Source organism: Tolypothrix sp. VBCCA 56010, from assembly GCF_050875635.1.
Classification (GTDB): domain Bacteria; phylum Cyanobacteriota; class Cyanobacteriia; order Cyanobacteriales; family Nostocaceae; genus Hassallia.
In genome coordinates this window covers 1-40528 of sequence record NZ_JBPAOH010000062.1, presented here as the reverse complement: position 1 = coordinate 40528, position 40528 = coordinate 1, and the positions used below count along the sequence as shown (strand labels likewise).

Here is a 40528-nt window from a genome sequence, read left to right as displayed (position 1 = left end):
AGCGGGGGAGGGGGGGGGAAGCGCCCAGAGGGGGAAGACAAGGGAGATATAGAAATTTCTTTTTTGTCCTCCTTGTCCTCCTTGTCCTCCTTGTCCTCCTTGTCCTCCTTGTCCTCCTTGTCCTCCTTGTCCTCCTTGTCCCCTTGTCCCCTTGTCTCCTTGTCCCCTTGTCCCCTTGTCTCCTTGTCCCCTTGTCAAGAAAGGAAGGTGCAAAAATCTATTGCATTTGCTCAGGGAAAGCACCAGGACGCACAGATAAGTTGATTTTCTGCCCGTTGCGACGCAATTCTAGGCGCACATCAGCCCCGATTTGACTATTTTCTACAGCCTGTTGTACGCTGGCAGAATCGGCAACTGATTGACCATTTAGCTTTTCGATTACATCACCCGCACGTATTCCCGATTTTGCTGCTGGTGAGTTAGGCACAACTTTCATGACTAACACACCTTTATCTTCATTCACGGTCAAACCGCTATTGGGATCTGAGTTAATATTTTGCTTTAACTCAGCTGTCAAAGCCTGCATTTGAATTCCCAGATAAGGATGTTGTACTTTGCCTGTACTTATGAGTTGATTGGAAATGCGTTGCGCTGTATTTATGGGAATCGCAAAACCTAGTCCTTGCGCTCCTTGAATTATAGCAGTATTCATGCCAATTACCTCGCCACGGGCATTCAGCAGAGGTCCGCCAGAGTTACCAGGATTAATTGCGGCATCTGTTTGAATATACTGTACTCGTCGGTCGGGTGCGCCAATTTGATTGCTAGTGCGTCCGGTAGCGCTGATGATGCCGGTAGTTACGGTATTGTCAAGACCAAGGGGATTACCGATCGCGATCGCCCATTGTCCTGGTTGTAGCTGGTCTGAGTTACCCAATTTCAATGTTGGCAAATTTTCGGCTTGAATCTTGACAACAGCGACATCTGTTAACTCATCTTTACCCATCACCTTACCTTGGAAGCTGCGCCCATCTTTGAGTATTACCTTCACCTTATCTGCACCATCGACCACATGGGCATTGGTCAAAATGCGACCATCAGCACCGATAATGAAACCAGAGCCTGTACCCCGTTGCACCCGTTGTTCTGGTGACATTGGTAGTTGAGAACCAAAGAAGCGTCGGAAAGCTGGATCGTTAAATTCCTCTGGTAACTGAGTTTTTACAGTCCGTGAAGCCTCAATTCGTACCACCGCTGTACCGACGTTTTGCACAACCCCGGTGATAAAGTTAGGATCTGTGGAAGCAGGTAAGGGAGGGGCAGCATTTACCGGACTCACTGCCAACTTAGATGCGCTTTGAGATATGTCTTGCTGGTGCGATGCCAAATAACCGCCGGCAAATGTCATACCTGATCCCAGCAGCACCAACGATACATTAAAAGCTGTTTTCTTCCAAGGTGCAGCGTTACCGGTTTGTTGAGAATAAGTGTTAAATTTATCTTTGTCTTGTGGCTGGTTTTGCATTTGTCTGGAAAGATATAAGGTTATCTAGATATAGTCCCAATCTAGATATACATTATGACGTTTGTGTGTCAGGACTGTGGCATCGGTGTGAAAAGGATTATTTATAGTTTTTTAACAGAGTGAAGAGTTTTTTAGCCGGATATTCCTTAGATATACCAGAATAACCTATACAATTTATTAGAGAAGCTACTGAAACTATTTAGGCGATTCATATGGCAACCACATCTAATCTTCAGGTGACAATTTCCCTATCAGATCCGGATTTAGATGAGCAAGAGTTGCAAGCAGAAGTAGAAAATTTGCTACCGCAGGTTAGAGAAGTGGATGGGGTAGAACAAGCAGATTTAGTGGCAGCCACAGAAACTCCGCGAAGTGCAAAGGCTTTCGGTGGCTTTTTGTGGGGAATGTTAAGCGCAGAAATCAAACCAGCTAATATAAAAACTTTGTTTGGATTTTTGAGCGATCGCTTCAGCAACAAACCAATTAAGCTGGTATTAAAAACTCCTGACGGTAGAGAACTCAACTTAGAAGCGGGTAGTCGCAAAGAGTTTGAATTCGCTATGCAGCAAGCGCAGGATTTTCTGAACAATACCAAAAATACATCAAACAGTAAAGATGGCGAAGGTAGCACTGCTGATAGGGGTTAGTGAATATGAGCTTGGTTTAAACCCGCTACCATGTGCTGTCAAAGATGTCAAAGCGATGCAGCGAGTTTTAGTAAACCCAGAAATGGGGAACTTTGCTTTATCAGATATTACGGTGCTGAAAAATCCTCAACGGCAGGATATAGAAGATGCGATCTTTAATCTATTTCACAATCGCCACAAAGATGACCTGCTACTGTTTTACTTTTCTGGGCATGGAATTAAAGATGACAGAGGTAAGCTTTATCTGTCAAGTTGTGCGACTAAAAAACTAAATGGCAAGTTAGTAACGCCCTCAGCCGTCGCTGGTAGTGTTTTGCACGATAATATGAACGATAGCCGCTCTCAAAGACAGGTAATTATCCTAGATTGTTGTTTTAGTGGAGCGATCGCCCAAGGCATGACCGTCAAGGATGATAATAGCGTAAATGTGCAAGAGCAGCTAGGCGGTAAGGGAAGGGCAATCCTCACTTCTTCGACTTCTACCCAGTACTCTTTTGAGCAAGAAGGTTCAGAACTTTCTATTTACACCCGCTATTTGGTAGAAGGCATTGAAAAAGGTGCGGCTGATAAAGATGGGGATGGCTGGATTTCTGTTGATGAACTGCATGAATATGCTAGCAGCAAGGTGCAAGAAGCGGCTCCGGCAATGACTCCTGAGTTTTATCCTGTTAAGGATGGTAGTAAGATTTTACTGGCAAAGTCGCCTAAAGATGACCCAAAGGTAAAATATCGTAAAGAAGTAGAAAGTCGCATGAATCGCGGCAAATTTTCTATCCCTGCTCGTCGTCTGTTAAACTCATTGCGTCTTGAGTTAAAACTTGCCCTGGAAGTTGCTGATGCGATCGAAGCTGAAGTTCAACAACCATATCAGGAGTATCAGCGGAAATTAGAAGAGTATGAGGAAACCCTGCTTGAGGCAATTGAAGCTGAGACAACTTTAAGCGAAACTACGCTCAATGACCTGAGAGACTATCAGCAACATTTAGGGTTGAGGGATGAAGATGTAGCATTAATAGAAGAACGAATTATTGGGCAGCGAAAACCAAGCGCATCCTCAGATCCCCGACTTCTTGGAGAAGTCGGGGATCTGGCTAATCAGTTTGAATTTGATGTGGTGACGGTGAATGCTAAGGGAGAACGCATTAATAGCAGTCGTGGACGAGCCGAATTTTTTACAGAAGACTTGGGTAATGATGTAATTCTGGAGATGGTTGCAATTCCCGGTGGTCAGTTTCTTATGGGTTCACCAGAGAATGAGCTAGAACGAGACGATAGTGAAAGTCCACAGCACACCGTCACCGTTCAACCCTTTTTTATGGGTAAATTTCCGGTCACGCAAGCTCAATGGGGAGCAGTTGCCGTTTCGGAAAAGGTGAAAATTGATTTAGAGCTAGATCCATCCAACTTCAAAGGTGATAATCGACCTGTTGAGCGCGTTTCTTGGAATCATGCAATTGAGTTTTGTGCCAGACTGTCTAACAAGACTGGGAAAAACTATCGCTTGCCCAGTGAGGCAGAGTGGGAATATGCTTGTAGAGCCGGAACAACTACCCCGTTTTATTTTGGTGAAACGATTACAACCGATTTGGCAAACTATAACGGTAACTACACTTATGGCTCAGGGATAAAGGGTCAATATCGTAAGCAAACAACAGATGTGGGAATTTTTCCGCCAAATCCCTTTGGTTTATTTGATATGCATGGTAATATATGTGAATGGTGTCAGGATGAGTGGCATCAAAATTATAACGAAGCGCCCACTGACGGAAGTGCTTGGCTAATTGAGAATGATAATCATTTGATTCGACATCTGCGGGGCGGTTCCTGGCTCTACTATCCTAAATTCTGCCGTTCCGCGTCCCGCCTCAATCATGATAGGGCGGAGCGCGACAACCTCTACCACTATATTGGTTTTCGTGTTGTCTGCGCGGTTGGGAGGACTTAGTAGCCCTTTGCACTTTTTCTTTTTAGCACTCTGCTGTTCTTTTCTTTGCCCTTCTTTCTTGCCTTGCGCTCTGCGCGATCAAAATATTTTTAGATTTTTGGATGAGTTATTTATCTGCAATACGATAAACTTGCGATTTTAGCAAGTGGAGTGTCCGCAATTTTAGGAGTGAAAATAGCGACCTTAACTTGCAGGTCGCAATAATTCCCGTGGAGCGATATACATGCAGTTTACGCTGATTTACATCTAAAATCCAGTAATCAGCAATACCTGACTTAGCATAAGCGATCGCTTTGACTTCGCGATCATATCTCAGACTAGAATCAGCTACTTCAATCAGCATATAGGAATTCTAAATAAGAGCGTGATAACTCTCTTTTTCTCTTTTCTTCTCCTTACGGAGACGCTGCGCGAATGCGCTCTTCGCGTCTTTGCGGTAGCCTCCGGCAACGCCAAGGGCGAACGTTTCTTATTCCTCGCTCAAGTCAAAATTAACCCGTTCATAAATTTCCTGCAAGGAAATTTGAAAATCGAGAGAATTTAATCCTAAAATTGCATCTTCCCCTTCATATTCCTTAAAAATCCATTCTCTGGCTGCTTTTTTAGCAAATTGTTCCACGGAAAAACTATGTTGGTCAATCATAATATATTCCTCAAAGGAAGCAATTGAACGGTAATATTTAAATTTGTCTGTTTTGTCCTAATTTTTAGTAGAATTTGATAAAACTTCAACTATTAATAACGGGTTAGTTATCTTTGTTGTACCAGTTCCTTCATAAACAGGTTTACCTTTGATGACCATAATATCTGGGTAAGTATAGATATGATAATTCGGTATCCATAACTTTACATCAACCATATATATGTCATAATCTTGACCTTGCACCGTAGAAGGAAACTTTCTGCAAAAATTCCCGGCAATTTTATTGTGGTTGGTTGTCTTCGCTGTGATTGGTCTAATTTCTCCATTTATATATTCACTTCTTTCTTCAGCTTTTTCTTCTAATTCCAGATATTCTTCTGGGGTGTAAAAGCGGTTTTCTGTTTGGGAAATCATGATGAATTACCTCATATAGACTAGATTAATTTAAATATAGATTTTTTTGTCCTGAATCTGGATGGAGAGGGTGCGTTACGCTTTGCTAACGCACCCTACGGTTAGTCAGTAAAATTAGGTCGCGCTTTGTGATTTAAGTTCAGCTTTTCTTCTAGCAGCGTCCAATCTTCTTGCTCAATTAAGTTAATTAACTCGTCGAGTTTGTGGCGATATTGTTGTAGGGAATTGAGCAATGCTTGGCGATTATATCGCGCCATCATCAAGCCTAATTCAGGATTTCCGCCACCAACGCGACTTGTATCTCGAAAGCCGGAACTAGCAAATTTTTGGGCTAATTCTAATACTTCTGAGTCAGTTTCACTCATACAAGCAGCAATCAACGAACCACTGACCATTACTGGTAAATGAGAAATCCAACTAACAGCGCGGTCGTGTTGTTCTGGCTGACAATGGTAGATATTAGCATTAAGCGATCGCACAATTGACTCAACAACTTCTATTGCATAAGTTGGTGTTGTCGATATCGGTGTTAACACATAAGGCTTGTTGACAAATAAATTACTTTCTCGCGCTTCTATCCCGTTGTCTGTGTTTCCTGCCATTGGATGTCCGCCAATAAAATTATCCCAAAGTGGAGAAAGCGCTTTCACTATCGGTGCTTTCACCGAACCGACATCAGTAATGATTGTAGAAGGCGACAAATAAGCAATTAATTCCTCAAATTTGGGAATAATAAGCCCTAGAGGTGTGCAAATAAATACCACATCTGCTTTTGACAGCAGACTCATGTCAACTGAAGCTTCGGAAACACTACCGAGGGCGATCGCTTTAGAACAAGTCGATTCACGACGGCTGACTCCTAAAACATGATGTCCTTGCGATCGCAAATCCCAACCCAAAGAACCGCCTATCAATCCCAATCCTAAAATACCAATGTTCATCTGTGATTTTCACATCGCTTTTACATAATTTCTACATATACCAACTATTAGCCTTGGCATTCGAGGGGTGACATTCATGACTGTAGAGGAATTACTGGAAAAATACGCTTTCGGAGTTACAGACTTTAGTGGGGTTGACCTTTCGGAAGCGAATCTGAGTGGCACTAAACTTAGTGGTGCGAATTTGACCGAAGCTAATTTAAGTGTCGTAAACCTCAGTGGTGCAAATCTCAGTGAAGCAAATTTAAGCTACGCCAAGCTGAATGTAGCAAGATTGAGTGGTGCTAATCTCAGCGATGCGATTCTAAAGGGCGCCAGTCTGAATGTAGCAAATTTAATTCGCGCCGATCTCAGTCGCGCTAATCTCAGATTTGCAACGCTGATTCGCGCTGAGTTAATTCGCGCCAATCTCAGTCACGCTGACCTTTTAGAAGCAAATCTTAGCAGCGCCGATTTACGAGAAGCGACACTGCGTCACGCGGTACTTTGTCGCGCTAATTTGAGTGAGGCGAACCTTAGAGGCGCTTCTTTGACGCAAGCTAATTGCGAGCAAGCTAATTTCAACGTCACTGACCTCAGTCGTACTGACCTAGAAAGTGCAAATTTCCGAGAAGCCGAATTCAGACAAGCGAATCTGAAAGCAGCTAACCTCAAAGGTGCTAACTTGAGTGGAGCGAATCTGCGATGGGCAGATTTAAGCGGTGCGAATCTGCGTTGGGCAGATTTAAGCGAGGCAAAATTGAGTGGCGCAAACTTAATTGGTGCAGACTTGAGTAATGCTAATTTAACCAACGCGAGTTTGGTACACGCCGATTTATCAGAAGCTAAATTAATCAAGGCAGAATGGGTAGGTGCAGATTTAACGGGAGCGACTTTAACTGGGGCAAAACTTTACGCTACCTCACGATTTGGTTTAAAAACCGAAGGTGTAACTTGCGAATGGGTTGACCTGAGTCCGACAGGCGATCGCTCAATTATCCAACATTTTACCTCTGTTGACTCACCAGACTTTTTTAACGAAATTCCGCCGACAATCCGCATTATCGTAGATGCACCCCTAGAACCAGAAGCACATTTTGCCTTAGCTGGCGCTTATTATCAAATATCCCAGCAATATCGGCAACTCAGACAACCCCCTAGCATGGAAATCGGGCGGCGTCGGACTGTTTTCACCTTTCGCGTAGATAGCGACGCAGCTTTATTTCCTACAGCTTACATTGCCATTCTTCCTTTTAAAGATGCCGCAACTACCCAAAGAAATATTCATGCAGTTGTAGAAATAATTAATCGTGAAGATATCTCTACCCAGCGAGAAAATAAGAGCGATCGCGCCAAGCAATTATCTGCTTTGATAGAATCAGCTAGAAATAATGCCGATGTAATTAGACAAATGCAAAAAATTCTAGAAATAGCAGCAAAATTCAACTTCTTCCAAACACCTACCCAAACTATATTAACAAATTCCAGCGCTCACACTTTGATTGTGCATGACCATCCCAACTTTGGGAAAAAATTTCTTAATCGCGGAGCAATTAATCTTTCATATGATGAAAGCTCTAATACATCTGCCAATGTTATACTACCTTCGTTAAACACAATTGTCGATTTCGTTAAAGGATTTCATTATATTAGTTAGTGGATAGTGGTTAGTGGTTAGTGGATGGTGGATAGTGGATAGTGGATAGTGGGAATTTGAAGAGGGGAAAAGGGCAAAGGGGAAATACCCAATGCCCAATGCCCAATGCCCAATGCCCACTATCAACCAACAAATTTAAGGAGAATCAAAAATGCGCGATGGCTTTAATAGAATGATGGGTCGGACTCGCTATGTAGTCTTTCGCCTGTTTATACATTTAGCAGGATCTGAAGTAGCACCGATTTTGGGAGTATTAAATCGGGGCGCACGAGAAGCAATTGATGTCGAGGGCGACGTAGAAGTTTTAGGAGAAGGATTGGTAGAACTCTGCCAAACTCTATTGCAATACGATGAATATTGGACTTCTGCGGCGAATGAAGGAGATGTATTTTGGAGCGAAGGCGAGGCAGGAGATTATGTAAATGAATTATTTACCGACTCCGCCGAACGTTATTTAAGTGAACCAGATTTTAGTTCTAACTCTAGGTCGAATGAACCTTTATCTATACCTGTGACGCGCAATGTAATTGTAATGATTACGTTAGCTTATGAAGGAGAAGTCCCAGAATTAGAAACTGACCTTTCTAACATTGCAGCCCTAAAAGATGGATTGAAAGCGATTATAAACTTGCACTACAAACATAAACTAAGAGCAGTCCAGGTACATTTTTCGCCAGCGCAGTTAGGTGACGAACTAAGTAACGATCAGTTGTTGCAATATTACCCAGAATTGATTCCCTTGTAACTTGTAGGGTAGTCCCTACTTACTGCCGGAATGAATAACTTGTTAAGCTCGAAGATAGGATAATAGTAAAATGCTGATGTCAATAATGCGTAAATTTACAGCCGTTTTTTTAGCACTGAGTTTGTGCTTGACAACTGTCGGGTGCGGCGGCAATTCAAACCAAGCTACTACTCCTCAAGCTAGGAATGCTAGCCAAACCTCAACTAACACAAGGCTGAGTGATGGTCAGTATGATGTGCAACAAGCTACATTCGACGATAGCAATGGGGAGTACACGCTATTTTTATTTAATGCTAACCCCCCAACTTTTAAATCTCAAAATCTGCAAATGGCACGGCTTACCGATGATGAAATTAAGCAAGGTAAGAAAAGTTACCTAAAAGTAGAAAACGGTCAGCCTGCTTTATATTTGACACCAGATTTCAAAATTGAATATGTCCATAATGTCACCGAAAATAGGACAAATCCGCAAACCGGACAGCAGGAAACAGTTGTAGTCAGACAACAAAATAGCTTCTGGGCGCCGTTTGCTGGAGCTGTGGCTGGTAATATAGCAGGACAGGCGATCGGTAGTTTGCTGTTTAGACCTCAATATTATGTACCGCCAGCTTATCAGCCGGGAGGGACGCTGAATGGTTTCGGCGGCTATGGTAGAAGCTACGGTGAAGCGGTTAGTAATTACCGAACTCGTTACAATGCGCCACCCGCAGTCGAGAGAAACCGCACTGCTTTCCGCAGTACTGGATCGATTAGAAGGTCATATCCCAGTAATTCTAATGTACGTACTGTACCGCGTCCTTCTACGGGCAACAGCCGCGCTACCGGTTCAGGTTATGGCGGTAGTACTTTAAGACCTTCTGGCAGATCCAGCACCATCAGACGTCCTTCTAGTAGTGGTTTTGGTAGCGGTGGGCGTTCTGCACCTAGCCGCTCGTTTGGTTCTGGTAGACGACGTTAAGAAATGTAAAATTCCAAATTCACAAAGTTTGGGCGGGGAAACCCCGCCCCTACAATTATTTATGCTATGGCGATCGCCGATTCCTGCCAACGTCCAACTGCTTTACCAATCACTGCTAGTTCTTGCATCAAACGGTCGAAACGTTCTGGTGTGAGAGATTGGGGACCATCAGATAAAGCTTTGGGGGGGTTGGGGTGAACCTCTATCATCAGAGAATCACATCCGGATGCGATCGCACCCATTGACATTGAAGGTACAAACTCAGACCAACCTGTGCCGTGGCTGGGATCGATCATAATCGGTAAGTGTGTCACTTTTCGCAACACTGGCACCACCGACAAATCTAAAGTATTGCGAGTAAATTGGCGATCGAAGGTGCGAATACCCCGCTCGCACAAAATCACATTCGCATTTCCTGCCGCCAGAATATACTCAGCAGCCATCAACCAATCTTCAATTGTCGCTGCCATTCCTCGCTTTAAAAGCACCGGTTTGGGTTGCGCTCCCACTTTTTTCAGCAACGAGAAATTCTGCATATTTCTCGCCCCAACTTGAATCACATCAGCAACTTCGGCAATTTTATCTAACTCGCTAGAGTCCATCACTTCCGTAATAATACCGAGTCCGCTGACTTCTCGCGCTTGCGCTAACAATTCCAAAGCACTTTCGCCGTGTCCTTGAAAAGCATAAGGGGAAGTCCGGGGTTTGTATGCTCCACCTCGCAGAAACTGCGCTCCAGCCGCCTTTACGCGCTGCGCTGTCTCTACAATCATTTCTTCATTTTCTACCGAGCAGGGACCTGCTACAACGACAACCGGGTGGTGTTCACCAAATACAACTTTTCCATTAGGAGTATCTACCACTACCTCAGAAGCTTCTCCGTGGCGGTATTGGCGGCTAGCGCGTTTGTAAGGCAATTCTACCCGCAACACTTGCTCAATCCAAGGGCTGACTTCTTGAATTTGTAGTGGGTCTAAATTAGCGGTTTCACCTACTAAGCCGATTACTACTTTGTGCTTCCCAACAATTTTTTCGGGTGTCAGTCCCCAACTAGTCAGTTCCTCTTCAATGCGGTTAATTTCTTCGGTTGGGGAACCAATTTTCATGACTACAATCATGTTAAATTTCCTTGATGACTAATTGTTATTATTTATATTCACTTCAGAAAATGTATTAAAAAAATATAGCGCTCAGATTGTTTTGTTACTGTATTTTGGGTTTCAAAAAAATTATAAATTTTTAATTAGTAATGTTGAAGTTATAAAAATTATCTAAAATTTCAACTTCAACATTCACTTTAAAATTTACCCAACAGTGCAAAAGCTAGTACCTGAGCGCTAATAATTATACGTTCTTTTGACGAGTTTCCCGCCAAACTTCGACCATTCGTCCCCAGTTGGTCTTGAACTCACTTAAGCCCAGCAAACCCCCAACTCTCTCTTCATCCCAAGAGGCAGATAGGACACCATAAGTTATTCCTATGACTCCCAAACCGAATAATCCCATGTTAACTAGTAACACAGCGATCGCAGGTAGCCTAATGTGGGCGTAAATAGCTAGCAGATAGCTAACAACTAGGGTGGCGATGCCTAAAAATGTTGGTACACCACAGAAGCCAGCGACCCGTCTAATCATGCGCTGACTGACAACCTTGGGGATTGCCATTTCTTCTTTGGTGTAAGTTCGCTTTTTGTCAACCTGTTTCTCAGCTTCTTGCTTAACAATCGGCTTATTTTGAGATTTAGGCGCTTTTTGGCGTTTTTTCTTCGGTTCAAAGGGCAATTGACTGCGTTCGGATTCTTCAGCAGACATAAGCGTAGTCCTTATCCACGAATACCGAGACGACCAATTAAAGCTTGATACTTTTCGCGGCTGTCTTTTTGGATGTAAGCTAAAAGGCGCTTGCGCTGACCGATAAGCTTTAACAATCCCCGACGCGAAGAATGGTCTTTCTTGTTTGCTTGGAGATGCAAGCTGAGACGGTTGATCCGCTCGGTCAGCATGGCGACTTGGACATCGGCGGAGCCTGTATCGGTTTCGTGAACTTGGTAATTGGTGATTATCTCTTGTTTGCGCTCTTGCGTTAAAGCCATGATGGATTCTATTTATATATGCAGCAGTTTCCCATAATATCATAGCCCTCACGCTGTATGTGGAATCACGTTTGCTGCTACGCTTTGAAGTAGATATGCATGAATAAATTAATGCTAGTAGTTGGCGTTTTAGCACTAAAACCCCAACTACAAGCCAGAAAGCATCTTGTGTTTAATTATATGTACGTTAAGTAATAGTTTAATAACTGATTAAAAAGTGGAAGAATGATATAAAGTTAACAAAAAACAGGTTAATAAATAGCGATATGAAAGCACTTAAGGGCACGCGAAGGCGGGGATTTGTGCTGACTCCTGTAGGGCTGAAGCGTTTACAGGATGCGATTTTGGCTGTGGAGATGGTAGAGAACAACGGCATCCGCTTTACTCTCGACGAACTGGGCTGGCGCATGAATATTTCAAGCAAAACACTGAGCCGATTGTGGTCTTTGGATACAGGTGTAGACCAAAAAACTTTAAAATTGTGTTTTAGCACCTTTAACTTGGAATTAGGCAATGAAGACTATGCAATACTAAGTGAACCAAACAATACTGAAACTTATCATGCGCTCTCGTTGAATTTAGATACAGAAGAAGTAAATTTGTCTGAGTCTTTATCCGTAAACTCATTTGTTAACCAACAGTCTGACCAACTTGAAAATCTGTGGTCATACCCGGATGGACCCGTACCTTTGGATTCTCCCTTGTATATCGAACGTCCCCCAATTGAGGAACTCGTTTATCATGAGGTACATCAACCAGGCTGTGTGATTCGGATTCGCTCCCCCAAACAGATGGGTAAAACTTCTCTTGTGCTGCGACTATTAGCCTTTGCACAAAAGCAAGGGTATCGCACAGTAAATCTAAATTGCTACCAGATAGATTCCGATTGTCTAACTGACTTAAATAAGCTTTTACGTAATTTTTGCTGGCAAATTGCAACAGAATTAGGCATTGACCCCAACCTGAATGACATATGGGATGAGGAAGTTGGTTGTAAGTTGAATTGTAGCCTTTACTTGCAGAACTATTTGCTCAAGCAGATTCAAAGTCCAGTGGTTCTGGTGTTAAACGAAGTTGACCGCTTTTTTGAATATCCTCAAATTGCTAGTGACTTCTTTGCTTTGTTGCGTTCGTGGTGCGAGTCAGCACGACAAAATCTTAATTGGCAGAAGCTGAGGCTAGTGGTGGTTTACTCTACAGAAGATTATGCCACTCTGGATATCAACCGATCGCCGTTTAATATAGGACTACCTATCCGTCTAAGCGAATTTACTCAGCAACAAGTAGAAGAATTAGCCCAGCGGCACGGGCTAGACTGGAGTAATGGTAAAGAATCTGCTCAACTGATGTCACTTGTAGGGGGTCATCCAGCGCTGATTCGGATTGCTCTGTATTATGTTTGCTCTGGGGTAATTACTTTAGAAGATTTAATGCAGGAGGTAATTGACAACGGTGGCATCTACCGCTATCATTTATGGCGACAGTGGGCGAAACTGCAAGAAACACCCAGTCTGGCAAAGATATATGAGAAAGTTGTCACGACCCAGAAAAGTATTTCTCTTAATCCTATAGAGGCTTATAAGCTCGACAGTATGGGATTGATTTGCTTTGAGGGCGATCGCATTAAAGCGCGTTGCGAACTCTACCGCACTTATTTTGCAAAACAATTATCGACAATTGTTTAATAATAGGGGTTTGCATCTACTCTTAACTACCCAAATGAGCAGTTTGTCAGAATTTGCGCGATCGCATTAAACCGTGTTGCGAACTCTACCGCACTTATTTTGCAAAACAACTATCGGCAATTGTTTAATAATTGAGGTTTCAAACCACTCTTAATTCCCTGAATAATCGGCTTACAAGAGTTCAGTCATCCCATTAAAGTTTTTAGCAAATTATCTGTGCTGTCAAAAAATCACCCTAGAAGACCTGCTACAAGAAGCGACATAACCGAATTACAGGTTGAGATTTTCCCAACCTGCACACACGTTGACTACAATTATTCGTATTTTAGGGTGCCATCAACGTTGACAATGTGAGCATCTAGCTCAAGCTCTGATGGATAATATGTATTTCCTCCGTCTGCTGGTTGACATTCAGCAACGAGTATCAGTTGTCTGGTATTCAGCAACTGTGCTAGACCAGTATTCTTGCATGTCTTAGAAAAATCCTTATCACCCCAGGATAACTTTCCATCGTGGTTGCCAATGTATCGATTTAAGTCGATGGAGGTTTGCTGAGAATCGCCATTACTTTTTTGGCACTTCGTTGATATGGTTGAACCATCAAGCTCTATGTTGTCTTTGTCACAGCTTAGGCTAAATTGACCTGTCGCCATCGCTTTATCAACAACAAAGTTAAGTGACATAACGAAAGCAAACAAAAAGACCATAGCAACTCTCAGTAGTAGCCAGACTTTCTTCATTTTCTATTAACCTCTTTTGTTTGAAATGTTTCTAAGTGTTTAGACTAAATCGTTATTTGAGCTTTGTCAATAATTAAGGTTCAAACATGAGTGCGTAGAAAGTAGCCCGTCGTAGACATCGCATCCTACCGCGTTACGGACTCTACCACGCCTATTTTGCAAAACAGCTAGCAACAATTGTTTAACAAAATTCAATAATCAAGGAGATTTTCACGCTTACAAATCCCCTTGATTACTGGATGATGTTGCCAGGGGCAATGTTTAGAACTACTAAAAATTAAAGACTAAACATGAGTGCGTAGAAAGTAGCCCGTCGTAGACATCGCCGCAATCATCATCCCGGTGTAATGCAACCCTTTGTAGAGGGTTTAACTACACAGCGTCAAATTTCCATTTCTGGTGATCTTTTGGTGCTATGTCCCATTGCACGATATTGGCACCATTGTCTTGACTCTCAGCATTGACAGCTATACCTTTACCACTATGTTTGGCTACAATGTAGTAATAGCCATTACCGGCATCTTGTAACTGGAATTTTTGGTGATCTCTTGCTACTATCTCCCATTGCACGATATTGGCACCATTGTCCTTACTCTCACCATTGACAGCTATACTTTTACCAGTATGTTTGGCTACAATGTAGTAATAGCCATTACCGGCATCTAGTAACTGGAATTTTTGGTGATCTTTTGCTGCTCTGTCCCATTGCACGATCTTGGCACCATTGTCCTTACTCTCAGCATTGACAGCTAAAGCTTTGCCGCTATGCTTGGCTGTGAGGTAGTAGTAGTTCCCTGGGGTAGGTAGAGTAGTTGTCATAATTTGAATTTCCTAAATGACTGAATTATCGATATTGAGGCTTTTTCCTTCTTTGTCAACACACAGACAACTCAACAATAGTTCACCACAAGACATTAGTCTGTGGCTCAATACTATTGCAGCAGAGTATATAATCGCGCTTTGAGCGCGTGTCTAGTTTGACAAAGCTCTGAGTAGAAGTTGCCTTAACTCCGTATATACATAATCTTGCTTTTATAGTGGAAATGCAAGGACAGTTAAGACAGTTAAGCAGACAGTTAAAAGAATTTAATAACCTACAACTAGACAGTTAAGACAGTTAAGACAGTTAAGACAGTTAAGAGAATACAGGAGCAGCAGATCGGAAATAGTGAGACAATAGTTGCTAAACCAGACGAAAATGGCAAGTTTTGCTCTCCCTTTATAGAGCTTGTGCTTACGCTTCACCTGAAAAGAGCTAATTTTAATCACACTTTGACATGAGATACCAGGTAGGAGGCAGCCTCCGCAGTGACGATCCCACATACATTGTCCGTCAAGCAGACGAACAACTTTATACCAGCTTGAAAGCGGGTGATTTTTGTTACGTCTTAAACTCTCGTCAGATGGGCAAGTCATCGTTATTACAACGCACGAGTTATCGTCTGGTGGAAGAAGGCTATAGCTGTGCTTACTTGGACGTCACCCGATTGGGTAGCGAGAATACCACACCGGAACAATGGTACAAAGGTATCATCCTCAGCTTGTTCTACGACTTAAATCTAGGGGAACACGTCAAGTTTAAAAATTGGTGGGATACGCAAGCCGGTATTTCCCCAGTGCAAAAACTAGACCAGTTTGTTGAAGAAGTTTTGCTGCCAAATGTTCAAAGCGAACGCATTTTCATCTTCATTGATGAAATTGACAGTCTCTTGAGTTTGAGTTTTCCTGTCAACGACTTTTTCGCCTGGATTCGTCATTGCTACAATCAGCAAGCACATGACTCGAATTTCCAACGCTTGGGATTTGCACTATTTGGGGTAGCTAGTCCATCTGACCTAATTGCCGACAAACGTCGAACACCCTTTAACATTGGTACAGCGATTGAGTTATATGGGTTTCAACTGCATGAAGCCAAACCATTGCTCAAAGGGTTAGAGGAAGTAATCAGCCAACCCTCTTCAGTGCTGCGAGAGATTATTTACTGGAGTGGGGGACAACCATTTCTGACTCAAAAACTCTGTCAGTTAATTGTCCGAACAGCCTTAGAGACATCAAATAGAAAAATTGTTTTACCTCCAGAAACCGCAGCATTTTGGGTAGAACAATTTGTGCTACAGCACATTATACAACACTGGGAATCACAAGACGAACCGGAACACCTCCGCACAATTCGCGATCGCCTACTTTTTAACGAACACCGAGCAGGACGGTTGTTAGGTCTTTATCAGCAGGTGTTGCAAGCAGAAGAAGCAGGGGGGCAGGGGGGCAGGGGGGCAGAGGGGGATTTGCTAAGTCTTTCCCCTCTGCGTCATCTTCCTGTCGCGACTGATGACAGTCGAGAACAAACAGAACTGTTGTTATCTGGTTTAGTCGAGAAACACAACGGCTATCTCAAAATTAAAAATCCCATCTATCAAAGTGTTTTCAATGCCCAATGGGTGATTAAACAGTTAGACAATCTGCGTCCTTACTCGCAAACATTCAATGCTTGGGTAGCATCTGGCTATAAAGATGAATCGCGTTTGTTGCGAGGACAGGCTCTAAAAGATACTCAAAATTGGGCGCAAGGCAAAAGTCTGAGCGATTTGGATTATCAATTTTTCGCCGCTAGTATTGAATGCGAACAGCAAGCAGTGCAAACGGCATTGAGGGCAGCACGAGCGAAAGAGGTAGAAGCACGACTGGCACAAGAAAAAAAAACGGCTAAATTTCAAAGGTTTTTGTTAGTTGCAGTGTGTATCGGCTTGCTCGTTTCTAGCGGGTTGGGGCTAGGCAGTTTCACTCTGTACCGCCAAGCTATCAAAAGCGAAAGTCAAGCCAGAAACAGCGAAATTGAAGCGCTTGTATCTTCTTCTCTTGGACTTTTTGCCTCAAATCGCAGATTAGATGCGCTTGTAGAAGCAATTAAAGCCAAACGTAGACTGCAAAAACTACGTAAACCAGAGACAAATCTTGAGCGTCAGGTGGAAAATGCATTGAGGCAAGCAGTTTATGGAGCAGATGAGTACAACCGTTTTTCCGGTCATACAGCAGCTGTTCTGGCAGTAGATATCAGTCCTGACAGTTCTCTGATTGCCTCAGCAAGTATAGATAAAACAATCAAGCTTTGGCGACGTGATGGTACAGAAGTTGCAACTCTCAAAGGTCATACCGCAACAGTTAGGGCAGTCGATTTTAGTCCTGACGGTCAGATACTCGCCTCGGCTAGTGAAGATGGTACAGTTAAACTTTGGAAGCGAGACGGTCAACTGCTAAGAACTCTCAAAGGTCACACTGCTTCAGTCTGGGGAGTCGCGTTTAGTCCGGATGGTCAGTTCGTTGCCTCTGCCAGTTGGGACACAACGGTGAAACTCTGGAAGCGAGACGGCACTTTGCTTAAAACTTTTAAAGGTCACACTGCTTCGGTCTGGGGAGTCGCCTTTAGTCCTGATGGTCAAATCGTTGCTGCCGCAAGTGTAGACAAGACAGTAAAACTTTGGAAACAGGACGGTTCGGGCTGGCAAAACGCCAAGCTACTACAAACTCTTCAAGGTCACACTGGTTGGGTTGTAGGAGTCGCTTTCAGCCCTGACGGTCAGACCATTGCTTCATCGAGTGAAGACGCAACTATTAAACTTTGGCAGCGAGACAGCACAGATGGAAGTTACCGCCAGTATAAAACTCTTACTGGTCACAGTGCGGGGATTTGGGGAGTTGCCTTTAGTCCGGATGGTCAAACTATTGCCTCTGCCAGTCTCGACAAAACGATTAAACTTTGGAATATTGATGGTACAGAACTGAGAACCCTTAGAGGACATAGTGCGTCCGTTTGGCGAGTGACTTTTAGCCCTGACAGCAGCTTTATTGCTTCGGCAGGCACAGAAAACGTTGTCAGACTCTGGCAGAAAGAGAATCCATTTCAAAAGTCTATCATTGCCCATCAAGCCGGGATTTGGTCAATCGCTATCACCTCCGACAGTTCGACAATCGCCACAGCAAGCCACGAAAACACCGCTAAACTTTGGAGTCGCCAAGGTAAATTGCTCAAAACTTTGACAGAATCTGGGAGCATAGTCTTTGAGGTTTCATTTAGTGGCGATGGCAAGTTAATTGCTCTTGCCGATGATAATGATACTGTAAAACTCAAGCAGCGAGACGGTACTTTGGTTGCTACTTATAAAGATCGTCTCGCTAAACTCTTAGCAGCAGCATTGAGTCCCGACGGACAAGCGATCGCAATGTCAAATGTTGACAAAATTGCTCAGATATGGCATAGAGATCGTCCTTCACCGCAGATTCTCAAAGGACATCAAGCGGAAGTGTGGCATGTCGTATTTAGTCCGGACGGTCGGCTCGTTGGTTCAGCCAGCGGCGATGGTACTGCTAAACTGTGGACGCTTGAGGGCAAGTTGTTCAGAACCCTTGTGGGACACTCAGCGGCAGTATGGAGAGTTGCCTTTAGCCGTGATGGTAAAATGGTAGCTACTGGAAGTGGCGACAATACTGTTAAGCTGTGGACGCTTGATGGCAAATTGCTGAAAACACTCAAAGGTCACACAGCTGGGGTTTGGGGAGTTGCGTTTAGTCCCGATGGACAAATAGTCGCTTCTGGCAGCGTGGATAATACTATCAAGCTTTGGAAACTCGATGGTACGGAACTAACGACCCTGCGAGGACATACCGCAGCGATTAGGGAAATTGCCATTAGCCCCGACGGGACTTTGCTCGTCTCAGGGGGTGATGACAACACACTCATTCTGTGGAATTTACAGCGAATTCTTCACCTAGATGCACTGACTTATGGTTGCGGTCTGGTGCGGGATTATTTGAAAACTAATGCAGCAGTGGAGAAAGGCGATCGCTCCCTTTGCAATAATATAAGTCGGGATGCAAAAAAGGCGATCGGCTCCTCAAATTTTTATCGGACTTACGCAGAATGATGAAGAAACGAACCGCAGAGGCGCTGAGAACGCAGAGAATAAGAGTTTGGGAGAGAGAAGTTTGAGCGGAGGTTTCCTCCGATCAAAGCTTCGGTGGTTTTTGCGTAAGTCCTATTTTAGAAGAATTACTACTGGGAAACGAATATTTTTGCCGTAAATGGCGCTATATCAGTAGTTAGAATATCTTCATCAACTTCTACAGAAGTTTCAGTCAACCAATCTTGCCAAGATTCAGCCGCTGGGAAGTTGGGAATCTGATATTCTGGGAAATTCTGGTCAGAGAAATTTGCAATGACGACGACACGAGAACCTTGGTAATTCCAGCGGGTGTAAGCGAGTACTTTTGCTTCAGGATTTTCGTGGAAAAACTCAATATTATCGCTTTGCAAAGCTGGAATTTGCTTGCGAAGGGCGATTAGTTTTTTGTAATATTCAAATAAATCGCGATTTTCGTCTCTTTCCAACAAAGCCCAGGCTATTTTCTTCGGCTGAGTTACAGTTTGGCTTTTGCGCTTGTGTTCGCCAAATTCTTCACCCATCCACAGCATTGGTATACCCATTGCTGTTATTAACAGTACAGCACCTAACTTGGCGCGGACAAATGCAGCTTCATCAAAAATACCGCGATCGCCTAATTCTCTAAATAAATGTTCGCGATCGTGAGTCGCTAAATAATTTACCACATTTATCGCAGTTGCATAACCTTGCTGTTTCGGGTCTAAAACCTCCTTCAGATGGTCTAATTCAAATGTTTCACCACAAATGTGAGGAAGCATAAAGTAGCGAAAACTTTCATGCCAACAAGAATCCAGCGGTCCTTCTGGCGCTGTAACTTGACTTGTATCGGGAATGTTTTCAGCAATATTATAAAATGGCTTGGGTGCAGTATTCTTTTTTGATTGTTGTGCCAGCCAATCCAAAAATTCATAGTTAGCTAATTGACGCACCGCATCAAAGCGAATTCCGTCAATGTGATACTCTTGAACCCAATAGCGCACCACGTCCCCAACGTATTTCCAAGCAGGTTTAACGTCTAATTTTTCGTCATAATTATCATAATTAAATTCCGGTCCCCAAAAATTGTTCGGGTCTTCCGGATAATGCATGTGTTCGTAATACCAATAATTCCTATCAATCAGCATTAACGGGCATTCTCCATCTGTATGGTTGTAAATTCCATCCATGAAAACCCGAATGCCTCTACTATGACACTCGTCAATAAACCGCTTCAAATCTTCTGTTGAACCGTAGCTGGATTCTGTAGCGAAAAAGTGCCGCACTGTATAGCCCCAGCTATAATCACCAGGATATTCATTCACTGGCATTAATTCTATTGCATTAATTCCCAACTCGCGCAGATAATCTAACTTTTCAATCGCATCTACATATTTTCCACGTTTGTGAGGATCAACCTCGCCACCTGTAAAATCGGCAACGTGCATTTCATATATTACTAATTCATGATTTTCTGGCAACGGTGTATCGTCGTGCTGCCAAACATAAGTATCAACTATTCGCTGACCATCTTTTACCCGCACTATACCGACTTTTTTCTCATCATTTACATCTGTGGCGTAGGGGTCAACTACATCCACCCATTCATCTGGTTGAAAATTTGGACTTTTGCTTTGAACCCGGAACTTATATTCATAAACACCGTCTTCTATTTCTATTTCAGTACGAAAATAACCATCTTCTCCTTTTTGCATCGGAATCTCTTTCCAATCAGAAAAAGACCCAATTAAAGCTGCTTCTTTGTTACGAGGAGCAAACAAATTAAATTCAATTACACTTGCCATTTCCACCTTTTAAAATAATTACTATAGTTCTTAGTCTTAAAATTATTTTCTAATATAAAATTATGTTAAGCTTCTTTCTAAAGTAATATTAAAAAATGAAAAAATTATTAGCCCTCGGCTTGCGGGCAGGCGATCGCACCTCAGCCGCCATATTCGCTGGCTATACGAACGCTCGTCCGCTTCGGTTGGTGCGGACTAATACCAATTCTATGTGAGGTTGCGCTTTATTCTATGTAGGGGCAATTCATGAATTGCCCCTACTAAGTGCGTTCATAGCGCGTGCGTAATTCCGCGCTTACGCATCTTCAAGCCAGAATTGGTATAAGGAAAATTAAGTTTTGTTAGAGCCTGCCTTCGCACAGAGAAGTCCGAGCGGAGGCTTCCTTTGAAGTTTGAGCGGAGGTTTCCTCCGTTCGCGATTATGCACGCGTTGCCGTTCGCGGAGCGTCTCCCTCTGGGAGAAGGCATCAAAGCTTCGGTGTTTGATCGGAACTTCAAAGCTTTGTAGTGTAGCCGCACTCCTTTAACCTGTCGGCGACTAGGCGCAAAATGTCACTTAACCAACAGGTACAGAGGTATTTGCCACAGGCTGATTATCTAAAATAGGCTTGCGGTTTTTTAAGTCAAATTTATATCCGTGTGGCAAAATGTGCAGCTTGGCTCCGCAAATCGCCAAAGGCTCATCTTTCAAAATGTCGTCAATGTTGCTATGTGTAGCTTCTGATTCATCAACTACGGTGACGCAACCTTGCCCAATCACTTCAAAATGATTATCGGTAACAACCATTGCGGTATTCTCATCAATGCCGAATCCCAACACAGCTGGCTCTATCAGCAAAGCTGAAATTAAGCGTCCCAAGCGTCCGCGCTGTGAGAAGTGCTGGTCAATCACCACCCCAGGCAAAAAGCCCATACCGGGTCCCATGTCCACAACGTCAATCCGAGGATTTGTTTCTGAGTCGCCTTCCACAATCATGACATCTGGCATGACAGCGGCTCCGGCGCTTGTGCCACCGATGACAACTCCTTCAGCGCAGCGTTTGTGAATTGCGGTATCAAGTTCAGTATCCTTAAGGATGCTGGTAATCCGCGCTTGGTCGCCTCCAGTAAAAAATACGCCTGTAGCTTTTTCAACTGCTTCCAGCGCTGTCGATGAAGATGCATCTTCACGGCTTTCGGTGTCAATTATCCGAACATTCTCTGCTCCCAACCGCTCAAACACTTTAATGTAATTTTCTCCTACTTCTCTTGGCAGTTCGGTTGCTGCTGTCATAATGACTATTCTGGCTTTGGTGCCGCCAGAACGTCGCACAAACTCACGCAGGATCTGGCAATCGCCTTCTTTGTCTTCTGCACCGCCAATAATCACCAATTGCCGTTTGGTTTCAGTCGCCGCCATGATGCCTCCGGATTTTTAAGTCTGTTATTTTAATAAAACACGACAATTTAAACCAGAAAAACATCCATATGGTAGATTTAGATACAAAAATTAAATATCAAATGTAGTAAAGTTCTGCAGCACGCTGCTCAAAGTTGAGAAAGCTGATAGTTTTGCTTAGAAAGTTTCCTAAATTATGGTTGAATCAAAAACATCTTACTGACGATCGCTTTCATCGAATCGTCAGTAAGATGCGATCAAATGCACCTTAATTTGTGTAAAAAAGTTCTACATCTCCGGGTAGATTTATCTGCAAAAATATCTACCTAATAGAACTACTGAAAAGCAAGCCGTTTAAGAAAGAACGTGCCTCTTCTAATGGGAGATGTCTGGGTTTGCCCTCGAATAAAATTTGGAACTCCTTGCTGTCTGCACCATCACCATAACCGGAAATAAGTTTGCGATGAAATGCTTCTTCAGCAAGGTGTCGAACTTCATTTCTAAGAGCAGCTTTTGTGCTATTCATTCTCGGCTGTCTCCTAAATTTTTCTTTTATAACTTATTAGTTATAAACAATATTATGTGCAAACTGCACCTTTCAAAGGTTATATATTTGGCGACGTACCAGAATCCCGGTTTCTCTAAGAAACCGGGATTCTGTATGTCTATGCCCTGAGATAGTTTAAAAACTATGCTATAAGGGATACGCTATGGTAGCATAAATATTGAGTTTGATTTTTGACTTAAAGACAAAGCGATACCTACGGTAAGCTACGAAGATCGCACTAAAAACACGGTTCGGGAATAATTTTACTACAATCAAAAAGTCTGAGTCAACGCAGAGGATTATCATGGATTGGGCAAAATGTAAATACCAAAATTGGGTGAAAATGCTTTGTTAATAACGCACCAGTAGTGAATTGAAGCGCGTGTTCGCTCAAAAAGTGCAAATTCCGGAAATTTGGGCATTTTGGTTATTTTTTGCTTGATTATCCTTAGCGTTGAGATTAAAGGGTGTTTAGCCAAGGGTATATAAATCAATGATTCAAGAGAAAAGCACCGATGCAGTTCGCGTCAATGCGAGAAAAACAGATGTTTTCGATATTTTCGGCTTCAAGCATTACATGGGAGCAAATCCCTATTTGGAAACTGGAGCGCTAGTATTTAATTTTGCGCTCACAGAGTCTAATCAGCCTTTGCCGATTGAGGACTATGTTTCTGTGATTGGCGATCGCTACCCCCAGATAAAAGAGCAAACATACGATTCTCATGCTGATTTATTTGCTCGTACCGTCGCAGAAGTCGGCAAACTGGATATGGGTTTGCACCTCAACCGTTGGAGTGTAAAAGCATACCAAAATTACAAAAAAATCAGCGTGCAATCGCTACACGAACGCACCACCAGATCGGTACTTTACTTCGTTTGGGATTGGTTTGAAGCGATTACCCAAAAGGAAGATGTTGCTTTTGAAGAGCAAATGCGATCGCTACAAAACAGATTTCGCCAATCTGTTTATGGAGGTCCCACAGTCTACACCTTATTACGCACCGCATACGAAAAAGGTATTCCCAGCTTCTATCTGTGGGAAGAAGGATTGATGCAATATGGCTACGGCAAAAAACAAATTCGCGGTGTAGCTACCACATTTGATTGTGATGCACATTTAGATTCAGACTTCACCACCCGCAAGGATGATTGCAAAGCATTTTTAAACACCTTGGGTTTCCCCGTACCTCAAGGCGATATCGTCACTACCGAAAGAGAAGCTTTAAGCGTAGCCAGAGAAATTGGCTACCCAGTAGCAGTAAAACCCGTTGTCGGTCATAAAGGAATTGGCGTAACCGCAGATGTCCAAGATTCTAGAGAATTAGAATCGGCTTTTGATCGAGCACTGCAAGCGATCCCCGAAAACGAGCCAACGCGGATCATCATTGAAAAAAGCATCTCCGGCGCAGATTATCGCTTGTTGTGCGTCAATGGTAAATTTGTCGCAGCTACCGAACGGCGTCCTGCATCAGTTGTCGGTGACGGATACTCAACTATTGGCGAGTTAATTCGCGAAGAAAACCGCAAACCCGCTCGCTGGGATACACCCACCTCACCGATGAGCAAAATTCAAAGCGATGAAGCGATGGAACTGTATTTAGACGAACAGCGTTTGTCATTAGACAGCGTAATCGAAAAAGGTCGCACAGTTTATCTTCGCAAAGTCGCCAATCTTTCGGCGGGAGGTGTAAGCATCGATGCCACGCGCACACTTCACGATGACAATATTATATTGGCGCAAGATATTGCCCAACACTTTCGCCTAACTTGCTTGGGCATTGATGTCATTACCAAAAGTCTTGACAAATCTTGGAAAGACGGCAACTTTGCCATTTTAGAAATCAACGCCGCACCTGGGATTTTAATGCATTTAAATCCTGCCGTTGGTGAAAGCGTTGATGTACCTTCTCATATTTTAGAAACCTTCTTTGAGTCGGGTACAGATGCGAGAATACCAATTCTCACCTTTAATAAAATCACAGTTTCCGAACTTCAAGAAACGATTGACCATATTCTTTTGCAACACCCAGATTGGACAATAGGTGCTGTTTGTCAAAATGCAGTTTTTGTGAATCGCTCGAAAAAAATCTTGAACAAAGATTACAACAGCAACGTTTTAAGTTTGTTACGCAATCCCAAACTTGATTTACTCATTGCCGAGTACGATGAAGAAACTTGGGAAAATGAGGGAATGTTTTACCAAGGAAGTAACATGGTAGTTCTCGATAATCCCACTGAAACCGAGATGATTCTCGCACGAGATGTCTTGGATGGTTCTACAGTAGTGATTAAGAAAGGAGATACCGTTTCTATTCGTCGCAAAGGTTTGATTGAAGAGTACAGCTTGGGAACAGATGAACCGTTTACACGGGTTTATCTGAAAGAAATCGGCACAATTTTGTAATTGTTTCAATGTATCGTTGCGGAAAGTAGCCGACACCCTAGAAGGGTGCGGCTACACGTACAAAGCCTGCCTTCGCAGGCTCAAATCTTTAAAGCCTGCGAAGGCAGGCTTTGTTTGTATAGCCCCAGGCTTCTAGCCTGTGGGTATTTTTGCGAGAATGCAATGAACTATCCCTTTACTTTAGCTTTGCATGTGCTGCCAAAATAATTTTTTCTGTTTCTTCCCAGCCTATACATTTGTCAGTCACAGAAACGCCATATTTTAATTCTTCTGATTGAGAAGAAATTGATTGACTTCCTTCATACAAATTCGATTCCAACATCATACCGACAATTGATGTATTGCCATCGACGATTTGTTGAATAACATTCTCTAAAACCCTAGGCTGCAATCTGTAGTCTTTATTTGAATTACCGTGGCTACAGTCGATGACAATTCTCGGTGATAAACCTGCTGCTTTTAATTTTTCTTCCACTCGTTGAACATTCGCAGCATCATAGTTAGGTTGACCGTTACCACCACGTAAAATAACATGACCGTAGGCATTTCCTTTAGTTTGAAATATGCTAACTTGTCCTTTGTGATTAATTCCGATAAAATGGTGGGGACTTTTAGCTGATTCTAGGGCATTTAAAGCCACTTGAATATTACCATCAGTGCCGTTTTTGAAACCTACAGGCATCGAAAGTCCGCTTGCCATTTCGCGGTGAGTTTGTGATTCTGTGGTGCGTGCGCCAATTGCCGACCAAGAAATCAATTCGCTAATGTACTGTGGTATAATTGGGTCGAGCGCTTCTGTGCCGGCGGGTAATCCGAGTTCAGTAATTTGTAAAAGTAAGGTACGTGCTATTTCTAAACCCTTTTCTACATGGAAAGAATCATCCATATCGGGATCGTTAATTAATCCTTTCCATCCGACTGTTGTTCTGGGTTTTTCAAAGTAAACCCGCATGACTAGCAGCAGTTTATCTTGGACTTTCTCAGCCAGAGTTTTTAGTTTTTGGGAATAAGCGATCGCAGCTTCGGTATCATGAATTGAACAAGGACCAACTACGATGAATTTTCGCCTATCTTGAAAATCAAGAATCTGTCCGATTTCCTGCCTAAATTTTAAAACAGTCTCTTCAGCCGATTTTGTTAAAGGTAATTTTGTTTTTAGCTCATTTGGAGTTAATAAAACGTGAGAACTTTTAATGTTAGTGTTAAATAACTTGTTGTGCATGAGGAATATTTCGTAATTTGTGCTATGTTTTAGCGGCGAAATTCATATAGATATTTTAAAACAAAACTTATTTACAAATAGCAAATTTATATCTTAATTAATTCACATATCAACAATAAAATTAATATAAATTAACAAAAAAAGGGAGAAATATTTCCCCCTTTTCGCTTATTATCTGACTACCGCATTATTGCCAAACAAATACTTTCGCTTCGTATGGTCCTAAATCAATTGAAATGCCGTCATCACCAGCTTCGACATCATAATTACCTGTCCACTCGTGCCATGTACCACTTTCAGGGAAATTAGGAATGTGATAGCCACCTAAGAAATTTTCTGAGAAATTGGCTACAACAACTATACGAGAACCTTCCCCATTCCAGCGACTATAAGCTAACACCTTTGCCTCTGGATTTTCGTGGATAAAGTCGATATTTTCAGTGTAGAGAGCGTGATTCTCTTTACGCAGGTGAATTAAGCCTTTATAGTAATCAAACAATCCCCGATTTAAGTCATTACCTAACAGTGTCCAATCGATTTTAGCTGACTCTTGAGTTTTAGGTTTGTACTCGCCAAATTCTTCACCCATCCAAATCAAAGGTACACCGACTGCTGTCATGAGAATAGCAGCTCCCAATTTAGCTCTTCTAAAAGCTTCTTCATCAAAAATCTGACGATTTCCTAACTCGACCAGAACATGATTGTGGTCGTGGTTGGTGAGATAATTCACTACATTCGTAGCACCCATAAAGCCTTGGCGCTTGCAGTCAATTACATCTTTCAGGCGCTCTAAATCAAATGTATCACCGCAGATATGTTCTAAAATACAGTGATAGAAACTATCATGCCAGCATCCATCCATCGGTCCATCGACATTGGTGATGGAAGTAGTTTCCGGAATATGTTCGGCAATATTGTAAAAAGGCTTCATGTTAGCAGTGTTTTTCGCTTCCTGAACAATCCAGTGCATGAAGTCGTAGTTAGCAATTTGCCGCGCAGCATCGTAACGAATACCATCTGTATGATATTCCTGAATCCAATAACGTACCGTATCACCGATAAATTTACGAGCCGGAAAAGTTTCTAAATTCTCGTCGTAGAGTTCATAATTCAACTCTGGTCCCCAATTATTATCAGGGTCGCGGGGTTCGTGATGATACCAATAATCGTGGTCGATTTGTGTTAATGGACTAGATGCTTCTGAGTGGTTATAAATACCATCCATAATGATACGAATGCCTCTACCATGACACTCGTCAATTAAACGTTTTAATCCGTCTGTAGTACCATAACTAGATTCTGTAGCAAAGAAGTGGCGAGGATTATATCCCCAGCTATAATCGCCAGGATATTCCTTGAGTGGCATCAATTCAATAGCATTGATTCCTAAGTCAGATAAATAATCTAATTTTTCTACAACATGCTTATACTTTCCTCGTGCGTAAGGGTCATCTTCACCACCAGAAAAGTCTGCAATGTGCATTTCATAAATAACTAATTCATGGTCAGCAGGTAAAGGTTTATCATCGTGTTTCCACACGTAAGTATCAACAATTCTTTCACCATCTTTAATCCGCACGACACCGTTATCTTTACCAGTTGTTTCATCAATATCAGTTGCGTAAGGATCGGTGACATCCACCCATTGATCTGGTTCAAAAAACCACGATTTTGACTGAACGCGGAATTTATATTGATAATCGCCGTCTTCTAATTCAACAGTTGTACGAAAATAACCATCATCGCCTTTTTCCATTGGAATTTCTTTCCAATCTGAAAAAGAACCAATTAACGCTGCTCCTTTATTATATGGGGCAAATAAGTTAAATTCAATTGGCTTTGCCATAGAAGTATTTGTACTTTGAAAGTGTAGTTGTTTGTATTGTCAGATTTTTTTTTGAATTAGCCAATAGCTCTAGCGAAATAATTAAGAAACTAATACCTCTATCTTCAGATATATTTTTTTAGGGAGACTTGATTTTTTTCTGGCGATCGCCTAGCTCTTCATTTAACAGGTTATAATGACTTGTCAATACTCCTTAGGTATAATTCGTAGTGAGCGGTTTACCGCTCATAATTCCGTTTATTTATACCCATCTACTTTATTACTCAGATTTGCTGTTATGTTGCATGTAACTTAACAACCAATTTGCCGCCGTCGCCCTACGAGTTTGTCGAGGTCCAAATTCCCCGATTTTATAACCTTTAAAACCTAATTGTTCTTTCAGCAATTGTTTATTTTCCGCAGGAATGGAACGAGTCAATTTGACTGTTGGGGGGCGATTTTCAATAAAATCTGGCGGTTCTGGGTACTCATCCCGCCATTCTGGTAACACTTTGCTAATGTCCCATTGTCCGGTTGTTTCGTCGTAGCGATAGCCTAAGTAATGCCATACCAATTTGTTAACTATGACATCATCAATTTCTTCATTAAGAATTGCCCAAATGGTTTCGGTATTGAGTGGAGGCAGGTTAGACATAAGGAAAACGAAAAATAGTTAGTTGTTAGGTAGAGACGTTCCACACCGAACGTCTGTACAAAAGTTAGTTGCTAGTTGAGGCTGGCGATAAAAAAGTAGATATTATGTTAATAAAGCAGGTAAACTGGATATCGTCAATAGTATGTTATCCAATGGAAAGTCTTACAGCATCGCCGCAAATCTGCGCCCACGTATTTATTACGGGAAGAGTTCAAGGAGTAGGTTATCGCTACGCTACTGTTGATACAGCCACCCAGTTGGGATTGCACGGCTGGGTGCGAAATCTCCCAGACAATCGCGTGGAAGCCGTCTTTGAGGGAGCGGAGAATGTTGTAGAAGAGATGATTCGCTGGTGTCATTCTGGACCACCTGCTGCTATGGTTCAAGATATAGTGGTTGAGTATGAAGAACCAAAAGGATTGCAGGGATTTGAAGTTAGGCGTTTTTCAATGTAAAAGTAAGAGTATTTGTATATTTAAACACTAAACTTTTTGCACAAATATTTTTTATCTCACTTTTAAGCATTGATATTTTTTTAAGTCAGAAATGAGCGCGATCGACAAAGTCGCTTATTTGCGGTAATTCATGAATTACCGCTACGGAATAATGTGCCTTACAATTCTTTTTGCGCTGATTATACCAATTTAAAAAAAGAATGCGACAGATACATACTCCCAAACCCTTGTTATGTCTGGCTTTCAAAATGTTTTAATTTTGAATGCGTGAATTTGGAATTGGTATTACTCGTCCATTTCTTTCAAAGTAGCTAATGCTGACGGAGATAAACGACTGAGATAGCGGAATATCCAATATTTAAATATCGTGTCTAAAATCACAGGAAATGTAGCGATAAATAGAAATATTGCGCTTCTATTTGCTGGTAAACCTAAATGTTCTGATAATCCTTCTAGAATAACTTCCCACCCATGTGGTGAGTGGAATCCCACAAATATATCTGTGAATAAAATAATTAAAAAAGCTTTAGCACTATCACTCAAACCATAAACAATTTCATCCATAAAAGACTTGACTATTACAATTTCCCTTTTACTTGTAGCGATGACTACGCCAAAAGCAATTAGTGATATCAAATCAGCAAAAACATTGCTAATGGCATTATTGCTTTTACCAATAAATTCTTCAGCTAGTTCAAGTGCTTTGTGTTTGACTTTTTCTTCTATTGCTTCGGAAGAAAGCAGCGGTGCTTCATGAATTAGATTGTTAAATCTCAGTTGTCGTTCAAAACTCTTTAATTCTTGGAGTGCTTCTTCTTCCATTTCCGAGTTCAGAAAAATCTCTGGTGTATTTTCGCCTCTAACGCGCTCTAATATCGGACTTATTATTAATTGTTTAGATAATATTTGCGTTAAAAGCGGTACAAGAACTAGCATTGCCAAAAATTTTACAGCCGTTCTTGTTCTCTTTCTAGAAACTCGGTAATCTTTAACAAATTGCTGCTCTGATTGCGGATTAAAATCACTTTTGATTTTATTAATTGTTCTGCCAATTGACCTAGGTATAAATCCGGTTTTTTTCATGACAGGTTGAACTTTTTTAGCTTCTTCAGGAGATGAATCTGGTTGGTTTTTCATTTTGTCATCCCTAATTTGTAGTGGTTCAATGGGAGCGATGGTGCTAGATGTTTGCGGATATGCTAGTCGATGTTGCGCGTGTACTGCTTCATCTTGGCTATACTTAGCTATCACCTCATCAATAAAATTTAGCTTCTCTAAAAAAAGGGGATTAGAGGTATTTGTAATAGAACGCGCCAAGCGAAATTCAGTTAACTTGGCTTTGATAATAGTTAAGTTTTTATTTAGATAAACTTGCCAGTAAGACATTACATTGTCAGTATAATTTCCTGACTCAGGAGATATTTTTTGGTTGCCAAAGTGTTCTAATTCGATGTTTTTAATTATCTGAGCCGCTTGATAAGCTTCTTCTAGCGCTCTTTCTGGTGTATTTACTAACCATTTATGACTGGAGTCCCAGGAATTTTTAACTTTTTCTCGGAGAAAATTTGTGTGTTTAGTGAAAAATGAAGACTTCATCGCAGACGTAATATTATCTGATATTTAGCTGTTGTTATTTATATTAATTCAAAATTGATAATGGCTAATGAGTAATTGATCCAAATCATTGCTCATTAGCCATTATGCATGAAATATTATAGACTATTCTAAGTGTACACCGATTAAAGGGTTAGGTACAGGGAAAGGGCGATTTTCAATAATTTTAAATTTACCTGTGTTAGCGTCGTAGGCAAAGACTTCTCCAGTCTCAATCTCATAAATCCAAGCGTGGAGAGTAAGTTTACCGCTGTGAAGTCTAGAGCGGATAACTGGGTAAGTCTCTAGATTTTCTATCTGCGTCAGGACATTCTGCTCAATTGTTATCTTTAAAAGTTTATCTCCGGAACAATGTTGATAGTTATCTAAGACGAGACGCCGGGTTGATTCCCCATGATGCTTCAGCCAATCGTAAACTAAAGGCATCTGTTGAGCAAGATTACCTACTTGCAATAATCCTTTCATCGCTCCGCAATGAGAATGACCGCAGATAACAATGTCTTTGATATTCAAAGTTTGAACGGCATATTCTATACCAGCGGCTTCGGCACTATTTGAGATTCCGTAAGCTGGTATGATATTACCGATATTACGGATAACAAATAATTCACCAGGTTGGCTTTGAGTGATTAAACACGGGTCAATCCGTGAGTCGGAACAAGTGATAAATAAAACTTCCGGACTTTGACCGTGAGATAAATGCTCAAACATCTCACGGTGCGTGATGAAATAATTATCATGAAAATCGTTCAGTCCAGCAATTATTCTTTTTAGTGGCACGGTTGAATTACCTCAATAAATATGTGTTAAGTCTAATCATTTATCAGATAGAATTATTTTTACTGATAAAAAATATCAACTTTTAAAGAAAGAGAACGCGGAAAAATAACCGCGTTCTACGTACAAAGCTTATCTAATGAGCAATCCACTTTGCATCAGAAACAATACACACACCGCCAAATTTCTTCAATACTGGTTCGATCGCTTTCACTAACTGATGTTCTTTTTCGGTACAAATACTCATGACATAGCCATTGGTGAGTGCTTGTGTTGCTAAATCATTGATGACTCTACCTCTGTCGCCCGTGCCTGTAACGTTTTCAATGATAGTATATCCAGAAACACCCGCTTTTTCGAGAATCTTCAGAACTCGAGGAAGTTCTAAGGAATTGGTAATTATTTCTATTTTCTTGACTAATTCCACTTCTTTAAACTCCCATAATTTTGATGATATTCATATACAAGGGAATCCCGACAATAATGTTGAAGGGAAAGGTTAGCGCTAAAGCCATAGAAACGTACAAACTTGGATTAGCTTCCGGAACTGTCATTCTCATCGCTGCTGGAACCGCTATATAAGAAGCACTTGCACAAAGAACGGCAAACAAAAGGGCATTTCCTTGAGAAATACCGATGATTTTGGCGATGATTATCCCGATAATTGCATTTGCTACAGGCATAAATACAGAAAATGCAATCAAAAAAGAACCTGTTTTACTCAAGTCTTTAATTCTTCTTGCCGCTACCATTCCCATATCTAATAAGAAGAATGATAATGTACCGTAAAAGATTCCTTGGGTAAATGGTTGCAACTTCTCCCATCCTTTTTGTCCTGTGAGAATGCCGATAAACACGCTACCAACTAAGAGAAATACAGAACCATTACAGAAAGCTTCTCGAAGAACTTCACTCCAAGAAAATTCAGAACTTTCTGATTCTTTTTCTTTGCTTTTACCAAAAATTCTTACTAAAACAATTCCAACGACAATTGCTGGAGATTCCATCAATGCTAAAGCAGCTACCATGTAACCATCTGAGTTGATGCTAACAAGTTTGAGAAAAGATTGAGCCGTGATAAATGTAACGGCACTAATTGAACCATAAGTTGCAGCAATAGCTGCTGCATTATATGCGTCAAGTTTGATTTTGAGGATAAAAAAGGAGTAGACAGGGACGATACAAGCCATGATTACAGCTGCTAAAAGTGTCAGCCCGATTTGGGGAGTAATTCCACTTTCCTCAAGTTCATATCCTCCCTTAAACCCAATAGCAAGTAAAAGATAAAGAGAAAACAACTTTGGCAACGGATGAGGAATTTCTAGATCGGATTTGATAAAAATTGCCAGCATTCCTAAAAAGAAAAAAAGCACTGGCGGATTCAATATATTCGACAATATCAGGCTCGAATTCATGTCTGATAACCCCGATGTCTGCAAAGAACAATGAAAAATTTATCAAAAACCCAAGCGATCGCTAACTATTTTGTAACAAATAGTTAACTTGACAAGTCAATATATGTGAATTATGTGAAGATAGTATGAAAATCATGTGTCAATGTTATGACACAAACCTTAAGCCTCTCGGTGGTAAAGTTGTTCGGTTCATAATGCCTGAACAAATTAGGCAAAAATTTAACTACTTATTGTAACTATTGTCAAGCAATAATAATTTATCCTCAGTTATGTATTAAATTAAAAAATAAGCGCCACTTTCCTGATATTTTAAGTATATTCCGAGAAAATGCAAGTAATTTTTTTACAAATGATCCAGCAAGCTTAGTGTTATTAACTCTTTTTTACTAAGTCGTATTTATGAAAATAAAAATATATAGTCAAGTTTTGACTGGGTTTACACGAGTCTTTGGTATAGCTGCGCTGACTAGTTTTGCCACAACTGCAATGAATCTACCTAGCTATGCTGAAGGTACAACTTTTTACTGCGGCAAAAGCAACAGCGTGCCTGCAACATTTGTTCGCACCCAAGATGGCAAGAATTTACCGATTATTCGCTGGATTACCACGTCTTTGGGCAGTAAAGAGTTGACACCTGTGCAACGCTGCCAACAGGTATCTCGGAGATTTCAAAGGAGTTATGACAACGGTACTCTACGATATATCAAAGCGGGTATCCTCAACGGACAGCCAGTCGTGTGCGCTGCTGTTGAAAAAAATGCTGCTTGCACAGATAGAACTTTGTTATTCACTCTCAAACGTGGCAGCGATCCCAACGCTACGGCACGCCAATTATTTGACCGGCGTGCGTTGGCAGCTGGAAACGCTACAAATCAACTTGGCGGGGACACGAGTAACGATCCGGTGAATATTGATGTGGAAGCGTACTTGTACTTCACATCATCTCAGTGATGGTAATGAAGAAATAACTCTAAAAATTAAATGAATTGGCGTAAATTTACACTGATTGCTTGTGCGGGCAGTTTATGTCTCACGTTGTCAACATGGGCAATAAATGTCAGTAGTAGTAAGTTTGCAAAACCGCAATTAGCGGTTACTCAACTATCGATAAAACAGTTGGAGAAGCAAGGGCAAGCTATTACCGTAAAGGTAATATCGCAAGATGTCTTAGGCTCAGGAATTTTACTAAAAAGGCAGGGCTACTTTTATACTGTGCTGACGAATGCTCATGTGTTGCGATCGCAGAACCCCCCGTATCGCATTCAGACAAACGATAATCGGATCTGGGTGGCTGATGTGCCTAAAACTATTCGCTTTGGGCAAAATGATTTGGCTTTATTGCAGTTTCGCAGCACTGGCATTATTTATAGTGTGGCGTCTTTTGGTTCTTCACCGACGGTGGGGGATGAAGTGTTTGCTGGTGGCTTTCCCTCTCAAGAAGAGGAAACTGGAAAAAAAGGCTTTGCATTAACTACTGGTAAAATATCGCTGAGGCTGCACAAAGCTTTGGAGGGGGGATATCAGTTTGGGTATACCAATGATATCGAAAAGGGCATGAGCGGCGGACCATTGTTAAATCGTCGAGGTGAAGTTGTGGGTGTGAATGGAATGCACGCATATCCGCTATGGGATGCACCTTCTGTGTTTGTTGATGGTTCGGAAGCTGACGCAGCTTTGCACAATAAGATTACTCACCTTAGTTGGGCTGTGCCAATAGAGACAGTTATTAAGTTGATTGGAGATTAAAGAAATGAATTTTTATTCTCGACTCGCACCAGCATTAATTGGGGTTTCAATTGCTTTTGTGCAAATGCAAGTGGCTGTAGCGCTATCACCAACTGAGGTGAATAAAATTGCTAAAGAAATCACGGTGCTGATTCAAAGTAAAAAGCCTAGATATGGTTCTGGAGTAATTATTAAGAAAGAAGGCAATATTTACACTGTGCTGACTGCGGGTCATGTGGTGGGTGTTGCAGATAATTATGAAATTGTTACTCCTGATAATCGGCGCTATGCTGTCAATTACAATACTATGAAAGTGCTGCCGGGAGTAGATTTAGCTGTGGTGCAGTTTAGCAGCAATCAAAATTATACTATGGCGAAGATGGGCAATTCTGACGTGAGTACAGAAGGGACAACGGCTTATGTAACTGGGTTTCCTGCACCAACATTCGCGATTAATCAATCAATTTACACTTTCAGCGATGGGCGGATTACTGCTAATGCTTCAAAAGCTCTGCGTGATGGCTATGCCTTGGTTTACAGCAATAATACGTCAGAGGGGATGAGTGGTGGTGCAGTATTAAACGAAAAAGGTGAACTAATCGGAGTTCACGGTAGAGCCGATTTGGATACTAAAGAAAGTAAAACAGGCTTTAATTTAGGCATTCCCATCAATACCTTTTTGAGACTGTCAGCAAAAGCTGGGGTCGATGTGGGAGTCCGTCCTCCTATGACTCAAGTAGCCACAGCACCCAAAGCTGACGATTTGTATATTCAGGGTGGCGATAAGTATAAAAAAGGAGACTTTAAAGGAGCGATCGCTGATTATACTGAAGCGATTCGCCTCAATCCCAAATTTGTAAGTGCCTACGTTAGCCGAGGTATTGCTCGTCGTAGTTTGCGAGATAATCAGGGGGCAATTGCCGATTATGAGCAAGCGATTCGCCTCAATCCTAAATATTCCCTAGCCTACGTTAACCGAGGTAATGCCCGCTCTTACTTGGGAGACAACCAAGGGGCGATCGCCGATTACAACCAAGCACTAGAAATTAATCCTAAATATGCCTTAGCCTACGTTAGCCGAGGTGTTGTCCGCCGTGATTTGGGAGACAACCGGGGAGCTTTAGCCGATTTTGACCAAGCACTAGAAATTAATCCCAAATTTGTCTATGCCTACGTTAGCCGGGGTGTTGTCCGCTCCTACTTGGGAGACCAGCAAGGAGCGATCGCTGATTACTTGGAAGTGATTCGCTTTAATCCTAAAGATGGTGATGATTACTTTAACCGAGGTCTTGCCCGTGCTGGGTTGGGAGACAAGCAGGGAGCTTTAGCCGATTATGACCAAGCAATTCGCCTCAATATCAAAGATTTCTTTATCTACATCAACCGGGGAAATATCCGCTTTGGCTTGGGAGACAAGCAGGGAGCTATAGCCGATTACGACCAAGCGATTCGCCTCAATCCTAAATATGCCGCAGGCTACCACAACCGAGCTTTTGTCCGCTTCGCTTTGGGAGACAAGCAGGCAGCCATAGCCGATTACAGTCAAGCGATTCGTTTCAATCCCAAATTTGCTTATGCTTACCATAATCGGGGAAATGCCCGCCTTGATTTAGGAGACAAGCAAGAAGGAATTAGGGACTTGCAGCTTGCTGCAAAGCTCTATTTACAAGAAGGAAAGACAAAGCAGTATCAACAATTACTCGACAGAATCACAAAGCTTCAGCAGTAGCTATTCATCACGGATGATATATTGTGTTTAATGGACTGTTGCGATCCACAAAACGCAGTAAGAAGTTTGTGTCTACAAGATATATCACAGCTAAAAATGTTCCTCGTAAATACCTTCACGACTGACTGCATAATTTGAAAGTGTTGGTATTGAGTTTACGTGTAATGCAAACTCATCTAACAATCTATCTATACTTTCTTCCAACTCAAGTTCATCTTCGCTGTTGTTGTTATTCAATTGAGTAGATGTTTGTTCCAGCAATGCTTCTACTGTTGGTGCGAAGGCGATACTCTAATAGCTGTCGAATGCTTTGGGCATCGCGACGTGCGATACTTTCCCGTAGTTTTTGTTTCAATTCCGGTGACAATTGCAGGGTAATAATCGTCATAGTTTGATAGTGCGGTTAAACCGTTTTTTCATTTTATATCCGGCAAATCATATATATTGTAGAGACGTTCCACCGGAACGTCTCTACTGAATTTCAAATGATTTAATCATCGTTTCTGCTGTTTCGATAAAGTCGTTGTAATTATCTATTGCTGCTGTGTAAGTAATTACATATGCCTTATCACCTTTTAAAGTAAAAAGTTGCATACTTTTTAATTTATTTTCTTCATCTTCGCCAGTGTAAATTAATTTATATGCTGATTTATTTGCCAGAGTTTTGTCACTTTGCTTTTGAATTTGAGCTTTTACCAAATGTCTTGTGATGTCTTTAGTAGATGTATCGCTAAAATCCTGTAATGTCCCGGAAAAATCTTCAACGCTGATAGTCAGTTTTTCTTGGAATTTGTCTGCATCACTTTGTTTGGGAGAGACAAATGCAACTACTTCGCTAGTGATAAGATTATCTATATCTCGTCTTTCCCAGCTTTGCGGATATTTGATTTTTATCCCTAAACTTGAATTTGCATAAGTTAAGAAATCTTCTGGTGGTTTAGAATCAAAAAATAAGTACCAATATCCAATACCGATCGCAAGTACTGCTGCGATCGCCAATCCTATCATAAATTTACCAGGCGATCGCTCTAGCTGAGTTGGCGTAGTTGAATTGACTGTTGTGCCCAAAGCTTGCAATGCATCCGTTGCTGAGTGGTAACGCTCACGAAAGTCATAGCGCACCATTTTATTGAGAATATCTGCTAACTGTTGAGTTACCTGTGCTTGATTTTGCCAAATAATTTCACCTTGAGAGTCTTTTGGCAATTTGCTTGGGAATATTCCTGTAAGTGCTTGGATAGCAATCATTCCCACTGCGTAGACATCGCTGCTGAATTGCGGGTTACAACTACGTTGTTCGCTCGGCATGTAACCAGGAGTACCAATCGCAACTGTAAAACTCGTTTGACCTTGAGAATTAACTACTTGGGTACTGATTTGTTTGACTGCACCAAAGTCAATCAAGACAATTTTACCATCTTGACGCCGCCGGATGTTTGATGGTTTGATATCTCGGTGAATGATTTCGTGCTGATGAACGAAAGCTAAAACTTCGAGAATATGTTGTAAAATTTCAATGGCATAAGCTTCGCTAAGTTGTTTGCCTTTAGGCAATTCTTCACTTAAATCGTGACCTTCGATAAACTCCTGAACCAAATAAAATTCCTGATTTTCCTCAAAGTGAGCTAAAAGACAGGGGATTTGGTCATGCTTTCCTAAAGTTTCCAGCATTTCTGCTTCTTGGTCAAAAAGCCGTCGTGCTTCTCCTAAAGTGTGCGGGTCGGTAGCTTTTGGTTTAAACTGCTTGACAACGCACTTAGGATTCCTCGGTCGTTGCATATCTTCAGCTACGAAAGTAACTCCAAATGCTCCTTGTCCCAAATGTTGAATAATTTGGTAGCGTCCACCAAGCTTTTGACCCAGCATTACAGTCACCATAAGTCCTGCAAGTTATCACCTTATTTAATGACGATTTTCGCACACAATTAAAGTTGCTAATATTTACGAAATATCAATATATTTACGCATGGTACCGAAATGGTGCTTATTATCAGTGTAATCGCTTATATTCCTATAAAAGTAAGATATACGCTTTTTTATGGCATTTAAGTTACTCAGTCCGACGTTGACTCATGTTGCAATTTGTGGTTTAGCAATGCTTGTGACTACCACAACAGCACAACCTCAGCCTAGTTATGCTAGCAACCGAAAGTTCTCTTGCGCTCAAAGCAAAGGTGTACCTGTAACATTTGCGCGTCGAGAAGATGGGAGAAACGTACCAATGATTCGCTGGGTTTCTTCTTTTTCTTCTTTGACACCTTTACAACGCTGTCGAGAGGTATCGCGGAGATTTCAGAGAAGTTATGACAATGGTACTTTGAAAACTATCATCACTGGGACGCTGAATAAACAATCTGTTGTGTGTGCTGTTGTGAGTACAAATGATGCTTGCACTAGCAGCACTGTGTTATTCACCCTGAAACCTGGTGCTAATGCCAGAGATGTTGTCAAAAGTCTGTTCGATCGCCGTGCTTTAGCTTCTGGAGAAATTCAAAATCAAAGTAACGATGATACTCAAATATATATTGATTTTGATACGTATTTGAATAATCTGCAACCTGAGCGGTGAAAAATCGTAGGGTGCATTAACGCAGTAACGCACCGCTATAATTAGGCACGTTTTGGTTAATGCGGTGCGTTACGGCAAAGCCTAACGCACCCTACAAGAGGTTTTATCAGAAGCTTTACGTAGGGTGCGTTAACGCAGTAACGCACCGCTATAATTAGGCACGTTTTGGTTAATGCGGTGCGTTAAACTACCCTTCGGGTTCCGCGTCAGCGGTACGTTATAACGCACCCTACAGAAAGTTTTATCAGAAATTGGGTAAATAAGATGAAGTATTATCACGCGCTTTCACCTGTGCTGATTGGTGTATCGATGGTGCTGGTACAATCTCAGGTAGCTGTGGGACTGCCTGCATCAGAGATAGAAAAGATTGGCAGAGAAATCACCGTGCAAATTGTTGACAGTCAAAATCCCAGCTTTGCGGGTTCGGGGATAATTATCAAGCATACTGGCAATGTTTACACTGTTTTAACTGCGCGTCATGTGGCAAAGGGGGGGAAAAAACAAATCATCACTTCTGATAAACAAAGTTATCAAATCAAGAATATCAAACCTCTGCCAAGTTTGGATTTAGCTGTTGGGGAATTTAATAGCAATCAAAAATACACAACGGCGAAAATCGGTAACTCTGATAAAGTGACAAATAATAGTGTAGTTTACGTTGCTGGGTTTCCGGCAAAGACGTCAGTAACTCCTAATGTTGATTTTAGAATCAAAGATGGCAAGGTAGATGCTAAAGGTTCCCAGCGTGATGGTTATGACCTCAGTTATGATAATCGCACGTCGGGGGGTATGAGTGGCGGGGCTATATTAAACGAGCAAGGGGAATTAATTGGAATTCACGGTAGAGCAATTACTCAAGCTTCAGAAGAGGATTCTGGGCAGCTTGTGATAAGTGGAGCTTTAGGAACTACTATTTATTCTAGTTTGCGGCAAATGTTGACGGTTGGGGTGGATGTGGGAGTGAAACCACCAAATGTAGTTGCAACGGCGCCGACAGCAGATGATTTTTATCTGAAAGCGTATGAAAAGTATAGTCACAAAGATTATAAAGGCGCTATACAAGATTGGACTGAAGCAATTCGCCTTAATCCTAACTTAGCCTATGCCTACTACAACCGGGGTGTTGTCCGCAGCGAATTGGGAGATAAGCAGGGGGCAATAGCTGATTACAATACTGCCATCAAGATTAATCCTAACTTAGCCTATGCCTACAACAACCGGGGTGTTACCCGTGCTGATTTGGGAGATAAGCAGGGGGCAATTGCTGATTACAATACTGCCATCAAGATTAATCCTAACTTAGCTAATGCCTACTACGGTCGGGGTGTTGTCCGCGACGAATTGGGAGATAAGCAGGGGGCAATTGCTGATTACAATTCTGCCATCAAGATTAATCCTAACTTAGCTAATGCCTACTACGGTCGGGGTGTTGTCCGCAAGGAGTTGGGAGATAAGCAGGGGGCAATTGCTGATTACAATACTGCCATCAAGATTAATCCTAACTTAGCTAATGCCTACTACGGTCGGGGTGTTGTCCGCAAGGAGTTGGGAGATAAGCAGGGGGCAATTGCTGATTACAATAC

At 41.8% G+C, this 40528-nt stretch carries 36 protein-coding genes and 1 pseudogene; 15 read left to right on the top strand and 22 right to left on the bottom strand.

What is annotated here, in order from left to right; genetic code table 11:
* The coding region (locus tag AABK37_RS20900; protein ID WP_432553454.1) for a hypothetical protein at positions 1–213 on the bottom strand (213 nt) is incomplete at its 3' end.
* 4 nt (positions 214–217) lie between these two features.
* Complete coding sequence (locus AABK37_RS20895) at positions 218–1465, bottom strand: HhoA/HhoB/HtrA family serine endopeptidase (protein WP_432553453.1); 1248 nt, start codon at positions 1463–1465, stop codon at positions 218–220.
* Positions 1466–1677: 212 nt separating this feature from the next.
* Here AABK37_RS20895 and AABK37_RS20890 point away from each other — a divergent pair, with 212 nt between their 5' ends.
* Together AABK37_RS20890 and AABK37_RS20885 are read left to right on the top strand one after the other, a co-directional pair.
* Positions 1678–2112, top strand: a complete 435-nt coding sequence (locus tag AABK37_RS20890; RefSeq protein WP_432553452.1) for a sugar ABC transporter permease — start codon at positions 1678–1680, stop codon at positions 2110–2112.
* A complete protein-coding gene (locus AABK37_RS20885) occupies positions 2081–4057 on the top strand; it encodes a caspase, EACC1-associated type (protein WP_432553451.1) in 1977 nt (658 codons plus the stop codon). The genes AABK37_RS20890 and AABK37_RS20885 overlap by 32 nt, the downstream gene beginning before the upstream one ends.
* A 106-nt stretch (positions 4058–4163) precedes the next feature.
* Here AABK37_RS20885 and AABK37_RS20880 read toward each other — a convergent pair whose 3' ends face one another.
* The 3 genes and pseudogenes from AABK37_RS20880 to AABK37_RS20870 form a co-directional block, all read right to left on the bottom strand.
* A complete protein-coding gene (locus AABK37_RS20880) occupies positions 4164–4400 on the bottom strand; it encodes a Uma2 family endonuclease (protein ID WP_432553450.1) in 237 nt (78 codons plus the stop codon).
* A 126-nt stretch (positions 4401–4526) separates the two neighbouring features.
* A pseudogene (locus AABK37_RS20875) lies at positions 4527–5114 on the bottom strand (Uma2 family endonuclease).
* 101 nt (positions 5115–5215) lie between these two features.
* Positions 5216–6055, bottom strand: coding sequence for a prephenate/arogenate dehydrogenase (locus tag AABK37_RS20870; protein ID WP_432553449.1), 840 nt, complete (start codon positions 6053–6055; stop codon positions 5216–5218).
* A 76-nt stretch (positions 6056–6131) separates the two neighbouring features.
* Here AABK37_RS20870 and AABK37_RS20865 point away from each other — a divergent pair, with 76 nt between their 5' ends.
* From AABK37_RS20865 to AABK37_RS20850, 4 genes are all read left to right on the top strand, one after another.
* Positions 6132–7691: a pentapeptide repeat-containing protein gene (locus AABK37_RS20865; RefSeq protein ID WP_432553448.1), complete on the top strand. Its 1560-nt coding sequence runs from the start codon at positions 6132–6134 to the stop codon at positions 7689–7691.
* Between the two features lie 41 nt (positions 7692–7732).
* Positions 7733–7867 carry a hypothetical protein gene (locus tag AABK37_RS20860; protein WP_432553447.1) on the top strand — a complete coding sequence of 45 codons (135 nt, stop codon included), beginning with the start codon at positions 7733–7735 and terminating at the stop codon, positions 7865–7867.
* The gene (locus tag AABK37_RS20855; RefSeq protein WP_432553446.1) at positions 7843–8436 is read left to right on the top strand and encodes a DUF1517 domain-containing protein; all 594 of its coding nucleotides are present in this window, start codon (positions 7843–7845) and stop codon (positions 8434–8436) included. The genes AABK37_RS20860 and AABK37_RS20855 overlap by 25 nt, the downstream gene beginning before the upstream one ends.
* Before the next feature lie 70 nt (positions 8437–8506).
* Complete coding sequence (locus tag AABK37_RS20850; RefSeq protein WP_432553445.1) at positions 8507–9394, top strand: hypothetical protein; 888 nt, start codon at positions 8507–8509, stop codon at positions 9392–9394.
* 59 nt (positions 9395–9453) lie between these two features.
* Here AABK37_RS20850 and aroF read toward each other — a convergent pair whose 3' ends face one another.
* The 3 genes from aroF to rpsO all read right to left on the bottom strand — a co-directional run bounded on the left by aroF (position 9454) and on the right by rpsO (position 11487).
* Entirely contained in the window at positions 9454–10512 is a 1059-nt protein-coding gene (gene aroF, locus AABK37_RS20845; RefSeq protein ID WP_432553444.1) for a 3-deoxy-7-phosphoheptulonate synthase, read from the bottom strand.
* A 226-nt stretch (positions 10513–10738) separates the two neighbouring features.
* Positions 10739–11206, bottom strand: a complete 468-nt coding sequence (locus AABK37_RS20840) for a PAM68 family protein (protein ID WP_432553443.1) — start codon at positions 11204–11206, stop codon at positions 10739–10741.
* 11 nt (positions 11207–11217) lie between these two features.
* A complete protein-coding gene (gene rpsO / locus AABK37_RS20835; RefSeq protein ID WP_039747752.1) occupies positions 11218–11487 on the bottom strand; it encodes a 30S ribosomal protein S15 in 270 nt (89 codons plus the stop codon).
* Positions 11488–11753: 266 nt separating this feature from the next.
* Between rpsO and AABK37_RS20830 the strand changes: the two genes are divergently transcribed.
* On the top strand, positions 11754–13172 hold the full coding sequence (locus AABK37_RS20830; RefSeq protein WP_432553442.1) for an AAA-like domain-containing protein: 1419 nt from the start codon (positions 11754–11756) through the stop codon (positions 13170–13172).
* Between the two features lie 314 nt (positions 13173–13486).
* Here the strand turns inward: AABK37_RS20830 and AABK37_RS20825 are convergent, their stop codons facing one another.
* Together AABK37_RS20825 and AABK37_RS20820 are read right to left on the bottom strand one after the other, a co-directional pair.
* A complete protein-coding gene (locus tag AABK37_RS20825) occupies positions 13487–13912 on the bottom strand; it encodes a CVNH domain-containing protein (protein ID WP_432553441.1) in 426 nt (141 codons plus the stop codon).
* A gap of 372 nt (positions 13913–14284) precedes the next feature.
* Complete coding sequence (locus tag AABK37_RS20820; protein WP_432553440.1) at positions 14285–14731, bottom strand: RICIN domain-containing protein; 447 nt, start codon at positions 14729–14731, stop codon at positions 14285–14287.
* Between the two features lie 458 nt (positions 14732–15189).
* Here AABK37_RS20820 and AABK37_RS20815 point away from each other — a divergent pair, with 458 nt between their 5' ends.
* Complete coding sequence (locus AABK37_RS20815) at positions 15190–18831, top strand: AAA-like domain-containing protein (protein WP_432553439.1); 3642 nt, start codon at positions 15190–15192, stop codon at positions 18829–18831.
* Positions 18832–18959: 128 nt separating this feature from the next.
* Here the strand turns inward: AABK37_RS20815 and AABK37_RS20810 are convergent, their stop codons facing one another.
* From AABK37_RS20810 to AABK37_RS20800, 3 genes are all read right to left on the bottom strand, one after another.
* Positions 18960–20630, bottom strand: a complete 1671-nt coding sequence (locus AABK37_RS20810; protein ID WP_432553438.1) for an alpha-amylase family glycosyl hydrolase — start codon at positions 20628–20630, stop codon at positions 18960–18962.
* Positions 20631–21186: 556 nt separating this feature from the next.
* Complete coding sequence (locus AABK37_RS20805) at positions 21187–22029, bottom strand: cyanophycinase (protein WP_432553437.1); 843 nt, start codon at positions 22027–22029, stop codon at positions 21187–21189.
* Between the two features lie 301 nt (positions 22030–22330).
* Complete coding sequence (locus tag AABK37_RS20800; RefSeq protein ID WP_432553436.1) at positions 22331–22534, bottom strand: hypothetical protein; 204 nt, start codon at positions 22532–22534, stop codon at positions 22331–22333.
* A gap of 514 nt (positions 22535–23048) precedes the next feature.
* Between AABK37_RS20800 and AABK37_RS20795 the strand changes: the two genes are divergently transcribed.
* Positions 23049–24959 carry an acetate--CoA ligase family protein gene (locus tag AABK37_RS20795; protein ID WP_432553435.1) on the top strand — a complete coding sequence of 637 codons (1911 nt, stop codon included), beginning with the start codon at positions 23049–23051 and terminating at the stop codon, positions 24957–24959.
* A 175-nt stretch (positions 24960–25134) separates the two neighbouring features.
* On the opposite strand, the gene AABK37_RS20790 is transcribed toward AABK37_RS20795, so the two are convergent.
* From AABK37_RS20790 to AABK37_RS20780, 3 genes are all read right to left on the bottom strand, one after another.
* On the bottom strand, positions 25135–26181 hold the full coding sequence (locus tag AABK37_RS20790) for a 3-deoxy-7-phosphoheptulonate synthase (RefSeq protein ID WP_432553434.1): 1047 nt from the start codon (positions 26179–26181) through the stop codon (positions 25135–25137).
* A gap of 187 nt (positions 26182–26368) precedes the next feature.
* Positions 26369–28027, bottom strand: coding sequence for an alpha-amylase family glycosyl hydrolase (locus AABK37_RS20785; RefSeq protein WP_432553433.1), 1659 nt, complete (start codon positions 28025–28027; stop codon positions 26369–26371).
* 259 nt (positions 28028–28286) lie between these two features.
* Positions 28287–28661 (bottom strand): DUF1823 family protein, encoded by a 375-nt coding sequence (locus AABK37_RS20780; protein ID WP_432553432.1) that lies wholly within the window; start codon positions 28659–28661, stop codon positions 28287–28289.
* Positions 28662–28813: 152 nt separating this feature from the next.
* Between AABK37_RS20780 and AABK37_RS20775 the strand changes: the two genes are divergently transcribed.
* A complete protein-coding gene (locus AABK37_RS20775) occupies positions 28814–29116 on the top strand; it encodes an acylphosphatase (RefSeq protein WP_432553431.1) in 303 nt (100 codons plus the stop codon).
* Between the two features lie 285 nt (positions 29117–29401).
* On the opposite strand, the gene AABK37_RS20770 is transcribed toward AABK37_RS20775, so the two are convergent.
* From AABK37_RS20770 to AABK37_RS20755, 4 genes are all read right to left on the bottom strand, one after another.
* The gene (locus tag AABK37_RS20770; protein ID WP_432553430.1) at positions 29402–30712 is read right to left on the bottom strand and encodes a proton extrusion protein PcxA; all 1311 of its coding nucleotides are present in this window, start codon (positions 30710–30712) and stop codon (positions 29402–29404) included.
* Positions 30713–30835: 123 nt separating this feature from the next.
* The gene (locus tag AABK37_RS20765; RefSeq protein WP_432553429.1) at positions 30836–31510 is read right to left on the bottom strand and encodes a carbonic anhydrase; all 675 of its coding nucleotides are present in this window, start codon (positions 31508–31510) and stop codon (positions 30836–30838) included.
* Between the two features lie 133 nt (positions 31511–31643).
* Entirely contained in the window at positions 31644–31934 is a 291-nt protein-coding gene (locus AABK37_RS20760; protein ID WP_432553428.1) for a P-II family nitrogen regulator, read from the bottom strand.
* A 4-nt stretch (positions 31935–31938) separates the two neighbouring features.
* Positions 31939–32922, bottom strand: a complete 984-nt coding sequence (locus tag AABK37_RS20755) for a sodium-dependent bicarbonate transport family permease (RefSeq protein WP_432553427.1) — start codon at positions 32920–32922, stop codon at positions 31939–31941.
* A gap of 399 nt (positions 32923–33321) precedes the next feature.
* On the opposite strand from AABK37_RS20755, the gene AABK37_RS20750 reads away from it, so the two are divergent.
* Genes AABK37_RS20750 through AABK37_RS20740 form a run of 3 tightly spaced genes read left to right on the top strand, consistent with a single transcriptional unit; the run spans position 33322 to position 36376 of the window.
* A complete protein-coding gene (locus tag AABK37_RS20750; RefSeq protein ID WP_432553426.1) occupies positions 33322–33873 on the top strand; it encodes a COP23 domain-containing protein in 552 nt (183 codons plus the stop codon).
* A gap of 30 nt (positions 33874–33903) precedes the next feature.
* Positions 33904–34668 carry a S1 family peptidase gene (locus tag AABK37_RS20745; RefSeq protein ID WP_432553425.1) on the top strand — a complete coding sequence of 255 codons (765 nt, stop codon included), beginning with the start codon at positions 33904–33906 and terminating at the stop codon, positions 34666–34668.
* Between the two features lie 4 nt (positions 34669–34672).
* Positions 34673–36376 carry a tetratricopeptide repeat protein gene (locus AABK37_RS20740; RefSeq protein ID WP_432553424.1) on the top strand — a complete coding sequence of 568 codons (1704 nt, stop codon included), beginning with the start codon at positions 34673–34675 and terminating at the stop codon, positions 36374–36376.
* 229 nt (positions 36377–36605) lie between these two features.
* On the opposite strand, the gene AABK37_RS20735 is transcribed toward AABK37_RS20740, so the two are convergent.
* Positions 36606–36764 carry a hypothetical protein gene (locus AABK37_RS20735; protein WP_432553423.1) on the bottom strand — a complete coding sequence of 53 codons (159 nt, stop codon included), beginning with the start codon at positions 36762–36764 and terminating at the stop codon, positions 36606–36608.
* Between the two features lie 83 nt (positions 36765–36847).
* Entirely contained in the window at positions 36848–38242 is a 1395-nt protein-coding gene (locus AABK37_RS20730) for a protein kinase domain-containing protein (RefSeq protein WP_432553422.1), read from the bottom strand.
* Positions 38243–38414: 172 nt separating this feature from the next.
* Here AABK37_RS20730 and AABK37_RS20725 point away from each other — a divergent pair, with 172 nt between their 5' ends.
* Both AABK37_RS20725 and AABK37_RS20720 read left to right on the top strand, forming a co-directional pair.
* Positions 38415–38945 (top strand): COP23 domain-containing protein, encoded by a 531-nt coding sequence (locus AABK37_RS20725; RefSeq protein WP_432553421.1) that lies wholly within the window; start codon positions 38415–38417, stop codon positions 38943–38945.
* Between the two features lie 264 nt (positions 38946–39209).
* Positions 39210–40528 (top strand): tetratricopeptide repeat-containing S1 family peptidase (locus AABK37_RS20720; RefSeq protein WP_432553420.1); only part of this gene is annotated, 1319 nt, incomplete at its 3' end.

Coding starts and splice junctions, on each gene's coding strand:
- AABK37_RS20855 (WP_432553446.1), top strand. CDS start 7,843: ATGCGCGATGGCTTTAATAGAATGATGGGTCGGACTCGCTATGTAGTC.
- AABK37_RS20880 (WP_432553450.1), bottom strand. CDS start 4,400: ATGCTGATTGAAGTAGCTGATTCTAGTCTGAGATATGATCGCGAAGTC.
- AABK37_RS20775 (WP_432553431.1), top strand. CDS start 28,814: ATGGAAAGTCTTACAGCATCGCCGCAAATCTGCGCCCACGTATTTATT.
- AABK37_RS20805 (WP_432553437.1), bottom strand. CDS start 22,029: ATGGCGGCGACTGAAACCAAACGGCAATTGGTGATTATTGGCGGTGCA.
- AABK37_RS20800 (WP_432553436.1), bottom strand. CDS start 22,534: ATGAATAGCACAAAAGCTGCTCTTAGAAATGAAGTTCGACACCTTGCT.
- AABK37_RS20815 (WP_432553439.1), top strand. CDS start 15,190: ATGAGATACCAGGTAGGAGGCAGCCTCCGCAGTGACGATCCCACATAC.
- AABK37_RS20750 (WP_432553426.1), top strand. CDS start 33,322: ATGAAAATAAAAATATATAGTCAAGTTTTGACTGGGTTTACACGAGTC.
- AABK37_RS20895 (WP_432553453.1), bottom strand. CDS start 1,465: ATGCAAAACCAGCCACAAGACAAAGATAAATTTAACACTTATTCTCAA.
- aroF (WP_432553444.1), bottom strand. CDS start 10,512: ATGATTGTAGTCATGAAAATTGGTTCCCCAACCGAAGAAATTAACCGC.
- AABK37_RS20830 (WP_432553442.1), top strand. CDS start 11,754: ATGAAAGCACTTAAGGGCACGCGAAGGCGGGGATTTGTGCTGACTCCT.
- rpsO (WP_039747752.1), bottom strand. CDS start 11,487: ATGGCTTTAACGCAAGAGCGCAAACAAGAGATAATCACCAATTACCAA.
- AABK37_RS20770 (WP_432553430.1), bottom strand. CDS start 30,712: ATGAAGTCTTCATTTTTCACTAAACACACAAATTTTCTCCGAGAAAAA.
- AABK37_RS20850 (WP_432553445.1), top strand. CDS start 8,507: ATGCTGATGTCAATAATGCGTAAATTTACAGCCGTTTTTTTAGCACTG.
- AABK37_RS20740 (WP_432553424.1), top strand. CDS start 34,673: ATGAATTTTTATTCTCGACTCGCACCAGCATTAATTGGGGTTTCAATT.
- AABK37_RS20745 (WP_432553425.1), top strand. CDS start 33,904: ATGAATTGGCGTAAATTTACACTGATTGCTTGTGCGGGCAGTTTATGT.
- AABK37_RS20810 (WP_432553438.1), bottom strand. CDS start 20,630: ATGGCAAGTGTAATTGAATTTAATTTGTTTGCTCCTCGTAACAAAGAA.
- AABK37_RS20730 (WP_432553422.1), bottom strand. CDS start 38,242: ATGCTGGGTCAAAAGCTTGGTGGACGCTACCAAATTATTCAACATTTG.
- AABK37_RS20790 (WP_432553434.1), bottom strand. CDS start 26,181: ATGCACAACAAGTTATTTAACACTAACATTAAAAGTTCTCACGTTTTA.
- AABK37_RS20780 (WP_432553432.1), bottom strand. CDS start 28,661: ATGTCTAACCTGCCTCCACTCAATACCGAAACCATTTGGGCAATTCTT.
- AABK37_RS20820 (WP_432553440.1), bottom strand. CDS start 14,731: ATGACAACTACTCTACCTACCCCAGGGAACTACTACTACCTCACAGCC.
- AABK37_RS20755 (WP_432553427.1), bottom strand. CDS start 32,922: ATGAATTCGAGCCTGATATTGTCGAATATATTGAATCCGCCAGTGCTT.
- AABK37_RS20885 (WP_432553451.1), top strand. CDS start 2,081: ATGGCGAAGGTAGCACTGCTGATAGGGGTTAGTGAATATGAGCTTGGT.
- AABK37_RS20825 (WP_432553441.1), bottom strand. CDS start 13,912: ATGAAGAAAGTCTGGCTACTACTGAGAGTTGCTATGGTCTTTTTGTTT.
- AABK37_RS20795 (WP_432553435.1), top strand. CDS start 23,049: ATGATTCAAGAGAAAAGCACCGATGCAGTTCGCGTCAATGCGAGAAAA.
- AABK37_RS20890 (WP_432553452.1), top strand. CDS start 1,678: ATGGCAACCACATCTAATCTTCAGGTGACAATTTCCCTATCAGATCCG.
- AABK37_RS20785 (WP_432553433.1), bottom strand. CDS start 28,027: ATGGCAAAGCCAATTGAATTTAACTTATTTGCCCCATATAATAAAGGA.
- AABK37_RS20735 (WP_432553423.1), bottom strand. CDS start 36,764: ATGACGATTATTACCCTGCAATTGTCACCGGAATTGAAACAAAAACTA.
- AABK37_RS20840 (WP_432553443.1), bottom strand. CDS start 11,206: ATGTCTGCTGAAGAATCCGAACGCAGTCAATTGCCCTTTGAACCGAAG.
- AABK37_RS20865 (WP_432553448.1), top strand. CDS start 6,132: ATGACTGTAGAGGAATTACTGGAAAAATACGCTTTCGGAGTTACAGAC.
- AABK37_RS20870 (WP_432553449.1), bottom strand. CDS start 6,055: ATGAACATTGGTATTTTAGGATTGGGATTGATAGGCGGTTCTTTGGGT.
- AABK37_RS20725 (WP_432553421.1), top strand. CDS start 38,415: ATGGCATTTAAGTTACTCAGTCCGACGTTGACTCATGTTGCAATTTGT.